Genomic DNA, 44,576 nt, shown 5'->3' with positions numbered 1-44,576 from the left:
CTGCGCGAGCAGCTATCACCCAGTAATGGGAATCCCCCTCCTGTGACGCGAAGCGCTAAGGTGGGGGAGGATGTCAATATTTGTCTTTTTCCTTCGTCTGGTCGTCACGACCATTTTCTGCCTGGTCCTGGCAAGATTTTCGAATTCTTTACGAATGTGATGGTAGACAGCTGCCAGCCAAGAGCGGGATCCTGTCGCCCGCAAGGGGGGAGGGGAGAGTCTGCCGCGCCTCTTGCCGTTTATATGGCGCCTTTGTCCAAGGTTCGAGTGCCGAGCGCGGGCCGATAAGGTATAATGCGGCACTATTTTTATGGCATCCCCGTGAGCGTGATGAAAGAATTTTTTGCAACCTGCCCCAAGGGGCTGGAAAACCTGCTGGCCGTCGAGCTGACCAATCTGGGTGCGGAGCAGGTCCGTGAGACCGTGGCCGGCGTCCACTTCAAGGGCGAACTGGCCATCGGCTACAAGGCCTGTCTGTGGAGCCGCTTTGCCTCCCGTATCGTGCTGGTGCTCTCCGAGTTCCAGATGAACGACGATCTGGACCTCTACCTCGGGGCTCATACCATTCCCTGGGAGGAGCACTTCTCCGGTACCGCCACCATCGCGGTGGACTTTACCGGTACCAACGCCTCCATTCGCAATACCCAGTACGGCGCCCTGAAGATCAAGGACGCCATCGTCGATCGCTTCACCAAGCGCGGCCACGTGCGCCCGGATGTGGACAAGAAGTCTCCGGACATTCGCATCATGGCGCACCTTGGCAAAGGCAAGGCCAATATCACGCTGGACTTGTCAGGCCCGGCGCTGCACCAGCGCTTCTATCGCCAGGGCACCGGCGAGGCGCCCCTCAAAGAGAACCTGGCTGCGGCCATGATTGCCCGCAGCGGCTGGGCTGGCGAGCCCATGATGGACCCCATGTGCGGCTCCGGTACCCTGCTGATTGAAGCGGCCTTCATCGTTGCCGACATGGCGCCTGCGCTGCGCCGTGAGCGCTTCGGTTTCGATCGCTGGCTGCAACACGATGGTGAACTGTGGCAGAGTCTGATGATGGAAGCCCAGGTGCGTGCCAAGCGCGGCATGCAGCGCTGCGAGGTGAAACTGTTCGGTTGCGATGCGGATACCCGGGTCCTGATGAAGGCCCGTGACAACGCCAAGGCCGCCGGCGTGGCCCATCTCATTACCTTCAAGCAGGCCGATGTCACCAAGCTGGAAAATCCGCTGCCGATGCCGGCTGTGGAAGGAGAGAGCCGTCAGGTCGGCATGCTCATCTCCAACCCGCCCTATGGCGAGCGTCTCGGTGAATTCCCGGCGTTGCTGGAAGTGCATCAGGCCCTTGGCGATGCCCTGCGCCGCGGCTTCCAGGGGTGGAAGGTCACCATTCTCTCCGCCTCTCCCGAACTCCTGAGCTGCCTGCGCTTGCGTGCCGACAAGCAGTATCGCCTGTTCAACGGCGCCCTCGAGTGCCAGCTGCGCAACTATCAGATCGCCCTCGATGCCGTCGCTTCCCAGAAAGAGGTGGCCCAGGACTTTGCCAACCGTCTGCGCAAGAATCTGAAGACCCTCGAGAAATGGGCGAGCAAGGAGAACCTCGATTGCTACCGCCTCTATGACGCGGACTTGCCGGAGTACAACGCTGCCATCGACCGCTATCAGGATTATCTGGTGGTACAGGAGTACGCGGCGCCCAAGGACATTCCCGCCCAGAAGACCCGCCAGCGTCTGCTGGACATGGTGCAGGCCGCCATCAAGGTGACCGGCATGGACGGCGAGAAGGTGATCCTGAAGGTGCGCGAGCGCCAGGAAGGCAAACAGCAGTACCAGAAGCTCTCCGAAGAGCAGCACCGGATGGAGGTTCAGGAGTACGGTGCACGCCTCTGGGTCAACCTCTACGACTATCTGGACACCGGCCTCTTCCTCGACCATCGCCAGACCCGCCGCATGCTGGGCCAGATGGCTCGGGGCAAGCGCTTCCTGAACCTCTTCGCCTACACCGGCAGTGCCACCGTGCACGCGGGGCTCGGCGGCGCCCGCGAAACCACCACGGTGGACATGTCGCGCACCTACCTCAACTGGGCCCAGGACAACATGCGCCTCAACTCGCTGGTGGGCCGCGAGCACAAGTTCGTGCAGGCGGACTGCCTGAAGTGGCTCTCCGAGGCGGACGAACAGTACGACCTCATCTTCATCGATCCGCCCACCTTCTCCAACTCCAAGCGGATGGACGAGAGCTTCGACGTGCAGCGGGATCACCTGCTGTTGATGCAGCACCTCAAGCGCCTGCTCGCGGCGGACGGCACCCTGGTCTTCTCCAACAACAAGCGCCACTTCAAGATGGACTTGGCCGGCCTTGACGCCATCGGTCTCAAGGCGCAGAACATCACGAACAAGACCCGGCCCAAGGACTTCGAGCGCAACCAGCATATCCACAACTGCTGGATCATCACCCACGCCGAGGCACAAGGCTGATGCTGACCCTGTTTCACACCGACGGCTGCCACCTGTGCGAACAGGCGTGGACGCTGGTGGAACAGGCCGGGATGGCCGCGCAGACCCGCCGTTGCGACATCCTGGAGGAGGAGGCCTGGCTCGAGGCTTACCGGGTGCGCATCCCGGTGCTGCAAGACAGTGCCGGCCGGGAGCTGGGCTGGCCTTTTACCCTGGGGGAGCTGCAAGGCTGGCTGGTACAGGGGTGAGCAGGATTTGACGACAAAACGGGGGCAGACTCACGCTGCCGCCCGTTTTTTCATAAGCAACAAGGAACAAACATGGCTCTTTTGACATTGCACGGCGCGTCCCTGTCGTTCAGTGATTTTCCGCTGCTCGACCATGCCGAGCTCACCATAGAGCGGGGCGAGCGCCTCTGTCTGGTGGGTCGCAACGGGGCGGGCAAGTCTACCCTGATGAAGGTGATTGCCAGCGAACTGCCGCTGGACGACGGCCGTCTGGTGTTGCAACAAGATTTGAAAGTGACCCGCCTCGAGCAGGATCCGCCCGCCTCGAGCGAGATCACCGTGTTCGATTACGCCGCAGAAGGGCTGGCCGGGGTAGGGGAGCTGCTCAAGCAGTACCACCATGTCTCCCACGCCCTGGCGCACGACCCTTCCGATGCCAACATTCGCACCATGAGCCAGTTGCAGGAGCAGCTCGACTATCAGAACGGCTGGCAGTACGAGACCCGCATCAATCAGGTGCTGACCCTGCTTGATCTCGACCCTGATGTGACGCTCGACAGTCTGTCTGGCGGCTGGCTGCGCAAGGTGGCTCTGGCCCGCGCCCTGGCGTGTGACCCGGATCTGTTGCTGCTGGACGAGCCGACCAACCACCTGGACATCGATGCCATCAACTGGCTGGAAGAGTTCCTCAAGGATTTTCGCGGCGCCATCGTCTTCATCTCCCACGACCGGGAGTTCATCCACAAGCTGGCGACCCGGATCATCGATCTCGATCGCGGCGTGATCACCTCCTGGCCCGGTAACTATGACGAATATCTGCAAGGCAAGGAGGAGTGGCTGCGGGTCGAGGAGCTGAAAAACGCCGAGTTTGACCGCAAGCTGGCCCAGGAAGAGGTATGGGTGCGCCAGGGGATCAAGGCGCGTCGTACCCGCAACGAGGGACGGGTGCGGGCCCTCAAGGCGATGCGCATGGAGCGCACCCAGCGCCGGGAACTGCAGGGCAAGGCCAAGCTGCAACTGGACGAGGCGGGCCGCTCCGGCAAGCTGGTGTTCGAGACCGAGGGGCTGGGGCTGGACTTTGGTGATCGCACCCTGTTCCAGGGACTGGATCTGCAGGTGCTGCGCGGGGACAAGATTGCTCTGGTGGGCCCCAACGGCTGCGGCAAGTCGACCCTGATCAAGCTGCTGATGGGTCAGCTCGAGGCGAGCCGTGGCTCGGTGCGCCAGGGGACCAACCTGGAAGTGGCCTACTTCGATCAATATCGTGAGCAGCTCGACCCCGAGAAGACGGTGGTGGACAACGTGGGGGAGGGCAAGCAGGAGGTGATGGTTCGCGGCCGCTCCCGCCACATCCTCGGCTACCTGCAGGACTTCCTGTTCGAGCCCAAGCGGGCGCGCACCCCGGTCAAGGCCTTGTCAGGGGGCGAGAAAAACCGTCTACTGTTGGCCAAACTCTTCCTCAAGCCCAGTAACTTGTTGATTCTGGATGAACCAACCAACGACCTGGATGTCGAAACGCTGGAATTGCTGGAAGAGCTGCTCACCGATTACCCGGGGACCCTGCTGCTGGTCAGCCACGATCGCCGTTTCATCGACAATACCGTGACCGGCTGCTGGCTGTTTGAAGGGGATGGTCGGATCAGCGATTATGTCGGGGGCTACGCCGACATGATGGCCACACGAGCCCTGCAGGCCGCCCAACAGACGGCCAAGCCGGCCCCGGTCAAGGTGGCAGAGCCTGTCGCGTCGGCAGCGGAGCCTGCGAAAAAAACACGAAAACTCTCTTACAAGTTGCAACTGGAGCTGGATAATCTGCCAGCCCGGCTGGAACAGTTGGAAATGGAACTCGATGCCCTGCAGGCCGAGATTAACCACCCCGGTTTCTTCTCTCTGCCAGCAGAGCAGACCCAGCCCAAACTGGATGCATTGAATGCGGCAGAGGCCGCATTGGAACACGCCTTCTCCCGTTGGGAGGAGTTGGAAGCGTTGAAACATCAAGACTAAGGAAGTAGATGAAAAAGCAATTATCCATGCTGGCCATCCTGGTCGGCGCCAGCCTCAACGCGCAGGCGGCACAAAGCTCCTTTTTCACCATCGTCGATGACGAAGTCAAAGGCTATGCCAGCGGGATCAGCGGCGATGCCAACGGCCTCATCGGGCTCAACACCAAAAACAACATGGCGGAATACTTCTCCACCGTGCGGTTTGCCGACTTCCTGGTGGATCGTTTCCGTTTCGAGCAGGGTTGCATGCTCTCCAACTCGGTCTGCAACTCCTTCTGGAGCGACAACTCGGGCTTTGCCTACCAGTGGCGTCGCGACTTCCTGGACAAGGTGGATCAACGCAGCAACCTGGGCTACGTGACCAGCTCCGAGGTTGATGGCCTGGTGACGGCCCTCGGGGATGTCCCGGAGGATCGGGTCGGTTACAAGATGAATGGCAAGCTGCGCACCGCCTTTGCCGTGGTCAATGACGGCAACCCGGTCGAGCTCAAGGATGCGGCCAGCACCCACGGCCTGAGCGTACCCACTTCCATCAAGAAGCTGGACAACGGTCAGTATCTGGTGACCGGTACCGCGGCCAGCGACAAGTATCGCCACAAGGTGGGCGGTGACTTCTACAAGTGGTGTTTCGAGACGGGCAATGACAGCCAGTACGGTGACTTCCGCTACTGCCCCGGGGTCGATACCCAGGCGAGCTTCTGGCTGCTCAACAGCTCGGGCGGGTTCAACAAGTTGATGCAGGCCGGCACCTATGGCCATCAGCGTGACGAGGTGCTGCAAACCGCCTCTGCACTGGGCGTGGCCAAGTACAACGGCACCCTCTACGGCGTGGGCTACAGCTCCACCGGCGAGGTGGGCACCGGTGATCTGGATGGTCGCAACCTCGCCAGCTACTGGACCCTGGATACGGCTACCGGCACCGTGGGCACCACCAAGATCATCCCGCTGCCGGATGGCGAGCCTGGCAAGGACGATGCCAAGCTGCAACACAGCTGGGCCGTGGCCGTCAACGACAACGGCTACGTGATCGGCAACCAGCGCTATCGCATCAACAAGGGACAGAACCGCCCGGTGGAGATGTTCCTGTTCAACCTGAGCAAGCCGGGTACGGCGGCCAGCCTTCCTCTCCAGGACAAGCCGGTCTCGGGGGCAGGCTCGGAAGCGGCCGCCATCAACGAGCACAACATGGTGGTCGGCTGGCGCGACTCCCGCCATCAGACCCAACCAGTGGTCAATGGCACCAACCGCATGCAGGAAGCCTTCCTGCTGAACGCGGCCGCCCCGGCCAACAGCTGGTATCTGAACGATCTCATCTGTGGCAAGGATGACGCCGGCAACAAGCAGTGTGCCCAGAACGGCAAGTACTATCACATCGCTTACGCCAGCGGCATCAGCAGCGACGGCACCATTGCCGCGACGGCGTATCGCTATGACAGCGAGAGCGACCTCAACAAACGCGCCAACGCCACCGTGGTCGCCGTCAAACTGACGCCGGCCGTGGCGGATTATCAGGGCAATGCCCCGGCCAGCTATGTGGTCAGCAATGCGCCGGTCAACAACCAGACCGGTCAGGATGGTGGCGAGGGCGGTGGCGGCAGCCTGTTCTGGTTGACTCTGCTGGCGCTGCCCTTTGCCTGGCTGCGTCGCTATCAGCGATAAATAAGTGTCATCAAAAATTAATGCAGTTCAGTATCTTGTGTCACAACCCCTGAATAGCATGGAATTTTTTGTTTGACCCTGCCTCCCCCCTGGGGTAAAAATGAAGGCGACCGGTGAAAAACTGGTCGCTTTTTTTGTTCCACGAAGAGGGTCGTAGATGATGAAGAGACAGAAACGGGACCGTCTGGAGAGAGCTCGCGCTCGTGGTTATCAGGCTGGCGTAGTCGGCAAACAGAAAGAAGCGTGTCCGTACCAGTGCCTGGATGCAAGGGGCCATTGGCTTGGTGGTTGGCGCGATGCCATGGAAGGGCGAGGCTCAGGCCTCTTCATGAAGTAACCGATACTTCATCACTCATTACAAAAGGAAAGGGGCCATCGTGGCCCCTTTACGTTGTCTCTGCTCACCCAGGAGCAGGATCAGAATGCGGTGGTGTCTTTGAACAGGCCCACTTTCAGATCGGTGGCGCTGTAGATGGGGCGACCATCCACTTCCACGACGCCATCGGCAATGCCCATGACCAGTTTGCGGTTGATGACGCGCTTGAAGGTGATCTTGTAGGTGACCTTCTTGGCCGTCGGCAGGATCTGGCCGGTGAACTTGACTTCACCGACACCCAGCGCACGTCCTTTGCCAGGACCCCCTTTCCAGCCCAGGAAGAAGCCGACCAGTTGCCACATGGCATCCAGGCCCAGGCAGCCGGGCATGACGGGATCGCCGGGGAAGTGGCAGTCGAAGAACCAGAGATCCGGCGTAATATCGAGTTCAGCCAGGATTTCACCCTTGCCGTGCTCGCCGCCATGGTCGTTGATCTTGACGATGCGATCCATCATCAGCATGTTGGGGGCGGGCAGCTGGCTGTTACCTTCACCAAATAATTCGCCACGGCTGCAGGCAAGCAGCTCTTCACGGGTAAAGGACTCTTTGCCTTGTTCGCACAGGGAGAGGCGGGGATCAGTGGTGTCGTTATCTAGGGTCACGCTGTTTATCCTTCATATGGGTCAAAGCCGGGCCAATTTAGCTTACAGCTGTTCGCTAAACAACTCCGATCACTTCATTTAACGGCCAAGCAGCCGATCCAGCAGGCTGCGCAGCAGGCCGCCACTCTTGGTTGCCGTGCCATTGAGTTCGTCAAGTCTCTCCTGGATGCGACCAAACAGGGTATCCGGCATGTCCGGTTCGCCAGCAACGCAGCCGGTGAGCAGCTCGATAGCCTCTTCCACGTGATCCACCGGGTGGATGTGGAACTGGCCGGCCTCTACTGCCGCGATCACTTCATCAGAGAGGTTGAGCTGCTGGGCGTTGGTGCCGGGCAGCAGAATGCCTTGCTTGCCGGTGAGACCGTGGATCTTGCACACCCGGAAGAAGCCCTCAATCTTCTCGTTCACGCCGCCAACGGCTTGCACATTGCCGAACTGGTCGACCGCACCGGTCACGGCGAAGTGCTGATAGATGGGCTGGCGGGCGAGGGCGGAGAGGAGGGCACACAGGCCGGTCAGGGAGGCGCTGTCACCATCGATCTCGTGGTATGACTGCTCGAACACCAGGTTGGCCGAGAGCGGCGAGGGGTTCTCTGCACCGAACTTGTTGGAGAGGTAACCGTGGATGATCATCATGGCCTTGGCGTGAATGTGACCGGCGAGCTCCGCCTTGCGCTCGATGTCAGCCACATCGCCATCCCCGAGGTGGACGGTCGCGGTGAGGCGTACCGGCTCCCCGAAGTCATAGGGATGGCCGGCCACCTGGATGACGGAAAGGCCGTTGATCTGGCCAACCTCTTCACCGTCGGTCTGCAGCAGGATCTGGCCGTCGATGACACCCTGATCCGATTGCTCCACCAGATAGTTGAGGCGGTAATCCTGCTCTTCCAGGGCGAGCAGGATATGTTCGTCAGTGACGCAGGTCGCTTCCAGCTCGCGGGCCAGGCTGTCGGCCATGCGCATGATGGCGCCGAGCTGTACCTCGGAGAGGGATAGCCACTCCTGGTGGTCACACAGGCGGCTGGCATGGCGACAGAGGGCGAGGAGGGCACTTGGCGTGAAATCCAGCAGCGCCCAGCGCGCTCGCAGCCAGGCGAGATATTGCAGGAAGGCGGGGAGATCTTCCTCGATGTTCACTTCGGAGACCAGATCGGCACGCAGGAAGATGCGCTCCGCCATGTCCCTGTCCAGCATCTGGAATTCCGCCACGTCCAGCCTGTCACCGACCAGGATCAACTTGAACCGGATGGGGGTCGCTTCCGGGGTGAAGAACGGCGTCAGCGTCTTGCCTTCCTGATAGGCATTCCAGTCCAGCTCGCCTTTTTGCATGGCGTTTTTGAGCTTGAACCAGAGATGAGGCTGATCCAGCAGCTCATCGAGCTGAAGTATCAGGTAACCACCGTTGGCTTCCCGCAGCAGACCAGGTTCCAAAAGGTGCTGGTTGGCGTAAACGGAGCCTTGTTCCGTCTGATAGTTGATGGAGCCGAACAAGGTATCCCAGTTCAGGTCACGGCCGTAGACGACAGGGGCTTGCTGATCCTCATGATGGATCAGCAGGTTGATTAGCACCGGGTGCTGGAACTCGAGGCCCTGGGCGACATGGGCGGCCAGATCGGAGAGGAAATCCACGATCTTGGGGTCGTTGTTCTGTTTGCGGATGATCCGGGTGACCAGCCGCTCGGCGTCGAGGTGGTGGCTCATCAGCTTGAGCAGCTCACCGACCATTTCGCAGAACTCGAAACCCGAGCCCGGTTGCAGGCGCAGCCAGATGGGCTTGAAAGGGTTGTTGAGATTCTCGGTATAACAGAGATCGAACAGGTCGCCATCCTTGCCATTCGAAGAGGCGATCAGGGTCTGGCAGACATTCTCGTAATCTGCACCGGGGAAACCGTTGAGGATCATGACCGGGCAGTCACCATCAAAACTGGCCAGCCGTTTGATACCCGAAATCGCTCTGGGTTGCAGGGCGGCAAACGGCATGGGGTCGAGTTCGCCAAGTGTGGGGAACTGCTCAATCGAGAAAGCGGGTTTTAATTGTTCTGATGTTAATTCAGCCACTTAAGACATCCGGTCGGGGATAGGATCAATTGCCACCATTATACACAGTTCGGTTGAGGGTGACAGAATACCAAGATATATCATTTAACATAATATACATTATGCGCGGTGTCGTATTTTATGAGTCCCAGGGCATGATCAATCAAGGATTGTCTTTAGGTCCCGCGTCTTGGTTATGAGTGCAGTTTTATTGTTCACCACTGGTTATCAATCATATGTACGGTCCTGGTCGAGCAAGTGGTCAAGCGGCTTGCGGCTGGCACTCTCGTGACGTTCCCGGTTGCCGGTGTGCAGGTACTTGGAGGTGGTGTCGATGCTATCGTGTCCCGCATCGGCTTGTACGTGGGATAAAGGCCGGCCGTGCAGATTGATGTCATGGGTGATACCGGTGTGGCGAATGGAGTGCGGCGTCAGGGTTCGCATTTCAGCGGCATCCTGATCAAAACCGTCTTGTTCGGCGAGGCTTGCGGCCTGTTCAAATACCGCCATTACCAGGTCTCGTAGCTGGCGGATACCCAGATTGGCATTGAGTTCACCTTGTTCGCGGCCATGGGCCGCCGCCTTGTGGCGTACGAACAGCGGGGTTTGCTCTCCGGGGGCCGGCAGTGGCGAAAGTCCAAGAAAGGTACGATAGCGAGCCAGGGCTTCGAGCAGAGCCTGAGAAACGGCCACGGTGCGACGTTTACCGCCTTTGCTGCGGGGAATGTCATAACCCCAGACGCCCGTTTTGGCGTCACGTCGAAACTGGCCCATGACGGGGCTGAAACCCGGCCTGGCCGCCACCTCGGAAATCCGCAGATAACAGGCATACATCAGACAGATGAGAAAGCGGCTGCGCTCATGTTGTGCCGGGCATTCGGCAGCGAGCTGTTCGGCGGCTTGCATCACATAGGACCATTGCAGTTCGGTGAAGGATTGCGCGTCTTCACCAGCCTCCTGGGGGCCCGCACGTTTAACCCGCTGCAGCAGGAGAGCCGGATTGCGATCCATGTACTCCTCCTGGATGAGAAACTGGAAGAAGGCGGACAAAATGGCGAGTTTTGTCTTCATCGCCTGCTCACTCAGTCGATACGGCAGCTCCCGGCCCAGTTCCCGCTTGCCAAGAAACGGACGCCACAGGGGGTTTGGCAACCGTTCCCCCCACTCCTTGTCGAGCACGAACTGGGCGACGTTGCGGTAGGCAATCAGTCCGGACGGTGGCGCCTGGCAATAGTCGAGATAGCGCATCATGATGCGCCTGGTGAGATCCCTGGGGCTGATGGCCACCTCGCAAAAACACCAGTGCAAAAAAGTGGTCAGCTCACTGCGATAGGTCTTGTAGTTGTTTTCGCTGTGGCGCTGCTCCAGCAGCCAGTCGACGGCCAGCTCATACACGATCCCCGCGTCGGGGACCTTGCCAAGACTCAGGGTGGCGAGGTACTGGTTGACCTGGGGATTGCCCGCTTCAAGGTGGTCCACGCTATCGAACAGTGGCATGGCGGGTGGAAGTGCTGGATGAGTCATGATGGTGTGTGATGTCGGTTGAATGTTTTGAACGGGGCCGTAACCCCCTGATGCCGATAAATGGGGTTATCGGCATCAGGGCTTGCAGTGCGCCTTGGGGGCAACGACCTGAGGCATCTTGCTGTGATACCCCATGATCACGAGCAATCGGCATATTCAATGAATATGCAGTGTGGTTGGAAAATTCTCGGGGAAAATAGCCGCGATAATGACTTAAGTTGCACTTTTCATGAATGAGAGAGCGGCTTCTGCCTCACATCCCCTTCCCCGCCCTTTCGTCTCAAGCCACGCTCTTCAGGGGCTTCCCCTTTGGCAGTTCAGTATCCTGCTTGTCTTCTTTGGATGGATTCCCCTGCCCTTTTCCACCGCGCAATACCTGCTGCAACTGATCCCGCTGCTCGGCCAGATAAAAGGCCAGACTCTCCTGCTGTTCCGGTGCAAGCGCGACCGGCGCGCCCGCCAGCAGTGTCATCAGCTCATCGGCGGTGTCCAGCAGTTTGTCATAGGCATCCGCCTCTTTCTTGCTGGCAAAGGTCATCTTCTCCACTCCCCCACGTACCACAACATACTTGATCTCAACGGCCATCGCGGCGCCCTCCTGATGATTGTGATTGCAAGTATATGTACGTATATACAGTATTGCAAATACCCTCAGCATGTCGGCATGCATCGCCAGCCCCTGCTTGGCTGGCGGCGGCCAGTTCACACCGGAAAACACGTCTTTTCAAAGGGGGCTGTGCAGCGCGGCAAGACAGGGCAGGCGTTTTAAGGTAAATTTCATCAATTCCTTCAACAGGTTGAATCGTATGTCGGATCCGCACTCGGTGATTGTCTGTCCGGCCTGTGACTTGCTGATCGAACGCAAGTTGCTGCCGCTGCGCCGTCACGCCCATTGCCCCCGCTGTCATCAGCATCTGTATGGGCGCTATGCCTTTCGCCCTTCCCAGTTGATGGCGCTGACCATCACCGGATTCCTGTTGCTGCCTTCCGCGTTTTTTGAGCCTTTGATCTATCTTCGTCTGGCGGGCGTGAACTCGGACGCCAACCTGATCAAGGGAATTATGATGCTGTATGCCGAGAGCGAGCTCTGGGTGGCAACACTGGTGCTCTGGTGCGCCGTGCTGGCGCCGACAGGGTTGCTGCTCGGGATCTTTGCCCTCGCCTCCGGCCTGGCCAAGCGCTGGCATCTGCTGGCGTGGACCCTCAAAGCGGTCGAGGTATTTCGCCACTGGGCCATGCTGGAGGTGTACATCGTCAGCCTGCTGGTCGCCCTGTTCAAACTTATCGACATCGCCGACGTGCGCCTGGGAGGCGGTCTGCTGAGCCTGGGTTGTCTGATGCTGCTCAACATGACGCTGCTGATCCTCTTTGATCCTGCCCCTTACTGGGAGCGGATTCCGCTGCAACACGCCTCCCGGGAGCCGGACCATGTCCCCGATCAGCGCCCGTGAACTGGGGCTTTGCCGCTGCCATACCTGCGGGTTGCTGGTGCGCCATCAACACGGCATGAGCTGCCCTCGTTGTCACACCCCCTTGCAGATGCGCATCCCCCATTCCCTCGCCTGGTCATGGGGCCTGCTGGCGCTGGCCACCTTCATGTTGTTGCCTGCAAACCTGCTGCCCATCACCCACTTCTACAACAAGGGATTATTGCAGTCCGATACCATTTTCAGCGGTATCATGGCGCTCTATCGCAGCAAGATGTCCGGCATCGCCACCATAGTACTGACGGCTAGCATCATCGTGCCCATCGGCAAGATCCTGGGTCTTGGCTGGATCTGCTGGCAGTTGCAGCGCAGCAAGCCGGTGCGCCGCAAACGCCAGCTCGTCATGTACCGCATCATCGATTTCATCGGACGCTGGTCCATGCTGGACCTGTTCGTCATCTCGCTGATGGTGGCCCTGGTGGATCGCGGCGTGCTACTCAACGTGCGTGCCGGCCCCGGGGCGACGGCATTCGCCGGCGTGGTGGTGCTCACCATGATGTCGGCCAGGATGCTCGATACCCGCCTGTTGTGGGACAAGGCGGCCCGTTAATGTTTTTTGTGTCGAACGCGCTGTGCATCACAGCCAATGTAAGGAGTCGGTATGGTCGGGGCTGAGCCCGTCATTGAGAAGCACCGCTGGTTATCCCCGGTCTGGTTGCTGCCCTTCATCGCCCTCTTGCTGGCGGGAGGCTTTCTCTACCAGCAGTGGACGAGCAGTGGTCAACTCATTCGCATCAACTTTGCCCAGGGCAACGGTATCTTGCCGGGCAAGACCCAGTTGCGCTATCAGGGGGTCGCCATCGGCGTGGTCCAGGAGCTTGAACTGGCACAGGATGGTCGCAAGATTGCGGTGCTGGCCAAGGTGGACAGCCGTGCCCGCTCCCTCATACGCAAGGGCTCCGACTTCTGGCTGGTGAGTCCGAAGGCGTCACTGACCGAGATCTCCGGCCTGGACACCCTGGTGTCCGGCAACTACATCAACCTGCAACCCGGACGGGAGAACAACCCGCTGGAGGATGAGTTCGATGCCCTGGATGGCCCTCCCCCCGGTTATCAGGCCCAAGGGCGAACCCTGCACCTGACAGCCGATTCTCTGGGGTCGGTGGGCATCGGCGCCAAGATCTATTTCCGCGGGCTGGAGGTGGGCAGTGTCATCAACACCCGTCTTGGGGAAGAGAACCAGAACGTGATCCTGGATCTGGTGATCGAGCCGCGCTTCGAGCACCTCGTCAAGGCGGATACCCGCTTCTGGAACATCAGCGGCATCAAAGGCTCCTTCAGCCTGGCTGGCGTCAGCGTGGAGGCGGGCAGCCTCACCTCCATCCTGAGCGGCGGCATTGCGTTTGACTCCCCCAAGGATTCTCCCGTGGCGCAAAAGGGGGTCAATTTCATCCTCTACAAGGGGTTGGCCGAGGCCGCCCGGGGTGAGCGCATCACCATCCAGGCGGGGACTCTGCCCATCAAGGAAGGGATGCCCATCCTCTATGAGGGCATCGAGATTGGACGCATCGACCCCATTCGCCTCACCGAGCAAGGGCGAAGCGTGACGGCCCTCATCAACCCCGAACAGGCGTTCCGGGTGACCGGCAAGAGTCGTCTGGTGTGGGAGACGGTCTCTCTCTCCCCTGCCGGGATCAAGCACGCGGATCGCCTGCTGGCCGGGCCCGCCATTCGTCTGGACTATGAACCTGGTAAACGGGTCAACACCATGACCCTGGAGAGCCAGGCACAGCGCGGCGGCATCAAGCTGACCCTGCAGGCCGAGGATCTCGCCGGTTTGAGCGAAGGGGCTCCGCTCTGGTTCAAGGGGTTGCAGATAGGTCAGCTCGGGGCACTGACCCTGGATGCCGGCGGCAATGCCAGTGTCGAGTTGCTGGTGAACGAGCGTTATCGCCATCTGCTGCAACGGGCTCGCTTCTATCGCGCCGCCCCCTTGCAGGTGGAGGCGGACCTCAGCGGTATCAAGGTGGAGACCAGCCCGGCCAGTGCCTGGTTGGCGGGGGGCATCAAGCTGGTACAGGCTGCGAAGGGTGACAGGATTGACCGCCTCTACCCCAGCCAGGAGCTGGCCCTGCTTGGGAGCCGCCATGCCAAAGCGGTCAGCTGGACGCTGCGTGCCGCTCAGGCTGATGGGATCGGTGTGGGCTCCCCCGTCTTCTACCTGGGACTGGAAGCGGGCAAGGTCAAGGCGCTGGATGCCGATGGTCGCGGGGTGGCCATCACCCTGGAGATCGATGCCATCTATGCTCCTTTACTCAAGCAGCAACCCCAGTTCTGGAAGAAGGCCGCCATCGACGGCAAGATCCGGCTCGACGGCGTGCAGGTCAAGATGGGGAACCTCGCCACCCTGCTGCGTGGTGCCATTGAATTCGACAAGCTGGGGACAGGTCGCAGCAGTCATCAGCTCTTTGACAGCAAGGAGCAGGCAAGCTCCCAGGTGCGCACCCTCACGCTCACGGCGGATCACAACCCGGGTCTCGGGGTCGGCAGCCCCATCCGCTATCGCGGAGTGGACATCGGCAAGGTGGAGCAGGTGGAACTGGATCCGACCCTGGGCCAGGTAAGCTTCAAGGCCGAGCTGAATGAGCAATATGCCGCGCGCTTCCTGCAATCCGGGGCGCGCTATGCCCTGGTGCAGGCCAAGGTCGGGCTGGGGGGCGTTGCCCACCTCGATACCCTGATCAAGGGGGCCTTTGTGGAGGCGACTCCGGGCCGGGGGGCTGGCAAGGAGACCTTCCCCTTGAGCCAGAGTGGCCCCGCCGGTCTTGCCCTGACCCTCAAGAGCCCCTCCGTCGATGGCATCAGCGTGGGCAGCCCCCTGCTGTTTCGCAAGATGGTGGTGGGCAGCGTCACCGGCGTGACCCTGGCCCGGGATGGCAGCGAGGTACTGATCGATGTGAATGTGGATGGACAGTACGCCCATCTGATACGCGCCAATAGCCGCTTCTGGAATGTCTCCGGGGTCAAGGCCGATATCGGGCTGACCGGTGGCACCATCGAGGTCGAAACGGTGCAAAGCCTGCTGGCAGGCGGGATTGCCTTCAATACGCCGGAGCGGGAAATGGGCGCGACCGTCAAGGCGGGCCATCGTTATCCGCTTCATGCCAAGGCAGAGAAAGAGTGGCTGGAGTGGAGCCCCCGCATCTTGCCCTGAGTTATTCCCCTGTTCGTCAAAAACCGGCCTTGTGCCGGTTTTTTTATGGCCTCATGGACTCCCCCATCAAGAAGGGCCGCGCACTGTGGTAAGATGTCGCCCCTCATTTTGGGTCAGCGAGATTGCGCCGTGCACGACAACACCTACCTCCCCGATCACTTCCTGCGTCACATTGCGGAGTTCATGCCATCCCATCTCTCCATGGAGGCATTCGTGGCGAGTTGCCGGCAGCCGCTGCGGCGCAGCATCCGGGTCAACACCCTCAAGATCCCGGTATCCGAGTTTGTCGCCCGCATGGCGCCGCTTGGCTGGCAGCTGGATCCCGTGCCCTGGTGTGTAGCCGGCTTCTGGCTCACCCGCAGCGATGAGAGCGTTCCCCTTGGCAACACGGCCGAGCATTTGTGCGGCCTCTTCTATATCCAGGAAGCGAGCTCCATGTTGCCGGTGACGGCGCTCTTTGCCAGTGAGCAAACCAGACGGGATGGCATGTTGCTGGACGCGGCCGCCGCCCCTGGTTCCAAGACTACCCAGATCGCGGCGCTGATGGAAAACCGCGGCATGCTGATCGCCAACGAGTTTTCCAGCAGCAGGTTGAAAGTGCTGAGCGCCAATATCCAGCGCTGCGGTGTGACCAACGTCGGCATGACCCATTTCGATGCCAAGGTCTTTGGCCAATGGCTGCCTGAAACCTTCGACGCCATCCTGCTCGACGCCCCCTGCTCCGGCGAGGGGACGGTGCGAAAAGATGAAGACGCGCTGCGCAACTGGAGTCTCGAGAGCATCGACGAGATTGCCGCGGTGCAGCGTGGCCTGCTGGAGAGCGCTTTTCACGCCCTCAAACCCGGCGGCGTACTGGTCTACTCCACCTGCACCCTGAGCCTGCAAGAGAACCAGGACGTCTGTCAGTCACTGCAAGAGAAGTTCGGTGATGCCTTCAGCTTTGACTCGTTGGCCGATCTCTTTCCGGGGGCGGAGCAAGCCTGTACGCCGGAGGGATACCTGCACGTTTGGCCCCAGATCTTCGACAGTGAAGGCTTTTTCGTCGCCCGGTTGCGCAAGCATCACTCCGTGCCCAACACCATGTTCAAACCGGGCAAGCTCGGCAAGTTCCCCTTCTCGCCGCTGCCAGAGAAAGAGGCCGGCCCCATGCTGCGGGAGATTGAAGGGAATTTTGGCATCGTGCCCCATGGCCAACTGTTTGGCCGCAATGACGAGATCTGGCTCTTCCCTCACGCCTTCGAGCTGGTACAGGGGAAGCTACGTTTCGATCGCATCGGCATCAAGCTGGCTGAGACCTTCAAGAAGGGATATCGATTGACCCATGAATGGGCTCTGGCTTACGGCCATGAGGCGAGCAAGGGATGCGTCGAGCTGGATGCCGCCAATGCCCGTGAATTCATGATGGGACGAGATGTCTGGCCAGAGCAGGATGCCGGGACTGGGGAAGTGATCGTTCGTTACCAGGGGCACCCGCTCGGCATGGGGAAATGGGTGGGGAGTCGCATCAAAAATGCCCTGCCCCGGGAGCTGGTACGGGACAACAACCTGTTCAATGCGTGAGAGTGGGTCGCTCGAGCAATAATAGCGCCTGTTCGAGTCTGAAAAACCCCCACTCTGGTTGAACTTTTACCCGGTTCTTGAAATGCCTAGAGCCTTGTCTAAGCTTAAGGCTATCCGCATACCAGTTAGCGCACGGCTCTGCAAGGAGCCAATTCCCCTATGCCAGGTACAAGGAATTCGTACCTGGCTTTTTTTGTCTTCCTTTTTCAACCATGCCGACACGACGCCATCGTCTATTCGAGCATGTCTGCCGACTCGGGGACATCGCTCTGCTGCGCGTTGGTCGTTTGTTGCAGTTCGTGCTGATAGAGCAGATCGATTGCCTGCTCGATGATGGAGGCCTGACTGTCTTCCAGTTGTTGCCCCAGCATGGCCAACCTCTCTGCATGACGATTGCTTATCCAGCATTGCAACCGGCTGTGGGTTTCCTGCTTGCGCTTCACGTGCTGGCGCTGCCGTTCGGCATTCTCTTGCGCAGCGCTTTTCTTCAATTCCTGGCTATCGTGACCTTCCGACATGTCTATATCGTGAATGTTATCTCTCATTTTTCGTTGGCATCTTCTACGAAAGTAAATCGGATTACGACTCTCCCACCGTCATGATGTCTGTGGAGGACGACAAGAATATATCACCAGATCAACAGGATATCATTTAACATAAAAAAAGCAGGGGCGCGGTTTGCTATAACAACCCATCCAGGGCGTGATCGGAGAACTTGTGGGCATCGTCGAAATATTCCTGCAAGGTGCGCATGTCCTTGTGTCGGGTCACCTCGATGATCTTGTTCATCGGTTTGCCCGCCGTCACCGCAGAGGTGATGAACCCCCGCCGCAAACTGTGGCCACTGACGTGGAGATCGTCGATGGCCTGGCCGGTTCGCCGCTTGATCATCAGGTTGATACCTTGCGGCCCCAGGGGGTCTGCCATCAGCTGTTCCCAGCGATTCATCCGGCGAAACAGGGGGCCCTCAGCAATCCGGCTTTTTTTCAGCCATTGTTGCAATGCAGACACTGGGCAATACCGGATGCCCGGAATGAGTGCTATCTCCGATTCATGGAGCTGATGTTTGCTTGGTTTGAGACGAAGGCGTATCCCCTGCCCCACAAACTGCACGTCATCCACCTCGATCCTGGCCGCTTCCGATCGGCGCAAGGCGCCACTGAACATCAGCAGCAACAGGGTGTAATCCCGAAGTCCCGCCAGGTTGCTGGTATCTATCTCGTCCAGCACGCAGGCCAATGGTTTCAGGGTCAGCGCCCCCGTTTTGCGTTTGCGGTTATCACCGAGCCGTACTATGCCCCGCATCATCTCCTTTATCTCCGCATGCTCGGTCGGCATGGGGTGGATCCCCTTCTGCTTGAAGGCATAGCGAATGCCGGCAAGCCGTCTTACCAGGGTGGCCGGTTTGCGAGGTTCCCCGTTGCGAAGCTCCCCCTTCCCTTCTTCTTTGTCCAGCCAGACCCAGTTGGCCAGGATGCCGTCGGCCTGATCCGCCAGAAAATTCATGATGTCGTGGTGTGTCGTCTGCAAGGGCTCCAGCCCGTGGAGCTGGCACCAGGAGACAAAGATACGGGTATCTGCCTGATAGGCATTGAGGGTGGAGTCGGCTTTGGCGCTGCGCAGGAAGCGTCTTGCCCGGCTGTTCAGCTGAGGATCGAAGACGCTTTGCAAGGATTGCTGAACTGGGTTTTGAAGGCTTGGGTAGTTCACTTAACTCTATGATTTAAAGCGGAGTTTCGGTGGATCTTACAGGATCATCCAGATCTATCAAGTATCGATAATGAATATTATCGATACTTATGAAGAGTGCTTTTAACCCATTTCAGCCCCTCATTTATTCCTCAAGCATTCTGTCACCCCTGCTCTGTTTTATCAGGTGCTGGCGATTTGATCTCGTCAGCATCCACCATACAAAGTGAGAGATAACAACTTGGCATGATTGTTTTTGGATGGCGTGATAGTGCAGATTGTCATAGTAAAACGCCCCGCTATGCGGGGCGTTGTCTGTTATCGCTTTGCCAACTTGAACAATTCGAAGAAATTGTGGCTGGTGGCCTCCGCCAATTCAGCGAGCGGAATCTGGCGAAGATCCGCGATAAATTGGGCAACGTCGCGAACAAAGGCCGGCTCGTTCTCCCTCCCCCGGTGCGGAACCGGTGCCAGATAGGGAGAGTCGGTTTCAACCAGCAGTCGCTCCAGGGGCAACGCCTTGACCACGGCCTGCAGGGCTGAGGCGTTCTTGAAAGTGGCTATCCCCGAGATGGAAATATAGAACCCCATTGCCATCGCGGCCTCGGCCATTTCGAGGGACTCGGTGAAGCAGTGCAGCACTCCGCCCACCTGTTCGGCCCCCTCCTCTCGCATGATCCGCAGCGTGTCTTCCTGGGCATCCCGGGTGTGGATGATGAGCGGTTTGTTCAGTGCCCGGGCTACCCGGATATGTTCGCGGAAAGAGGCTTGCTGTACACCCTTGTTTTCCGGTGAATAGAAGTAGTCGAGCCCGGTTTCGCCGATAGCCACCACTTTCTCATCGGCCGCCTGAGTCAGCAGCAAGGCAGCATCCACCCCGGGATCCTGATTGAGCGGGTGAACACCGCAGGAGGCAAACACCTGGGGATGGGGGGCGATGGCCTCCATCATGGTCGGGAACTGGGCCTGAGTCACACTCACGCAGAGAAAATATCCCACGCTCTGCTGCGCCGCCTTGGCCAGTACATCGGCCATGTCGGTCTGCTTGGAGCCATAACTCAAGCGATCGAGATGGCAATGGGAATCAACGAGTAACATAGACAACCTTGTTTATAACCAGCGATTGAGCCAGTTCATCAAATGGATGGTGGGATTGGAAAGCTGCCCTGGCTGACAAGCCTCTTTCAGCATAACCAGCTGCTGTTCGGCTTCCAGGAGCCGTTCGCTGGAGTGTTTCTCTGCCAGTTGCTGGCTGAGTGATGCAAGATCCGGCATTGCCAGTTGATGATGGCCGCAGCCAGCCTGAAGCTTGAGGGCATCACACAGGAAGAGCTGCAACCAGTGCTGCCGGACCTGAGTATCCTCGGCCAACTGGGCACAGACATTCGCCGCACGGGTGGGGGCCGATGCCAGCGAGACAAATCCGTCGAGCAATGCCCGTCTGGCATCATCTTGCTGTGCTTCGATGTAGCTCAGCACCCGCAGCGGCGCACCCTGGCAGATCCGCACCTGGGCCTGGGTGGCCTGATGGCCCTGCTCGGCGAGCCAGGCAAGGGTCTCCCCCTCAGAGGGGAGCTGGCAGACATGCTTGTGACAACGGCTCAAGATGGTGGGGAGCAGGCGAGATACCCGGGATGCGATGAGCAGCAACAGACTGTCGCCAGCCGGCTCTTCCAGCGTCTTCAGCAAAGCATTGGCGGCAGACTCCGTCATGCGCTCCGCCTCCTGAATGATCACCACCTTGCCGCGACCGAGCTGGGATGTGCTCTGGAGGCGGCTGCAAATCTCCCGGATGGCTTCGACACCTATGGTCTTGCCCTCGGGCCCCAGGGTGCCAAGATCCGGGTGATGCCCCTTCTCAAACAGTTGGCAGGAGTGGCACTGACCGCAAGGCTCACCTCGTTGTGGATGCTGACACAGGTGCAGTCGCGCCAGTCGCTCTGCAAGCTGCTCCTTGCCAAGACCAGGATCTCCTAGCAGCAACCAGGCGTGCCCGAGCCGTCCGGCCCGGGCCGTCTCGCTCAGGGCATGCCAATCCGGGATCAGCCAGGGATACATAGCCCCTCGCTTGCCAGATAATGCTCAAGGGCAGCCTCGATGGCGGCTTTGACTTGCGCCGGGGGCAACCCGGCATCGATGATCTGGATGGAATCATCGGCGGCCGCCAACTCGAGGTAACGCTGGCGGGTACGTTCAAAGAAGCCGATCTGCTCCAGCTCAATCCTGTCCAGCTCGCCGCGATGGCGGGCCCGCTGCAGGCCGATGGCAGGATCGATGTCCAGATAGAGCGTCAGATCCGGCTTGAAATCCCCGAGGACCGCCCGTTTGATGGCGCCGATGAGGTTCGCATCGATGCCGCGGCCACCCCCCTGATAGGCCTGGGAGGAGAGATCGTGGCGATCGCCCACTACCCAGATGCCGTCTGCCAAGGCAGGCTTGATCCGGGTCTCCACCAGTTGTACCCGGGAGGCGTACATCAACAGCAGCTCGGCCTCGACTGTCAGGCGCTCGTCGTGCACTTCCTTGACGATGGCCCGCATGCGTTCCGCCAGCGGCGTGCCGCCCGGCTCCCGGGTGCACTCGATCCGCGCAACTCCGTGGGCTTGCAGATAGTCGGTCACATAGCGCACCGCAGAGCTCTTCCCTGCCCCTTCCAATCCTTCAATCACGATAAATTTAGACATTAGGGTTTCTTCAATATGTATTCACGCACCGCCCGATTGTGTTCATCGAGGGTCTTGGAGAAGTAGTGGGCACCGCCCCCCTTGGCAACGAAGTAGAGATAGTCGGTCGATTTGGGGTTGAGCGCCGCCTCGATGGAGGCCTTGCCCGGCATGGCGATGGGCGTCGGAGGCAGACCGTCGATCACATAGGTGTTGTAGGGGTTCACGTCGGTTAAATCGCTGCGGCGAATGTTGCCATCGTACCTCTCCTTCACCCCGTAGATGACGGTAGGGTCGGTCTGCAACTTCATGCCAAGGCGTAGACGGTTGACGAACACAGAGGCAATCTGGGCTCGTTCATCCGGTTGGCCCGTCTCTTTTTCGATGATGGAGGCCATGATGAGCGCCTCATAGGGTGTCTTGTAGGGCAGATTGGCCTGACGCTTCTCCCAGGAAGCCTCCAGGAACGTTTTCATGTCCTGATAGGCGCGGCGCAGGATGGAAAGATCGCTGGCATGAGTGGTATAGGCGTAGGTTTCCGGCAGGAACCACCCCTCCAGCTTGCCATTTTCGATGCCGAGTTCCTGAGCCAGCTCGGTTTCGCTCTGCTCCAGAGTCAGGCGCTCCAGATAGGGGGCGCTGGAAAGTTGCTTCAGCCAATCCTCAAAACGGGACCCTTCGACAAAGGTCAGGCTGAAGTGAAACTCCTTGCCGGAAGCAAAGAGAGAGAGAGTCTCCTTGAGCGGCGCCCCTTCCTTGATTTCATAGGTGCCGGACTTGATGGCCACCAGTTCGGGATGACCGCGCAACCAGAGGCGCACCGCCCAGGGGCTGGTTTCCCCCTCTCCCAGTTCGGCAATCAGGCGCGCCGCATGGGCGCCTTTTTCGACGGTAAAGAGGCGGGTTGGCCCCTTGTTGGTGAGCGTCTCCACCTGTTGCCACTTGTGATACACGTACCCTCCGGCAACGGCGACAGAGAGTGCCGCCCCCGCGAGCAGGGTGTAAAGCCGATTAAACTTCAATGACCAAGCGCTCCTGTAAACGGCGGATCAATACCGGACTGGGATAGTGCATATCCCCGATGCTGGTGACCGGGACAATCCCCATCAGGGTATTGGTCAGCCAGACCTCTTCCGCCTGCCAGAGTGACTCCAATGGAGCTTCAACGACACGCAGTTCAATGCCCATCTGTTTAAGCATCGTCATCACGCGCTTGCGCATGATGCCATCGATCCCGGCGCGGGTGAGATCCGGTGTGAACACCGTCCTGCCGCGACGCCAAAACAGATTGGCGCTGACCCCTTCTACCAGAAATCCCCGGCTGTTCAAGACTATACCTTCGACCCCGCCGCGCGCAGCAAGTTCGCGCTTCAGCATCACTTGTTCGAGGCGCCCCAGCGTCTTGAGACCGGCGAGCATGGGACTGTCCCCAAGATGCTGCTGGCATACCAAGGCATTGATGCCGGTTTGCTGCCAATCATGATAATGCTCAGGATAAGGTGCCAAAGAGACGATGCGAGTGGGCGTGTCACAGCCTGCGCCGTCATATCCCCGCCCACCGGCGCCCCGGGTCAGCATTATCTTGACGACAGCCTGTGCCTGCCCAGAAGCCAGCTGCGCCGCCTCGTCGGCAAGCAGGTCCCAGGAGTGCTCGCCAAAACCAAGCCGGGCGTTGGCATGTTGCAGCCGGGCCAGATGGTCCTGCCACCAGAGTACCTTCCCTTCCCTCACCAGCATGGTTGTGAAATGACCATCACCGTATGCCAGCCCACGATCCCTGGCTGACAGTGTTTCTGTGGGTATTCCATTAATCAGCAAGGGGATCCCTCCGATAAAAAAGGCCCGATACTGCCGTATCGGGCCTTATCATTCGCCCAGAGCGAATTATACGCGTTTGAAGATCAGGGAGCCATTGGTGCCGCCAAAACCGAAGGAATTGGAGAGGGCATATTCGAAGCTGCCAGCCTTGGCAACATGCGGCACCAGATCCAGGTCGCACTCATCATCCGGCTTGTCCAGGTTGATGGTGGGAGGCACCATCTGGTCACGCAGAGAAAGCACAGTGATGATCGCCTCGATGGCGCCAGCCGCACCCAACAGGTGGCCTGTCATGGACTTGGTGGAACTGACCATCAGGGCGCTGGCATGGTCACCAAACACCTTCTTCATGCCGCGCAGCTCTGCCACATCCCCAAGGGGCGTGGAGGTACCGTGGGCATTGATGTAACCGATCTGCTCGGGTGCGATGCCAGCATCCTTGATGGCGTTCTTCATGGCGCGTGCGCCACCATCGCCGTCCGAGGGAGGGGCCGTCATGTGATAGGCATCCCCGCTCATGCCAAAGCCGACCAGCTCGGCATAGATCTTGGCGCCGCGGGCCTTGGCATGTTCATACTCTTCCAGCACCAACACGCCGGCACCGTCGCCCAGCACGAAACCGTCGCGATCCTTGTCCCAGGGGCGGCTCGCCTTCTGCGGTTCGTCATTACGTGTGGAGAGCGCCTTGGCAGCGGCAAAGCCGCCCATGCCCATGGGGGTGGAGGCTTTCTCGGCACCACCGGCAACCATCACGTCCGCATCGCCATAGGCGATCATCCGGCCAGCCATGCCGATGGCATGGGTACCCGTGGTACAGGCGGTAGTCACGGCGATGTTCGGGCCCTGCATGCCTTTCATGATGGAAAGATGACCGGACACCATATTGATGATGGTGGACGGAACGAAGAAAGGGCTCAGCTTGCGAGGGCCGCCATTGATGAGGCTGCTGTGGTTCTGCTCAATCAGACCCAGACCGCCGATACCGGAGCCGATGGCAACGCCTACCCGCTCCGCGTTCTCTTCGTTGATGATCAGGCCGGAATCTTCCAGGGCCTGAACACCCGCCGCCACGCCATACTGGATGAAGAGATCCATCTTGCGGGCTTCTTTGCGGTTGATGCCGAACTCTTCGGGGTCGAAATCCTTGACCAGGCCTGCGAAACGGGTTGCGAACTCGCTTGCATCAAAGTGGTCGATGAGGGAAATGCCGCTCTGCCCGTTGAGCAGGGCTTGCCAGCTGGATTCGGCAGTGTTGCCTACCGGGGAAAGCATCCCCAAGCCGGTCACCACGACTCTGCGTTTTGACACTGAGGTAGTCTCCGAGAGGTGTTTTGAAAGGGGTAAACATAAAAGAAGCGGCCCTTGGGCCGCTTCTTTCAGAACAGGAACTTATTCCTGATTAGCGGTGATGTAGTCGATAGCCGCTTGAACAGTGGTGATCTTCTCGGCTTCTTCATCAGGAATTTCGGTATCGAATTCTTCTTCCAGCGCCATTACCAGTTCAACGGTATCCAAAGAGTCAGCGCCCAGGTCGTCGACGAAGGAGGCAGCGTTCTTCACGTCTTCTTCTTTAACACCCAGTTGTTCGATGATGATTTTCTTTACGCGTTCTTCGATGTTGCTCATGACCTGAATTTTCCTTTAAAAATACGCTATTGCGTCTGGTTGGGGTAGTGTATTCAATTGACGTGAGTTTGCAAGTGACTTGCCGCTGGTCAAACCACGAAATTCGCCAAACTTCGGCGTATTATCGCAAATTTGAACAGAACTCACGACAAATTGATTACACCATGTACATCCCGCCATTAACATGCAGGGTTTCGCCGGTAATATAGGCGGCATCATCCGATGCCAAGAATACCACAGCGGCAGCAATTTCTTTCGGATCGCCCAAACGGGCAGCAGGCACCTGATTCATGATGCCGGCGCGCTGCTCTTCATTGAGCGCCTTGGTCATGTCGGTCTCGATGAAACCGGGAGCAACCGCATTCACCGTGATGCCACGAGATGCCACTTCACGGGCCAGCGACTTGGTAAAGCCAACCAGACCAGCCTTGGCAGCAGCATAGTTGACCTGACCGGCGTTGCCCATGGTGCCGACCACGGAACCGATGCTGATGATGCGACCGTTACGCTTCTTCATCATGGCACGCAATACCGGCTTACTCAGACGGTACAGGGAGGTGAGATTGGTGTCGATGATCTCGTTCCACTCGTCATCCTTCATCCGCATCAGCAGGTTGTCGCGGGTAATGCCGGCGTTGTTGATCAGGATGTCGATGTCGCCAAAACGCGCCTTGATGGCGGCGAAGACGGTTTCGATAGATTCCTGACTGGTCACGTTCAGTGCCATGCCGCAGCCTTGTTCACCCAGGTAAGCACTGATCGCCTCGGCACCGCTCTCGCTGGTCGCGGTCCCCACGACTTTGGCGCCACGAGCAGCAAACATCTCCGCAATCGCACGACCAATGCCACGGCTGGCGCCAGTGACCAACACAACCTTATCGGTAAAACTCATGACTTGCTCCTGTTTACTTGATCTGGGCCAGTGCCTGCTCGAACGAGGCGGCGTCGTTGGCGTGAATACCTTCCACTCGCGCATCGATACGCTTGGCCAGGCCGGTCAATACCTTGCCCGGGCCCATCTCGATCTCGAGGGTAACACCGTCGTTTGCCATGCGCTCTACCGTTTCAGTCCAGCGAACCGGGCTGAACAGCTGACGCACCAAGGCTTGCTTGATGGCGGCAGGATCCTGCTCACAAGAGACGTCAACATTATTGATGACGGCGATGGCAGGAACCTTGATCTCGATCCCATCCAGGGCGGCGGCCAGCTTTTCTGCGGCCGGTTTCATCAGGGCGCAGTGGGAGGGCACGGAGACCGGCAGCGGCAGGGCACGCTTGGCACCTGACTCTTTCATCAGCACGTTGGCACGCTCGACCGCCTCTTTGTGGCCGGCGATGACCACCTGACCCGGAGAGTTGAAGTTGACCGGAGAAACCACCTGCCCCTGGGCCGCTTTCTCACAGTTGGCAGCGATGCTTTCGTTGTCCAGACCGATGATGGCAGCCATGGCGCCAGTGCCTTCCGGTACGGCTTCCTGCATGGCCAAACCACGCAGCTCGACCAGCTTGACGGCATCGGCAAACGCCAGCGCGCCGCTGCACACCAGGGCGGAGTATTCCCCCAGGCTGTGGCCGGCCATCACGGCAGGGGTTACCCCGCCTTGTTGTTGCCACAGGCGCCACAGCGCGACGGAGGCGGTCAACAGCGCTGGCTGGGTACGCCAGGTTTTGTTGAGATCCTCGGCCGGGCCTGCCATCACCAGGGCAAACAGGTCATAGCCCAGCACCTGGCTCGCCTCGGCGAAGGTCTCTTTAATCACTGCGTGTTGCTCGGCCAGCTCGGCCAGCATGCCGACGCTCTGGGAGCCTTGTCCCGGGAAGGCAATGGCAAATCGGGTCATCATTGATTCCTTTAAGGTAAGACGAATTCGGTAAGCGGGCGCCCGAGGACCGGGCACCGCTCGGTATCAGAGGCGAACCAGCGCAGAGCCCCAGGCAAAACCGCCGCCGAAGGCTTCCAGCAGGACCAGCTGGCCGGGTTTGATGCGACCATCGCGCACCCCTTCATCGAAGGCGATGGGCACGGAGGCCGCGGAGGTATTGCCATGACGATCCAGGGTCAGGATCACCTTGTCGAGCCCCATGCCGAGTTTCTTGGCGGTGGCATTGATGATGCGGAAGTTGGCTTGATGGGGCACCAGCCAGTCCAGCTCGCTCGGCTCGACGTTGGCCGCAGCCAGGGTTTCGGTCACGATCTCGCTAAGGCGTGTCACCGCCACCTTGAAGACATCGTTGCCCTTCATGTACATGTAGGCTTCGAGCTCAGCACCCGGCATGCCGCGACGGGGCTGCGGCAGTTTGAGCAGCTCGCCATAACGGCCATCGGCATGCAGATGGGTGGAGAGGATCCCAGGAGTGTCGCTGGCACCGATGACCACGGCCCCTGCCCCATCCCCGAACAGGATGATGGTGCCGCGATCCTCGGGATCGCACATGCGTGACAGCACGTCCGCACCGACAACCAGCACGTGGCGAGCAGCGCCGGATTTGACGAACTGATCGGCGATGGCGAGAGCATATGTAAAGCCGGCACAGGCGGCGGCTACGTCAAACGCCGGGATCCCCGGTACGTCAAGCAGCCCCTGCAGTTCACAGGCAGCAGCTGGGAAGGCATTCTCTGCGCTGGTAGTGGCCAGCACTATCATGTCCAGATCGGCGGCAGTCAGACCTGCCGCATCAAGCGCACGCAAGGCCGCCTGATGAGAAAGGGTCGCGACGGTTTCGTCGGCTCCGGCGATACGGCGTTCACGGATCCCGGTGCGTTCCACGATCCATTCGTCACTGGTTTCAACCATCTGTTCAAGATCGGCGTTGGTACGAACCGAACTCGGCAGATAACTGCCAGTACCCAGAATTTTGCTATGCATAGAGTTTTATAAATCCCTGTCGGAAAAGACAGATTCAAGGCGATCTGCAATTTGCAATGGAAGTTGATGTCTGGCTTCTTGTGCAGCCAGCAGAATCGCATGACACAGAGCGCGGCGCTCGGCCCGCCCATGGCTTTTTACCACAATGCCGCGCAATCCTAACAGACTCGCGCCATTATACTGGTCGGGGTTCAGGTAAGAGAAACGCCGTTTGAACATAAATCCGGCGAGTCGACCAAGAAAACTGCGTTTTTTGCGCGGATATCCGGCCAGTTCGGCCATCATCCGCACCACCCCCTCCGCGGTCTTGAGCGCCACGTTGCCCACGAAACCGTCGCAGACGATCACGTCGCACTCGCCGCTGAAGATCCTGTCACCCTCGATAAAACCGACAAAATTCAGGGCGGAGCATTGGCGCAGCAACTCGGCGCTGTGGCGCACCAGGTCGTTGCCCTTGATCTCCTCCTCCCCCACGTTGAGCAGTGCCACTCTGGGTGAAGGTATCCCCTCGACCTTCTCTGCAACCACAGCGCCCATCACGGCAAATTGCAGCAAGGTGTCGGCATCACAGCTCACGTTCGCACCCAGATCCAGCATCACGGTCCGTTTTCCACCCAATGTGGGCAGCGCCTTGATGAGGGCTGGCCGGTCAACACCGGGCAAGGATTTGAGCACGCACTTGGCCATGGCCATCAAGGCACCGGTGTTGCCGGCACTGACACAGGCATCGGCAGCGCCGATCTTGACCAGATCTAGGGTCACGCGCATGGAGGAGTCTTTCAGGGTACGCAGCGCCACGATAGGCTTTTCGCCCATGCCCACGACCTGGGAGGCATGCACGAGACGAACGCGAGGGTGGTTGAGCAGGCCATGTTGCTGCAGAAGAGGGGCAGTCTGGTGTTGATCACCGACCAGAACAAGTTTTAGCTGGGGTAGAAGAGACAGTGCCTGCACGGCGGCAGGCACTGTTTCCGAGGGGCCGATATCTCCCCCCATTATGTCTAGCGCGACAGTTTGCGTAGACAAAGGCAATCCTTAAGCGATTACCTTTTTACCGCGGTAGAAACCATCGGCAGTCACGTGGTGACGACGATGAATTTCGCCACTGGTCTGATCAACAGTCAGGGCAGCGGTGGTCAGCGCATCGTGGGAACGACGCATGCCACGCTTGGCGCGGGTTTTACGGTTCTGTTGTACGGCCATGGTAGGCTAACTCCTAAAATTCACTTACGTTTGAGCGCTTCAAGAACTGCAAAGGGATTCGGCCGCTCATCAGCAGGTTCGATTTCACCCCAGGTCATCTCCATGTTTCCTCTGGGACACACATCCACCGGATGCATGGCTACCTGAGGCAACGAGAGGATGAGTTCATCCTCCAGGATTTGATGAAGATCTATCTCGCCGTTTTCGTCCAACTCAATGGGCTCATAAGCTTCCGGCAGTTCTTCCTCGTTTGTTCTTTCGAACAGCGGAGTGTAAATAAAACTAGCTTCACAAAGGTGTTCAAACGTCTCACCACAACGCTGGCAAACCAGGTCGACCTTGGCATGGGCAGTGCCTTTCATAACGGTCAACTTCTGGACATCTTTGCCAAAGTGCAGTGTGACATCCACATCACTTCGCAAGCCTTCGGTTGATTCCTCCAGCCTGGGCATCTGCGACTTTTCCACTATCCCGACATAATCGAGTAGCTTCAAGGCATTACGGACTGGATCAACCTTAACGGGCAACTTCACCTTTTGCATAGGGCGCGAATATTATAGGTCCAACAAGGGATAGTCAAAGGAAAAAGTCCTTACCGCCGATGATTTTACCTTCACAGGCCCCTGCAAGAGGAACTTGTGCTCATCGGTGGCCGATTATGCCATATCGTGCAGGATCTGGCACAGGATCCTGTTCCCCTCCCCTGTCTGTCCACCGGATGTGCTCCTTGGTGTCTCATCAGGTGGCAGAACAGCGCGGGTCGCTCCCCAGCAGGCCTGGTGTCGCAGCCACTCTGGGCTCGGCTTCCATCAGTCGGCGTATGGCTTTGAAACTGCCCACGGCAGCCTTGATGGCAATGGGATTGACCAGCCAGCCCGGCAAGTTGTTGCCCGGGTTGGTATAGGTTTCGAGCCGAACGAGTGTGCTGCCATCCCGTTGGGGTAGCGCCTCCCACCGTCCGGCGCTTTCCTGGATCCGGAACAGCCCTGCATGCAGTGGCAGGGCATTCGGCTCTGCCCACACCTCGAGAGTCAGGCTGCAATCAATGCGTCGACTCAGATGGGAGCGGGTGATGAGCTCCCTGTCTTGCACCGGCCGGGGAGATGCCAGGCGGGTATAGACCAGATCATCGTCGGGACCCGATCTGGCCAGCACCCTGACTTCACGGCTCTGGGGCAACCACTCTTCATGGCGCGCCGTGTTCCGCAGCACCGTGATCAGCGCGCCAGGATCGGCATTCACCCGCATCTCCAGACGTAAGGCCTGAAAAGAGGTCGGAGGATGTGGCTGGGTCCAAAGCATCACCCCCTCATCCCCCTGGCGAAGTTGCCATGTCCCTGCCCAGCTGGCGAAGGAGATCAGTGCCATGACCAAGGCCGCATATCGTGTCATCACGCTCAATTCCGATCTCTTGTGTTTGTGCTGTGGTTTCCTCAGCATGCATGCTTCCCGCTAATTAGGCGAGTCCCGCTGTAGACATCTCCTGTTTGCGTGGCCCCATCTGCACAGATAGAATCAACCAATTGATTTATAAATGGATATCATCAAAACATGCAGCCTTCCTTGATCCTCGCGTCCACCTCGTCCTACCGCAAGACCTTGCTGGAAAAACTCGGTCAGCCATTTCACTGTGCTGCGCCTCAAGTCGATGAGACGGCGCGACACGGGGAGACCGCGGAAGCTCTGGTCAGCAGATTGGCGTTTGCCAAGGCGAATGCCGTTGCCGCTGACCGTGATCAAGGATTGATCATCGGTTCAGATCAGGTGTGCGTCTGTGACGGGCAGATCCTCGGCAAACCCGGCACGGTGGAGAAGGCGGTCGAGCAGTTGCTGCGGGCACAAGGCAAGCGCGTCATCTTTTACACCGGGCTCTGTGTGATCAATGCTGCGAATGGCCATGCCGAGCAGCTCGTCGAGCCTTTCACCGTGCATTTTCGCTCGCTCGACGAAGCCGCCATCCGTCGCTATGTGGAGGCCGAACGTCCTCTGGATTGTGCCGGCAGCTTCAAATGCGAGGGAATGGGCATCGTCTTGTTCAAGGCGCTGGAGGGGCGCGATCCCAACGCCCTTGTCGGTCTTCCCCTGATAGGCTTGGTTGATCTCCTGGGTCGCCACGGCCTGGCTCTGCCATAACAAGAACTCTGCCATGAAAAACGGGAGCCTTGGCTCCCGTTTTTCATGGCTGTCAGCGTGGCAGCTTGGCGAGGAACGCCTCAAGCTCCGGTGACAATGGCGCTTCCACCTGCATCTCCCGCTCATCTACCGGATGAGTAAAGGTGAGCTTCCAGGCGTGCAGGAACAGACGCTTTAGCCCCTGCCCCCGCATTTTTTCATCAAACCCGGCCTCACCATATTTGTCATCGCAGGCGATGGGATGGCCGGCGTGCTGGGTGTGGACACGGATCTGGTGGGTACGGCCAGTGATGGGGCTGCACTCGACCAGAGTGGCTTCGGCAAATTGACGGGCAATCCGGAACCGGGTCTCGGAGGGTTTGCCATCGCTGCTGACCCGCACCACCCGCTCGCCGGATTGCAGATCATTTTTGCGAAGTGGCGCATTGACCACCTTGACGTGGGGTTGCCACTGGCCGCGCACCAGCGCCAGATACTGCTTGCGCATGGTCTTGACCCGCAGCTGCTCGTGCAGGCTGCGCAGGGCACTGCGCTTCTTGGCAACCAGCAGCACGCCGGAGGTGTCGCGATCCAGCCGGTGCACCAGTTCGAGGAAACGGGCTTCGGGGCGCAGGGCACGCAGCCCTTCGATGACGCCAAAACTGAGGCCGCTGCCGCCGTGCACTGCCATGCCGGACGGCTTGTTTAGCACTATCATGGCGTCGTCTTCAAACAGGATCTGGCTCTCCAGACGCTGGATGCTGCCGAGGTTGGCAGAAGGCAACTCATTCTTCTCGGCCACACGCACGGGGGGCACCCGCACCTCGTCACCGGCACAAAGCTTGTATTCCGGTTTGATGCGCTTCTTGTTGACCCGCACCTCCCCTTTTCGAAGGATGCGATAAATCAGGCTCTTGGGGACGCCCTTTAACTGAGTCTTGAGAAAATTGTCGATGCGCTGCCCGTCATGCTCAGCTTCGATGGTGAGCAGCTGCACTTGTTGATGTATCTGTGTCATGGCGCGGATTTTAACACCGCCGACAGCCCTTGGCTGCATGCTTTGTTAAAAAATGGCGTCTTGCTATAAAAGTGGTTTAAATGGGATAATAAACAAGGTTTTGTCATTGTGTTCAAGCCTTGTACTAAGTGGCCAAAATGTATGCCACCCAATCCCGAAACACCGTGTATACAAGAACATGACGGTTCCCGGGTGCGAGGTACAACGCATGGAGAACACAAACAGAGCCGACGTAAATTGTCTCCACATCGGTATCCTTAATTCACGCCCTCTCGAGAAGGCTGAACCAGAGTGCCCTTAGTTTGCGCCTCATGCATACCCCAACCGGGAGGTTGCCCCAGCATGCTGAAGACCCGAGGCCGGCGCCGGCAGGACCCAGTGGAGGAATCAAAATGACAAAATAATGAGAACTCAATGAAAAGAATGCTAATCAACGCGACTCAGGAAGAGGAGTTGCGCGTAGCGCTGGTTGACGGACAACAGCTCTACGATTTGGATATTGAAAGTCCGGGACACGAGCAGAAAAAAGCGAACATTTACAAGGGCAAAATCACCCGAGTAGAACCCAGTCTCGAAGCTGCTTTTGTTGACTATGGCGCCGAACGCCACGGTTTCCTGCCGTTAAAGGAAATCGCCCGCAATTACTTCCCCTCCGGTTACTCCTATCAGGGTCGTCCCAACATCAAAGAAGTGGTCCGCGAAGGCCAGGAAGTGATTGTCCAGATCGATAAGGAAGAGCGTGGTACCAAGGGTGCAGCCCTCACCACCTTCATCAGTCTGGCTGGCAGCTACCTGGTGCTGATGCCGAACAACCCCCGTGCCGGCGGCATCTCCCGTCGCATCGAGGGTGACGAGCGGACCGAGCTGAAGGAAGCCCTGAGCGGACTGACCGTACCGGACGGCATGGGCCTCATCGTGCGCACCGCCGGTGTGGGCAAGTCCCCGGAAGAGCTGGAGTGGGATCTGAACGTTCTGCTCAATCACTGGGACTCCATCCACAAGGCGTCACAACAACGTTCCGCTCCGGTGCTCATTCACCAGGAGAGCAACGTCATCGTGCGCGCCATCCGTGACTATCTGCGTCGCGATGTGGGCGAGATCCTGATCGACAACCCGGTCATCTTCGAGCGCGCCAAGTCACATATCGAGCTGGTCCGTCCCGATTTCCTCAATCGCGTGAAGCTCTACAAGGGTGATGTCGCCCTGTTCAACCACTTCCAGATCGAGAGCCAGATCGAATCGGCCTTCCAGCGCGAAGTGCGCCTGCCCTCCGGCGGCAGCATCGTCATCGATCCGACCGAAGCACTGACCTCCATCGATATCAACTCCTCCCGCGCCACCAAGGGCGGCGATATCGAAGAGACCGCCCTGCAGACCAACCTGGAAGCGGCCGATGAGATCGCTCGCCAGCTGCGCCTGCGTGACCTGGGTGGCCTGATTGTCATCGACTTCATCGACATGACCCCGGTTCGCCATCAGCGCGAAGTGGAAAACCGTCTGCGTGAAGCGGTGCATCAGGATCGTGCCCGTATCCAGCTGGGCCGTATCTCTCGTTTCGGTCTGCTGGAGATGTCTCGCCAGCGTCTGCGTCCCTCCCTCAACGAGTCCAGCAGCCATATCTGCCCCCGTTGCCAGGGTCAGGGGGTCATCCGTGACAACGAATCCCTCGCCCTGTCCATCCTGCGTCTCATCGAAGAAGAGGCCATGAAGGACAACACCGAGCAGGTGCATGCCCAGGTGCCGGTCGATGTGGCCGCCTATCTGCTCAACGAGAAGCGTACCTCCATCGCCAATCTGGAACAGCGCAATGATGTGCGTGTCTACATCATTCCGAACCAGCATCTGGAAACCCCGCACTACGAAGTGACCCGCATCCGTCAGAACGAGATCCCGGAAGCGGCCAGCTACGAGCTCAAAACCGAAATTGCCAAGCCGGTCTATCAGCCGTGCCAGGCTCAGGTAGTCGAGCGTGAACAACCGCTGCTGCAAGGGTTTGCCCCGGCTCCTCAGCCGGTTGCGCCCGCCGCCCCGGCTCCTGTTGCGGCTCCTGCTCCGGTTGCAGAACAAGTCGGCTTCTTTGGCAAGCTGGCCAAGGCCTTCTCCGGCCTGTTCGGTGCCTCCTCCGATGCGGCCCCGGCCGAGGTGAAGGCGCCTGCCGACAAACCGGCCGCCCAGCGCGAAGCTCGCAAGGATGACGGGCACCGTCACCAGCGCGATGAATCCCGCAGCCGTGGTCAACGTGGCCGTCGTGACGACAACCGCGGCAGTCGCAATGCCGAGGCCGGCGAGAAGCGTGAAGGCGCAGCCAGCCGCGAGAGTAGTGATCGCAATCGTCGCCCGCGCAAAGAGCGTGAGCCTCGTCAAGAGCGGGAACCGCGCCAGGAACGGGAACCCCGTGGCGAAGTGCGCACCGAACAGCGCATGGAGCGTGAGCCTCGCGAACCCCGCCAGGAGCGCGAACCTCGTGCCCCGCGTCCGGCTCGTGAACCTCGCGCCCCCCGCGAACCCCGTGCCGAGGTGAGCGTCGAGGCGGTTGATACCGTTGATACTGCGGTCGCCAGCGCTGAACCGCGTCAGGAAAAAGAGCAAAAAGTGGCCGAGCGCCGCGAACGTCGCCAACTGCGCAAGCAGATCCGTGTCGATGTCGCCGCGACCGACACCCCTGCCCTACCGACTGACGAGCAAATCACCGATGTCGCCGACGTGCAAGCCGCCGCTGCTGAGCAACAAGAAGAGCAAGGCGAAGGTCAGCGTCGTTCCCGCCGTACCCCGCGCAATCAGCGCATCGAAGGGCAACGTCGCAAGCGCATCAACGAAGAGGCTCGTGGCCAGCGTGAAGACGAAGCACAAGGTGAAGTGCAGCTGACTACCGCGGCCCAGGCCGATGCGGCTCAGGTGAAGGTGGAAGAACCGGTTGTGCCTGTCATCACCATTCCGAGCGCAGAAGCGGTTGCAGCCGCCCTGCAGGCTTCCGCCGCACTGACCGAACACGTGGTGGCTGAAGCCGTTGCTGAGGAAGCGGCAGAGCAAGCACTGGCAGCCCAGGCTGTGGATGCGCCCTCCACTGACGAAGTTGAGCAGGTTGCGCAAGCAGACGCTGAACCCGTCGCCGAAGTGGCAGTTGTCGAACCCGAGATGGTCGAACCTATCGTCAACACCGCCTCTCATGACGAACCTGTCGCCGTGATCGATGCTGTCGAGCAGACCCAGCAAGTGGAGGCCATCCCAGAAGAGGTTGCACCGGTTGCTGAAGCGGCACCTGTCGTTATCGCTGAGGAGACGGCCACCGCCGAGGCGGAGGTCGTCGAGATGCCGGCTGCCGTGGTGCAAACCGAGCCAGCAACCAGCCCCGAAGTGAAGGTCAGCAAGGGTGCCGGTGTATTGGCCCGTGCCCGCAAGGCTTATGCGCCCATGGCAACGCCAGCTGCGGCTCCTGCCCCGACACCCCGTGAACCCGTGGAGTACGCTCCCCTGGTACGCAGCGAAGTCGTGACCTCCGGTCGCCACGGTGGCAGCACCGCTGCCAGCAACGTGGCAACCAGCCCGGCCGGTCGCCCCTGAGCAGACTCGTTAGTCTGAATAAAGAGCCACACATCGTGTGGCTCTTTTTTTGTCTCTTTATTGGGGCTGACATCGCCTTGCTCTCCCCCCTGCCCGTTCGATATCCGCCGCTTTCCCTGGTGCTCTCCTGTCCAAGCAAGATGTGATTCACTCCCCTAACAGATGATTCATCTATGACAAAGCATCACGACATGCTCTGCTTGTGGATAGGTCAATGCATTGGCGGCATATGATGCCATTGTCAAACAGCCTGGTAGCGCATTTGACTACTCTGTCGGTGTGTTCGTGGTAGCTGAGACAGCCCAGGTTGAACGTGAATGCCAGACATAGGGCAACCTGTGGCACTCTTCACTCTCATCATTTCTGGTGAGGAACATAGACCCGTTGCACACCCTCCCTTCAGCTTCACGTGCAAGCGTCAGCTCGTAACAAGGTAGCTCCCGCGTATGCTGCTCTCATTGTGTACAACAGGGTGGTTCAGGGATGTAGAGAAACAAACGAGGTGATAGATAATGCTGTTCAACTTCTTGTCTGATGGCATACAACTATCACTCATTGAACTATTGCCGTATGACGTGACATTCACCAGGCAACAAAAAAGGGCCCGAAGGCCCTTGTTTCATTTCCAATGACTGTCGTGCTTACCCGCCAAAGAGATGGTTGTTCAGCAGGAACAGGCCGCCGGAGAGCAGCATGGTGAGCGGCAACGTCAGCACCCAGGCCAGCAGAATGGTCTTGATGGTCTGGCTCTGCAGGCCGGACTTGTTGGCCACCATGGTCCCCGCCACCGCAGAGGAGAGAATGTGGGTGGTGGACACCGGCATCCCGGTCAGACTCGCAATCCCGATGGACGCGGCGGCCGTGATCTGGGCTGCAATGCCCTGGCTGTAGGTCATGCCGGAGGAACCGATCTTCTCCCCTACCGTGTAGACGATACGACGCCAGCCCACCATGGTACCGCAACCGAGCGCCAGGGCGATGGACACGATGACCCAGGTCGGCGCATATTCGGCCGTGGCGGTCAGATCCTTGCGCCATTTGGCGAGATCGGTCAGCTCCTTGGCCGGCAGCGGCAATTTGGAGACCTTGCGGGCAGTGTCGTCGATGCACAGCAGCAGACGACGCACCTCGCGGCGATCCACCAGGTTCATCTCCTCGTAGGTGCGCACCTGGCCCAGACGCTTGTCGAGGGTCGCCATGGCCTGCAGGGCCTCCCCTGCCGCACAGTGGCTCATCAGCTCCTCCTGGGCTTTGGCAGGCACACTGAAGTTCACCAGATGGGAAACCTGATCCTGGTTACGCTGGTAGATCTCCATGATGCGCTGGTTGGCATCCTGGGTTCTGTCCAGATCATAGGAGCGGCTGTTCATGTCCAGCGCAAAATAGGCAGGCGCCATGCAGATCAGCACCAGCATCACCAGACCGATGCCTTTCTGACCATCGTTGGAGCCGTGCACGAAGCTCACCCCCATTGCGGAACAAATCAGTGTGACACGGGCCCAGAACGGTGGATGCTTCTTGCCGTCCACCAGCAGGCGCTCTTCCGGGGTCTTGTGGATCTTGCTGCCAAGCCATACGCGCTTCATGGCGAACAGCAGCAAGGCGGCAATGATGAAGCCCACGGTGGGAGAGATGATGAGAGAGAGCATGATGTCGATGGCTTTGCCGACGTTGATACCCTCTTTCAGGGGTTGATGGCTGATCAGGGCATAGGCACCGCCTACCCCCAGGATGGAACCGATCAGGGTGTGGGAGCTGGATGCCGGAATGCCGAAGTACCAGGTTCCCAGGTTCCAGACGATGGCCGAGAACAGCAGGGAGAACACCATGATCAGACCCTGGGTGGAGTCCATGCCAAGCAGCAGATCGATGGGCAGCAGATGAACGATGGCGTAGGCCACCCCCAATCCACCCAGCATGACACCGGCGAAATTGAACAGACCGGAAGCCACCACCGCCATATGAGCCGGCATCGCCTTGGTATAGATAACCGTTGCTACCGCGTTGGCGGTATCGTGAAAGCCGTTGATGAATTCATAGGCCAGCACAAAAAAAACGGCCAATACCAAACCGATTGACCACCACAAACCCAAACCACTAAACATTTCAAACATAAAAACGAACCTGTTTATGAGTTGCGGCGGATTATGCCAGAAGGCTCGATGCGCCATACCCGTTGTTGAAATATTTCAGCAAAAAAAAAAAGGGCATTCCGTCAGAAAATGTCTTAGGGCCTGTAGGAACGGGGCTTGTCGAGGATTAATTTAAGTCCATTCCATTGCTGTGGATAGGCGCCAATCAAAGCCTGAGCATGGCTCAATGTCCCGAAAAAGGCCGCTTTTCAACCCGCTCGACACGCCCGTTTCCTTTTGTCAGATAAAAAAAGAGGGTGCCTTGGCACCCTCCTCGATAGACAAGCCGCACGGTGCGGGGATCAATCCTGGTTGATCCGGCTGGCCACAGCCCCTTGCTGACTCTTGTATTTAGCATTTTCCCGTTTGTTGTACGGGCGAGCCGCGGTACCTGACAGCATCTCGAAGTTCAGGGCACCGATCTTCATCTTGGGACGCAGGGCCAGAGGCAACTTGCCGCCGTTGTAAAACTCCAGCACGATGCGACCGGACCAGCCCGGATCGATGCGGTGGGCGGTGACGTGCACCATGAGGCCCAGGCGAGCCAGGGAGGAGCGACCATCCAGCCAGCCGACGATATCGGCGGGCAAGGTAACCGATTCATAGGTCACCGCCAGCGCCAGCTGACCCGGGTGCAGATAGAAGGCTTCACCGTCCGGCACGTGGATCTCCTCGCTCATCACCCGCTCGATGGCATCGGCCATCTCGATACTGGTACCGCCAAGGTCGATATAAGGCGCGGTATGATCGCGAAACACCCGAAACTCGTTGCCCAGCAGCACATCGACGCTGACGCCGCTGATCCGCTCAACACCGGGCCGCGGCTCGATGACGATCTTGCCTTCATCCAGGTGCCGTTCGATATCGGTATCACAAAGACGCATTCTGCGACTCTCCTGACAAAAGATTCATTAAAAAAAGCCGGGCATCACCCGGCTTGTTTTCTCTCAACCAATCAACATATGGCGGATACGCGCCTTGAGCATGTCGATGGCGATGCGGTTCTTGCCGCCACGGGGCACGATCACGTCAGCATACTGCTTGGACGGGTCGATGAACTGCATGAACATGGGACGCACAGTCTTCTGATACTGCTTGAGCACGGAGTCCATGGTACGACCGCGCTCCTGCACATCGCGCACCAGACGGCGCAGCAAACAGATGTCGAGCGGGGTATCCATGAAGATGGAGGCGTCCATCAGTTCGCGCAGGCGGCTGTCGGTCAACAGCAGTATCCCTTCGAGGATGATGACACGGCGCGGTGCAAAGGTAGTGACCTCGGTCATGCGCGTGTGCTCGGTATAGGAGTACTGGGGGATGTTGACCGCCTCCCCTTGCGTCAGCTGGGTCAGATGCTGCACCAGCAGATCGTGATCCAGGGCATTGGGGTGGTCATAGTTGGTCTTGACCCGCTCTTCCATGGTCAGGTGGGTCTGATCACGGTAGTAGCAATCCTCGGTGATCACACCAATCTGACCCGCTCCCAGCTCGGCCACCAGCTCTTCATAGATGGTTTGGGCGATAAGACTCTTGCCGGACGCGGATGCACCAGCAATACCGATGATCACGCAGGAATGTTGAGTATCAGACATTGAAAATACCTAAAGAGAAGAGCACTGGGGATTGTTTAAACCGATCCATTATATGAAAAAGGGGTGGCCATGCCCACCCCAAATCCGTCCCCCTTGGCCGAACGCCGATTATTCGTCCAGCGCCACCGTGTAGAGCGGGGTCGCAATCGGTTTTGCGCTGAAATAGAGCTCGGCCCCTACCCGGCGAGCCAGTTTCAGGTAAGTCTGTGACAGCTCGCCATCCGGCGCACCGAACACGGTGGGGCAGCCGTCATCCATGTGCTGGCGAATGTCGATATGCAGCGGCAACTGACCAAGCAGCGCCACGTGATACTGCTCCGCCATCTTCTGGCCACCGCCGGTACCGAACAACGGCTCGTGATGCCCGCAGGCACTGCAGACGTGGTAACTCATGTTCTCGACGATGCCAAGCACAGGCACATTGACCTTGTTGAACATGGCAATCCCCTTGCGGGCATCTGCCAGTGCCACATCCTGGGGCGTCGTGACGATCACCGCCGCCGTGGTGGGCACCTGCTGGGCCAGCGTCAGCTGGATATCGCCGGTGCCCGGGGGCATGTCCACCACCAGGTAGTCCACCTCGCCCCAGCGGGTCTCGTGCAGGATCTGCCCGAGTGCCTTGCTCGCCATGGGACCGCGCCAGATGGTGGCATCCTGCTCGGCCACCAGATAACCGATGCTGTTGCTCTTGATGCCGCAGGCCATCACCGGCTCCATCAACTTGCCATCAAAGCTGACAGGGCGCTCCTTGAGGGTCCCCGTCATGGTCGGGATGGAGGGGCCATAGATGTCCGCATCCAGCAGGGCGACCCGCGCCCCCTCTTTTTGCAGCGCCAGCGCCAGGTTGACCGCGGTAGTGGACTTGCCCACCCCTCCCTTGCCGGAGGCAACCACCAGGATATTGCGGATCCCCTGCACCGCCGCCAGTTGCTGCGCGCGGGGCATGCTGGCCACGTCTATCTCCCCCGTCCAGTCGATGCGGGTCGCACCGGTTGCGCTGCGCAGCCGGGCATCGAACTCCTCTTTGATCTGTTCAAACAGGGACTGGCCGGCAAAGGGCAGCACCAACGTGATGGCCAGGGTCTGTTCGTGCCGCTCGACGGAACGCACAAAACCGGCCGCGACCAGATCCTTGCCCCATCCTGCCGGCTTAAATTCGGCCAGGATCTGTTTTACTGAATCAATCACCATTAACTCCCCATTATGTTGTCGTTATGCTGAGGTGAACGGTTACCGCACATAAATCAGTGGCTTGCCGACGTCATCGTGATGCCGCCAGTCAGGGCACCGGGGGCCACAACCCTAGGCAGGCCGCCCCCAATTCGGGTAACATGCACGGCACTGTATCATCCCAACAGGCACATAAAGAACGTATTATGGCAACTGATCCTCGTAGAATGCTGGTAACCTGCGCCCTCCCCTATGCCAACGGCTCCATCCATCTCGGCCACATGCTGGAACACATCCAGGCCGATATCTGGGTTCGTTATCAGCGAATGCGTGGCCATCAGGTGCATTTCGTCTGTGCCGACGATGCCCACGGTACGCCCATCATGCTCAAGGCTCAGCAGATGGGGATCTCGCCGGAAGAGATGATTGCCGCCGTCTCCCAGGAGCACCAGGGGGATTTTGCCGGTTTCAACATCAGCTTCGACAACTACCACTCCACCCACAGCGACGAGAACCGCGAGCTGGCGGGCGTGATCTATGGCCGCCTCAAAGAGTCCGGCAAAATCAAGATCCGCACCATCTCCCAACTGTTCGATCCGGAAAAATCCATGTTCCTGCCGGATCGCTTCGTCAAGGGCACCTGCCCCAAGTGCAAGTCCCCCGATCAGTACGGTGACAACTGCGACAGTTGCGGCGCGACCTACAGCCCGACCGAGCTGATTGATCCGAAATCCGCCGTCTCCGGTGCGACCCCGGTGATGAAGGACTCCGAGCACTACTTCTTCGACCTGCCCCAGTTCGAAGCCTGGCTCGCCGACTGGGTGCGCGGCTCCGGCGCCATCCAGGAAGAGATGGCCAACAAGATGCAAGAGTGGTTCGAAAGCGGCCTGCAACAGTGGGACATCACCCGTGACGCACCCTACTTCGGCTTCGAAATTCCCGGCGCCCCCGGCAAGTACTTCTATGTCTGGCTGGACGCCCCCATCGGCTACATGGCGTCGTTCAAGAACCTGTGCAACAAGCGTGGCGACATCGACTTCGACAGCTACTGGAAAGCGGACTCCGACGCCGAGCTCTATCACTTCATCGGCAAGGACATCGCCTACTTCCACTGCCTGTTCTGGCCGGCCATGCTGGAAGGCGCGAACTTCCGCAAGCCGACCAAGGTCAACGTACACGGCTATGTGACCGTCAACGGCGCCAAGATGTCCAAGTCCAAGGGCACCTTCATCAAGGCGTCCACCTATCTCAAGCACCTGGATCCGGAGTGCCTGCGTTACTACTACGCCGCCAAGCTCAACAGCCGCATCGACGATCTAGACTTGAACCTCGAAGACTTCGTCTCCCGCGTCAACGCCGACGTGGTCAACAAGCTGGTCAACCTGGCCTCTCGCAACGCCGGCTTTATCGCCAAGCGTTTTGACGGCAAGCTGGCCGCCACCTGCGCCGAGCCCGCACTCTACGCCGAGTTTGCCAACGCCAGCGCCAGCATCGCCGAAGCCTATGAAGCGCGCGAATTCAGCCGCGCCATCCGCGAGATCATGGCACTGGCCGACAAGGCCAACCGCTATGTGGACGACAAGGCTCCCTGGGTCATCGCCAAGCAGGAAGGGGCGGATGCCCAACTGCAAGCCGTCTGCTCCGTCGGCATCAACCTGTTCCGCGTGCTGATGGCCTACTTGAAGCCCGTCATGCCGCAACTGGCCGAGCGCGCCGAAGCCTTCCTTGGCGAAACCCTGACCTGGGATGGCATCGCCGCCCCTCTGGTCGACCACGGCGTCGCTCCCTTCAAGGCACTCTTCTCCCGCATCGAGTCCGCCAAGGTGGATGCCATGGTGGAAGCGTCCAAGGAAGATCTCGCCAAGGAGCAGAGCAAGAAGCCGGTAGGCCCCCTGGTGGACGATCCCATCAGCGAGACCATCACCTACGATGACTTTGCCAAGATTGACCTGCGTGTGGCGCTGATCAAGAAAGCCGAAGCGGTGCCGGAAGCCGAGAAGCTGCTGAAGTTGCAGCTGGATATCGGCGGCGAAACCCGTCAGGTGTTTGCCGGTATCAAGTCTGCCTACAACCCGGAAGATCTGGAAGGCAAGCTGACCGTGATGGTGGCCAACCTGGCCCCGCGCAAGATGCGCTTTGGCATGTCCGAAGGCATGGTGCTGGCGGCAGGTCCAGGTGGCAAGGATCTCTGGATCCTCGAGCCCCAGGAAGGTGCCCAGCCGGGCATGCGCGTGAAGTAATACGCCCCTTCCCGGAGAGTCCCAATAAAAAGAGAGGCCAATGGCCTCTCTTTTTTTACCTTGTGGGGTGCTTACTGCCCGCTCTGCAGCAATGCCATCCGAAGGCCGACCAGCTCAGCCTGATGGCAATCCAGTTGCAGTAGTTGGCAGCGGATCTCTGTTTTCAGGGCTCGCCGTTGCTGGCCTCGCCCCGTTTCGCCCCCCAGGCGTCTGAGCCATTGGCGCCTGTCCTGCAATTGCCCAAGCCGCTCCTGCCAGCTCACCAGCATGGACAACCAGGCCGGATCCCCTCCCCCCTGTGCCGTCAGCAGCTCCATCCCGTAGCGCGCCTGTTTCAGCACCAGACGCAGCCGAAACAGCGGCAAGAGATCGACACCGACGGGTACCTCTTCCAGTCGGGCCAACCAACGGGCCAGCGGGTCGGTCAACAGGGGGACCCGTGGTAAGCGGTTCTGCCGAAGCGAGCCACCATGATGCTGCGCATAGACCTGGGCATCGCGCAGGGCGGAGAGCGTGCCGACAGCACGGGTCAATCGCCGCTCCAGCTCGGGCTCATGAATGAGGGGTCGCCACAGGGCGAGCAGCGCCAGCAGGCGACGGGCCGCTATCCGGTAGGCATGCACCTCTTCCATCCCCTTGTGCTGGCGCAGTGCCAGGGCCGCCCCCCGATATTGCCCAACGAGCCGGTTGGCCTGCGCAATCCCGCTCTCCCCCATGAACCCTCCCGGCTAGTTGGTATGAAAACCGGTTCCGGTGGGTGGCAACGCCTGGGTGCACTCCATTCGGGTGACGGTGGCGGTTCGGGGCCCGTGCTCAAGCCAGCCCAGCATCATCTGTACCTTCTGTTCGGGACCGGCAATCAGGATTTCCACCGAGCCATCTTCCAGGTTGTAGGCATGCCCCCGCAGCCCCAGTTGCAGCGCCCGCTCCCGGGTGAAGTAGCGAAACCCCACCCCCTGAACCTGACCCCACACCCGCACGACAAACGATTGCTCTCCCATTTATCACACCTTTCCCTTAAGTAATTTTTCCCCGGGGCGATAATGAGCGCGACACTCTCTTCCCCTTGCAGGACGCAATACCATTATGAAAGAAGTAAAGTTTCGGTGGGTTGACCGTTATCTCATTCACCTCACGATCAGCGAGAAATTTCTCATCACCTTCTGGTGCCCCCTGGTGTTCATCGCCTTCCTCACCTGGTATCTGCTGGCCGACGGCCATGATCAGGCGATGCAGCTCAGAGTGGATCAGCTAAAAGGGCGGGTCGAGACCACGGCCCAGCTGGTGAGCCAGCAGCCGACCCTTACCCTGCCCGCGGATCTCGTACTCACGCCTGGCGCGGCCACCGGCCTTAGCCAGCAGGGGAACATCTATCGCTATGGCGCCAGCGCAGGTCAGGCGGGCGTCGTCTCCGGCACCCTGGATACGAGTCAGTACGCCCTCTGGGATGGTCAGGGCACCACGCTCACCATCATCGCGGTGCTGGCCGCCCTGCTGGCCCTCATCACCCACTATCTGATGACCTTTGTCTCGGGGGCGCTCTACTCCACCAACAAGGCATTGCAGACGGTAGCGAACGGCGATCTCACCTTCCGGCTCAACTTCTTCCCGGTGCGGGACGAGTTCTCCATTCTGGCGGGCAGCATCGACACCTTCACCGACCGCCAGCACAAGATAGGGGAGCCCGCAGAATTCGGAAAAAATCGTACGCTAAGGTTTTCCGGGCATCCGTAAGGGCCGAAACTTCCCGTCTTCCAGTCTGCGGCTCTGCCGCCAGACGTAATCGCCGGTTAGGTTGATGTGCTCCCAGC

39 protein-coding genes and 1 pseudogene are annotated in these 44,576 nt (G+C 59.3%); 13 read left to right on the top strand and 27 right to left on the bottom strand.

Annotation, left to right across the window (positions count from 1 at the left end; genetic code table 11):
* The first annotated feature begins 294 nt into the window (after window positions 1–294).
* The 5 genes from rlmKL (at window position 295) to rmf (ending at window position 6,671) form a co-directional block, all read left to right on the top strand.
* Entirely contained in the window at window positions 295–2,466 is a 2,172-nt protein-coding gene (rlmKL, locus tag PG892_RS11245; protein WP_162726567.1) for a bifunctional 23S rRNA (guanine(2069)-N(7))-methyltransferase RlmK/23S rRNA (guanine(2445)-N(2))-methyltransferase RlmL, read from the top strand.
* Complete coding sequence (locus PG892_RS11240; RefSeq protein WP_102948506.1) at window positions 2,466–2,693, top strand: glutaredoxin family protein; 228 nt, start codon at window positions 2,466–2,468, stop codon at window positions 2,691–2,693. The genes rlmKL and PG892_RS11240 overlap by 1 nt, the downstream gene beginning before the upstream one ends.
* 72 nt (window positions 2,694–2,765) lie before the next feature.
* A complete protein-coding gene (gene uup, locus PG892_RS11235; RefSeq protein ID WP_029314544.1) occupies window positions 2,766–4,676 on the top strand; it encodes an ATP-binding cassette ATPase Uup in 1,911 nt (636 codons plus the stop codon).
* Between the two features lie 8 nt (window positions 4,677–4,684).
* On the top strand, window positions 4,685–6,334 hold the full coding sequence (locus PG892_RS11230; protein WP_053288446.1) for a DUF3466 family protein: 1,650 nt from the start codon (window positions 4,685–4,687) through the stop codon (window positions 6,332–6,334).
* A 157-nt stretch (window positions 6,335–6,491) separates the two neighbouring features.
* Entirely contained in the window at window positions 6,492–6,671 is a 180-nt protein-coding gene (rmf, locus tag PG892_RS11225; protein WP_005315693.1) for a ribosome modulation factor, read from the top strand.
* 80 nt (window positions 6,672–6,751) lie between these two features.
* Here rmf and fabA read toward each other — a convergent pair whose 3' ends face one another.
* The 4 genes from fabA to PG892_RS11205 form a co-directional block, all read right to left on the bottom strand.
* Window positions 6,752–7,312, bottom strand: coding sequence for a 3-hydroxyacyl-[acyl-carrier-protein] dehydratase FabA (fabA, locus tag PG892_RS11220; RefSeq protein ID WP_010674758.1), 561 nt, complete (start codon window positions 7,310–7,312; stop codon window positions 6,752–6,754).
* A 78-nt stretch (window positions 7,313–7,390) separates the two neighbouring features.
* On the bottom strand, window positions 7,391–9,370 hold the full coding sequence (locus tag PG892_RS11215; RefSeq protein WP_102948504.1) for a Lon protease family protein: 1,980 nt from the start codon (window positions 9,368–9,370) through the stop codon (window positions 7,391–7,393).
* Window positions 9,371–9,577: 207 nt separating this feature from the next.
* Window positions 9,578–10,873 (bottom strand): tyrosine-type recombinase/integrase, encoded by a 1,296-nt coding sequence (locus PG892_RS11210; protein WP_048207700.1) that lies wholly within the window; start codon window positions 10,871–10,873, stop codon window positions 9,578–9,580.
* 280 nt (window positions 10,874–11,153) lie between these two features.
* The gene (locus tag PG892_RS11205) at window positions 11,154–11,459 is read right to left on the bottom strand and encodes a YebG family protein (RefSeq protein ID WP_103858452.1); all 306 of its coding nucleotides are present in this window, start codon (window positions 11,457–11,459) and stop codon (window positions 11,154–11,156) included.
* Between the two features lie 220 nt (window positions 11,460–11,679).
* Between PG892_RS11205 and PG892_RS11200 the strand changes: the two genes are divergently transcribed.
* From PG892_RS11200 to rsmF, 4 genes are all read left to right on the top strand, one after another.
* Window positions 11,680–12,324, top strand: coding sequence for a paraquat-inducible protein A (locus tag PG892_RS11200; protein WP_010674754.1), 645 nt, complete (start codon window positions 11,680–11,682; stop codon window positions 12,322–12,324).
* Window positions 12,302–12,910: a paraquat-inducible protein A gene (locus tag PG892_RS11195; RefSeq protein WP_010674753.1), complete on the top strand. Its 609-nt coding sequence runs from the start codon at window positions 12,302–12,304 to the stop codon at window positions 12,908–12,910. The genes PG892_RS11200 and PG892_RS11195 overlap by 23 nt, the downstream gene beginning before the upstream one ends.
* Window positions 12,911–12,961: 51 nt before the next feature.
* Complete coding sequence (locus tag PG892_RS11190; RefSeq protein WP_128313215.1) at window positions 12,962–15,514, top strand: MlaD family protein; 2,553 nt, start codon at window positions 12,962–12,964, stop codon at window positions 15,512–15,514.
* A 129-nt stretch (window positions 15,515–15,643) separates the two neighbouring features.
* Window positions 15,644–17,074: a 16S rRNA (cytosine(1407)-C(5))-methyltransferase RsmF gene (gene rsmF / locus PG892_RS11185; protein WP_270825412.1), complete on the top strand. Its 1,431-nt coding sequence runs from the start codon at window positions 15,644–15,646 to the stop codon at window positions 17,072–17,074.
* Between the two features lie 233 nt (window positions 17,075–17,307).
* Here rsmF and PG892_RS11180 read toward each other — a convergent pair whose 3' ends face one another.
* The 16 genes from PG892_RS11180 to PG892_RS11105 all read right to left on the bottom strand — a co-directional run bounded on the left by PG892_RS11180 (window position 17,308) and on the right by PG892_RS11105 (window position 30,188).
* Entirely contained in the window at window positions 17,308–17,592 is a 285-nt protein-coding gene (locus PG892_RS11180; protein ID WP_041215903.1) for a RepB family protein, read from the bottom strand.
* Window positions 17,593–17,755: 163 nt separating this feature from the next.
* Window positions 17,756–18,784 (bottom strand): site-specific integrase, encoded by a 1,029-nt coding sequence (locus tag PG892_RS11175; protein ID WP_134997868.1) that lies wholly within the window; start codon window positions 18,782–18,784, stop codon window positions 17,756–17,758.
* 297 nt (window positions 18,785–19,081) lie between these two features.
* On the bottom strand, window positions 19,082–19,861 hold the full coding sequence (locus PG892_RS11170) for a TatD family hydrolase (protein ID WP_254232042.1): 780 nt from the start codon (window positions 19,859–19,861) through the stop codon (window positions 19,082–19,084).
* 12 nt (window positions 19,862–19,873) lie between these two features.
* On the bottom strand, window positions 19,874–20,821 hold the full coding sequence (holB, locus tag PG892_RS11165) for a DNA polymerase III subunit delta' (RefSeq protein WP_010674747.1): 948 nt from the start codon (window positions 20,819–20,821) through the stop codon (window positions 19,874–19,876).
* Window positions 20,806–21,447 (bottom strand): dTMP kinase, encoded by a 642-nt coding sequence (gene tmk, locus PG892_RS11160; protein WP_010674746.1) that lies wholly within the window; start codon window positions 21,445–21,447, stop codon window positions 20,806–20,808. The genes holB and tmk overlap by 16 nt, the downstream gene beginning before the upstream one ends.
* On the bottom strand, window positions 21,447–22,448 hold the full coding sequence (gene mltG / locus PG892_RS11155; RefSeq protein ID WP_029314535.1) for an endolytic transglycosylase MltG: 1,002 nt from the start codon (window positions 22,446–22,448) through the stop codon (window positions 21,447–21,449). The genes tmk and mltG overlap by 1 nt, the downstream gene beginning before the upstream one ends.
* The gene (gene pabC / locus PG892_RS11150) at window positions 22,438–23,244 is read right to left on the bottom strand and encodes an aminodeoxychorismate lyase (protein WP_182721850.1); all 807 of its coding nucleotides are present in this window, start codon (window positions 23,242–23,244) and stop codon (window positions 22,438–22,440) included. The genes mltG and pabC overlap by 11 nt, the downstream gene beginning before the upstream one ends.
* Window positions 23,245–23,310: 66 nt before the next feature.
* Window positions 23,311–24,552, bottom strand: coding sequence for a beta-ketoacyl-ACP synthase II (gene fabF / locus PG892_RS11145; RefSeq protein WP_010674743.1), 1,242 nt, complete (start codon window positions 24,550–24,552; stop codon window positions 23,311–23,313).
* 81 nt (window positions 24,553–24,633) lie between these two features.
* Window positions 24,634–24,870, bottom strand: coding sequence for an acyl carrier protein (gene acpP / locus PG892_RS11140; RefSeq protein ID WP_005300909.1), 237 nt, complete (start codon window positions 24,868–24,870; stop codon window positions 24,634–24,636).
* 157 nt (window positions 24,871–25,027) lie between these two features.
* Window positions 25,028–25,762 (bottom strand): 3-oxoacyl-ACP reductase FabG, encoded by a 735-nt coding sequence (gene fabG / locus PG892_RS11135; RefSeq protein WP_010674742.1) that lies wholly within the window; start codon window positions 25,760–25,762, stop codon window positions 25,028–25,030.
* 13 nt (window positions 25,763–25,775) lie between these two features.
* Complete coding sequence (gene fabD, locus PG892_RS11130; RefSeq protein ID WP_010674741.1) at window positions 25,776–26,711, bottom strand: ACP S-malonyltransferase; 936 nt, start codon at window positions 26,709–26,711, stop codon at window positions 25,776–25,778.
* A gap of 66 nt (window positions 26,712–26,777) precedes the next feature.
* Window positions 26,778–27,737 carry a beta-ketoacyl-ACP synthase III gene (locus PG892_RS11125; protein ID WP_010674740.1) on the bottom strand — a complete coding sequence of 320 codons (960 nt, stop codon included), beginning with the start codon at window positions 27,735–27,737 and terminating at the stop codon, window positions 26,778–26,780.
* Between the two features lie 6 nt (window positions 27,738–27,743).
* Complete coding sequence (gene plsX / locus PG892_RS11120) at window positions 27,744–28,763, bottom strand: phosphate acyltransferase PlsX (RefSeq protein WP_201889991.1); 1,020 nt, start codon at window positions 28,761–28,763, stop codon at window positions 27,744–27,746.
* A 9-nt stretch (window positions 28,764–28,772) separates the two neighbouring features.
* Window positions 28,773–28,940, bottom strand: coding sequence for a 50S ribosomal protein L32 (gene rpmF, locus PG892_RS11115; RefSeq protein WP_005300935.1), 168 nt, complete (start codon window positions 28,938–28,940; stop codon window positions 28,773–28,775).
* 20 nt (window positions 28,941–28,960) lie between these two features.
* On the bottom strand, window positions 28,961–29,482 hold the full coding sequence (yceD, locus tag PG892_RS11110) for a 23S rRNA accumulation protein YceD (RefSeq protein ID WP_029314532.1): 522 nt from the start codon (window positions 29,480–29,482) through the stop codon (window positions 28,961–28,963).
* Between the two features lie 196 nt (window positions 29,483–29,678).
* Window positions 29,679–30,188: a hypothetical protein gene (locus PG892_RS11105; protein WP_270825411.1), complete on the bottom strand. Its 510-nt coding sequence runs from the start codon at window positions 30,186–30,188 to the stop codon at window positions 29,679–29,681.
* Window positions 30,189–30,491: 303 nt separating this feature from the next.
* Between PG892_RS11105 and PG892_RS11100 the strand changes: the two genes are divergently transcribed.
* Entirely contained in the window at window positions 30,492–31,073 is a 582-nt protein-coding gene (locus PG892_RS11100; protein ID WP_041215169.1) for a Maf family protein, read from the top strand.
* A 52-nt stretch (window positions 31,074–31,125) separates the two neighbouring features.
* On the opposite strand, the gene rluC is transcribed toward PG892_RS11100, so the two are convergent.
* On the bottom strand, window positions 31,126–32,070 hold the full coding sequence (gene rluC, locus PG892_RS11095) for a 23S rRNA pseudouridine(955/2504/2580) synthase RluC (protein WP_201889990.1): 945 nt from the start codon (window positions 32,068–32,070) through the stop codon (window positions 31,126–31,128).
* 414 nt (window positions 32,071–32,484) lie between these two features.
* On the opposite strand from rluC, the gene rne reads away from it, so the two are divergent.
* Window positions 32,485–35,631 carry a ribonuclease E gene (gene rne, locus PG892_RS11090; protein WP_270825410.1) on the top strand — a complete coding sequence of 1,049 codons (3,147 nt, stop codon included), beginning with the start codon at window positions 32,485–32,487 and terminating at the stop codon, window positions 35,629–35,631.
* A gap of 641 nt (window positions 35,632–36,272) precedes the next feature.
* Here the strand turns inward: rne and PG892_RS11085 are convergent.
* From PG892_RS11085 to apbC, 4 genes are all read right to left on the bottom strand, one after another.
* A complete protein-coding gene (locus tag PG892_RS11085) occupies window positions 36,273–37,745 on the bottom strand; it encodes an inorganic phosphate transporter (protein ID WP_029314527.1) in 1,473 nt (490 codons plus the stop codon).
* Window positions 37,746–38,065: 320 nt separating this feature from the next.
* Complete coding sequence (dcd, locus tag PG892_RS11080; protein WP_045524859.1) at window positions 38,066–38,647, bottom strand: dCTP deaminase; 582 nt, start codon at window positions 38,645–38,647, stop codon at window positions 38,066–38,068.
* Window positions 38,648–38,710: 63 nt separating this feature from the next.
* Window positions 38,711–39,355, bottom strand: coding sequence for a uridine kinase (udk, locus tag PG892_RS11075; RefSeq protein ID WP_010674731.1), 645 nt, complete (start codon window positions 39,353–39,355; stop codon window positions 38,711–38,713).
* Between the two features lie 108 nt (window positions 39,356–39,463).
* Window positions 39,464–40,546, bottom strand: a complete 1,083-nt coding sequence (gene apbC / locus PG892_RS11070; protein WP_103243127.1) for an iron-sulfur cluster carrier protein ApbC — start codon at window positions 40,544–40,546, stop codon at window positions 39,464–39,466.
* A gap of 185 nt (window positions 40,547–40,731) precedes the next feature.
* On the opposite strand from apbC, the gene metG reads away from it, so the two are divergent.
* Window positions 40,732–42,765, top strand: a complete 2,034-nt coding sequence (gene metG / locus PG892_RS11065; protein WP_270825409.1) for a methionine--tRNA ligase — start codon at window positions 40,732–40,734, stop codon at window positions 42,763–42,765.
* Window positions 42,766–42,836: 71 nt separating this feature from the next.
* Here metG and PG892_RS11060 read toward each other — a convergent pair whose 3' ends face one another.
* Window positions 42,837–43,481 (bottom strand): CHAD domain-containing protein, encoded by a 645-nt coding sequence (locus PG892_RS11060; protein ID WP_270825408.1) that lies wholly within the window; start codon window positions 43,479–43,481, stop codon window positions 42,837–42,839.
* Between the two features lie 12 nt (window positions 43,482–43,493).
* Window positions 43,494–43,766, bottom strand: coding sequence for an acylphosphatase (locus tag PG892_RS11055; protein WP_010674727.1), 273 nt, complete (start codon window positions 43,764–43,766; stop codon window positions 43,494–43,496).
* A gap of 85 nt (window positions 43,767–43,851) precedes the next feature.
* Here PG892_RS11055 and PG892_RS11050 point away from each other — a divergent pair.
* A pseudogene (locus tag PG892_RS11050) lies at window positions 43,852–44,457 on the top strand (methyl-accepting chemotaxis protein); the annotation flags it as partial.
* Window positions 44,458–44,576: the final 119 nt, after the last annotated feature.

Origin of the sequence: Aeromonas sp. QDB68 (assembly GCF_027707405.1) — a bacterium.
Taxonomy (GTDB): Bacteria; Pseudomonadota; Gammaproteobacteria; order Enterobacterales; family Aeromonadaceae; genus Aeromonas; species Aeromonas caviae.
The sequence above is the reverse complement of the archived record's forward strand: the minus strand, read 5'-3'. Positions and strand labels throughout refer to the sequence as shown.

Coding starts and splice junctions, on each gene's coding strand:
- uup (WP_029314544.1), top strand. CDS start 2,766: ATGGCTCTTTTGACATTGCACGGCGCGTCCCTGTCGTTCAGTGATTTT.
- apbC (WP_103243127.1), bottom strand. CDS start 40,546: ATGGTGATTGATTCAGTAAAACAGATCCTGGCCGAATTTAAGCCGGCA.
- rne (WP_270825410.1), top strand. CDS start 32,485: ATGAAAAGAATGCTAATCAACGCGACTCAGGAAGAGGAGTTGCGCGTA.
- metG (WP_270825409.1), top strand. CDS start 40,732: ATGGCAACTGATCCTCGTAGAATGCTGGTAACCTGCGCCCTCCCCTAT.
- rlmKL (WP_162726567.1), top strand. CDS start 295: ATGCGGCACTATTTTTATGGCATCCCCGTGAGCGTGATGAAAGAATTT.
- PG892_RS11210 (WP_048207700.1), bottom strand. CDS start 10,873: ATGACTCATCCAGCACTTCCACCCGCCATGCCACTGTTCGATAGCGTG.
- rpmF (WP_005300935.1), bottom strand. CDS start 28,940: ATGGCCGTACAACAGAACCGTAAAACCCGCGCCAAGCGTGGCATGCGT.
- PG892_RS11105 (WP_270825411.1), bottom strand. CDS start 30,188: ATGCGGGTGAATGCCGATCCTGGCGCGCTGATCACGGTGCTGCGGAAC.
- PG892_RS11170 (WP_254232042.1), bottom strand. CDS start 19,861: ATGTTACTCGTTGATTCCCATTGCCATCTCGATCGCTTGAGTTATGGC.
- PG892_RS11195 (WP_010674753.1), top strand. CDS start 12,302: ATGTCCCCGATCAGCGCCCGTGAACTGGGGCTTTGCCGCTGCCATACC.
- tmk (WP_010674746.1), bottom strand. CDS start 21,447: ATGTCTAAATTTATCGTGATTGAAGGATTGGAAGGGGCAGGGAAGAGC.
- PG892_RS11055 (WP_010674727.1), bottom strand. CDS start 43,766: ATGGGAGAGCAATCGTTTGTCGTGCGGGTGTGGGGTCAGGTTCAGGGG.
- rluC (WP_201889990.1), bottom strand. CDS start 32,070: ATGACACAGATACATCAACAAGTGCAGCTGCTCACCATCGAAGCTGAG.
- PG892_RS11190 (WP_128313215.1), top strand. CDS start 12,962: ATGGTCGGGGCTGAGCCCGTCATTGAGAAGCACCGCTGGTTATCCCCG.
- PG892_RS11230 (WP_053288446.1), top strand. CDS start 4,685: ATGAAAAAGCAATTATCCATGCTGGCCATCCTGGTCGGCGCCAGCCTC.
- PG892_RS11200 (WP_010674754.1), top strand. CDS start 11,680: ATGTCGGATCCGCACTCGGTGATTGTCTGTCCGGCCTGTGACTTGCTG.
- PG892_RS11180 (WP_041215903.1), bottom strand. CDS start 17,592: ATGTCGGAAGGTCACGATAGCCAGGAATTGAAGAAAAGCGCTGCGCAA.
- PG892_RS11100 (WP_041215169.1), top strand. CDS start 30,492: ATGCAGCCTTCCTTGATCCTCGCGTCCACCTCGTCCTACCGCAAGACC.
- PG892_RS11085 (WP_029314527.1), bottom strand. CDS start 37,745: ATGTTTGAAATGTTTAGTGGTTTGGGTTTGTGGTGGTCAATCGGTTTG.
- fabG (WP_010674742.1), bottom strand. CDS start 25,762: ATGAGTTTTACCGATAAGGTTGTGTTGGTCACTGGCGCCAGCCGTGGC.
- rmf (WP_005315693.1), top strand. CDS start 6,492: ATGATGAAGAGACAGAAACGGGACCGTCTGGAGAGAGCTCGCGCTCGT.
- fabD (WP_010674741.1), bottom strand. CDS start 26,711: ATGACCCGATTTGCCATTGCCTTCCCGGGACAAGGCTCCCAGAGCGTC.
- PG892_RS11125 (WP_010674740.1), bottom strand. CDS start 27,737: ATGCATAGCAAAATTCTGGGTACTGGCAGTTATCTGCCGAGTTCGGTT.
- PG892_RS11240 (WP_102948506.1), top strand. CDS start 2,466: ATGCTGACCCTGTTTCACACCGACGGCTGCCACCTGTGCGAACAGGCG.
- PG892_RS11205 (WP_103858452.1), bottom strand. CDS start 11,459: ATGGCCGTTGAGATCAAGTATGTTGTGGTACGTGGGGGAGTGGAGAAG.
- PG892_RS11060 (WP_270825408.1), bottom strand. CDS start 43,481: ATGGGGGAGAGCGGGATTGCGCAGGCCAACCGGCTCGTTGGGCAATAT.
- acpP (WP_005300909.1), bottom strand. CDS start 24,870: ATGAGCAACATCGAAGAACGCGTAAAGAAAATCATCATCGAACAACTG.
- dcd (WP_045524859.1), bottom strand. CDS start 38,647: ATGCGTCTTTGTGATACCGATATCGAACGGCACCTGGATGAAGGCAAG.
- yceD (WP_029314532.1), bottom strand. CDS start 29,482: ATGCAAAAGGTGAAGTTGCCCGTTAAGGTTGATCCAGTCCGTAATGCC.
- udk (WP_010674731.1), bottom strand. CDS start 39,355: ATGTCTGATACTCAACATTCCTGCGTGATCATCGGTATTGCTGGTGCA.
- holB (WP_010674747.1), bottom strand. CDS start 20,821: ATGTATCCCTGGCTGATCCCGGATTGGCATGCCCTGAGCGAGACGGCC.